The organism is Aquicoccus porphyridii, assembly GCF_008369105.1.
In the GTDB taxonomy this organism is placed as follows: Bacteria; Pseudomonadota; Alphaproteobacteria; order Rhodobacterales; family Rhodobacteraceae; genus Aquicoccus; species Aquicoccus porphyridii.
In genome coordinates, this window is record NZ_VINQ01000003.1 from 1 (window position 1) to 54,285 (window position 54,285).

General features: G+C 63.0%; 61 protein-coding genes, 1 tRNA gene and 1 riboswitch (1 of these 63 only partly in view). Of the genes, 19 read left to right on the plus strand and 43 right to left on the minus strand.

The window, feature by feature from the left end:
* Window positions 1-56: 56 nt before the first annotated feature.
* Window positions 57-314, plus strand: coding sequence for a hypothetical protein (locus FLO80_RS05185; RefSeq protein ID WP_111362529.1), 258 nt, complete (start codon window positions 57-59; stop codon window positions 312-314).
* 109 nt (window positions 315-423) lie between these two features.
* On the opposite strand, the gene FLO80_RS05190 is transcribed toward FLO80_RS05185, so the two are convergent.
* The 7 genes from FLO80_RS05190 to FLO80_RS22835 all read right to left on the minus strand — a co-directional run bounded on the left by FLO80_RS05190 (window position 424) and on the right by FLO80_RS22835 (window position 4,950).
* On the minus strand, window positions 424-1,191 hold the full coding sequence (locus FLO80_RS05190) for a DUF1013 domain-containing protein (RefSeq protein ID WP_111362530.1): 768 nt from the start codon (window positions 1,189-1,191) through the stop codon (window positions 424-426).
* Between the two features lie 371 nt (window positions 1,192-1,562).
* Window positions 1,563-1,832 (minus strand): 30S ribosomal protein S15, encoded by a 270-nt coding sequence (rpsO, locus tag FLO80_RS05195; RefSeq protein ID WP_111362531.1) that lies wholly within the window; start codon window positions 1,830-1,832, stop codon window positions 1,563-1,565.
* 141 nt (window positions 1,833-1,973) lie between these two features.
* Window positions 1,974-2,909, minus strand: coding sequence for a calcium-binding protein (locus tag FLO80_RS05200; protein ID WP_111362532.1), 936 nt, complete (start codon window positions 2,907-2,909; stop codon window positions 1,974-1,976).
* Between the two features lie 78 nt (window positions 2,910-2,987).
* A complete protein-coding gene (locus FLO80_RS05205) occupies window positions 2,988-3,272 on the minus strand; it encodes a DUF5665 domain-containing protein (RefSeq protein WP_111362533.1) in 285 nt (94 codons plus the stop codon).
* A 15-nt stretch (window positions 3,273-3,287) separates the two neighbouring features.
* Window positions 3,288-3,794, minus strand: coding sequence for a DUF1643 domain-containing protein (locus FLO80_RS05210; RefSeq protein WP_111363155.1), 507 nt, complete (start codon window positions 3,792-3,794; stop codon window positions 3,288-3,290).
* A gap of 10 nt (window positions 3,795-3,804) precedes the next feature.
* A complete protein-coding gene (hemC, locus tag FLO80_RS05215) occupies window positions 3,805-4,767 on the minus strand; it encodes a hydroxymethylbilane synthase (protein WP_111362534.1) in 963 nt (320 codons plus the stop codon).
* A gap of 9 nt (window positions 4,768-4,776) precedes the next feature.
* A complete protein-coding gene (locus FLO80_RS22835) occupies window positions 4,777-4,950 on the minus strand; it encodes a hypothetical protein (RefSeq protein ID WP_188078218.1) in 174 nt (57 codons plus the stop codon).
* A 108-nt stretch (window positions 4,951-5,058) separates the two neighbouring features.
* On the opposite strand from FLO80_RS22835, the gene FLO80_RS05220 reads away from it, so the two are divergent.
* Entirely contained in the window at window positions 5,059-5,757 is a 699-nt protein-coding gene (locus FLO80_RS05220; protein ID WP_111362535.1) for a helix-turn-helix transcriptional regulator, read from the plus strand.
* Window positions 5,758-5,824: 67 nt separating this feature from the next.
* Window positions 5,825-6,859 (plus strand): uroporphyrinogen decarboxylase, encoded by a 1,035-nt coding sequence (hemE, locus tag FLO80_RS05225; RefSeq protein WP_111362536.1) that lies wholly within the window; start codon window positions 5,825-5,827, stop codon window positions 6,857-6,859.
* 225 nt (window positions 6,860-7,084) lie between these two features.
* Here the strand turns inward: hemE and FLO80_RS05230 are convergent, their stop codons facing one another.
* The 5 genes from FLO80_RS05230 to FLO80_RS05250 form a co-directional block, all read right to left on the minus strand.
* Window positions 7,085-7,543 carry a hypothetical protein gene (locus tag FLO80_RS05230; protein ID WP_111362537.1) on the minus strand — a complete coding sequence of 153 codons (459 nt, stop codon included), beginning with the start codon at window positions 7,541-7,543 and terminating at the stop codon, window positions 7,085-7,087.
* A gap of 3 nt (window positions 7,544-7,546) precedes the next feature.
* Window positions 7,547-7,912: a DUF6152 family protein gene (locus FLO80_RS05235; protein ID WP_111362538.1), complete on the minus strand. Its 366-nt coding sequence runs from the start codon at window positions 7,910-7,912 to the stop codon at window positions 7,547-7,549.
* A gap of 297 nt (window positions 7,913-8,209) precedes the next feature.
* Entirely contained in the window at window positions 8,210-8,569 is a 360-nt protein-coding gene (locus tag FLO80_RS05240) for a cupin domain-containing protein (RefSeq protein WP_111362539.1), read from the minus strand.
* 54 nt (window positions 8,570-8,623) lie between these two features.
* Entirely contained in the window at window positions 8,624-9,025 is a 402-nt protein-coding gene (locus FLO80_RS05245; RefSeq protein ID WP_111362540.1) for a group I truncated hemoglobin, read from the minus strand.
* A 56-nt stretch (window positions 9,026-9,081) separates the two neighbouring features.
* Window positions 9,082-9,303 carry a tautomerase family protein gene (locus tag FLO80_RS05250; protein ID WP_111362541.1) on the minus strand — a complete coding sequence of 74 codons (222 nt, stop codon included), beginning with the start codon at window positions 9,301-9,303 and terminating at the stop codon, window positions 9,082-9,084.
* 185 nt (window positions 9,304-9,488) lie between these two features.
* On the opposite strand from FLO80_RS05250, the gene FLO80_RS05255 reads away from it, so the two are divergent.
* Window positions 9,489-10,187 carry a winged helix-turn-helix transcriptional regulator gene (locus tag FLO80_RS05255; RefSeq protein ID WP_111362542.1) on the plus strand — a complete coding sequence of 233 codons (699 nt, stop codon included), beginning with the start codon at window positions 9,489-9,491 and terminating at the stop codon, window positions 10,185-10,187.
* Window positions 10,188-10,273: 86 nt separating this feature from the next.
* Here FLO80_RS05255 and FLO80_RS05260 read toward each other — a convergent pair whose 3' ends face one another.
* Window positions 10,274-11,317, minus strand: coding sequence for a cytochrome-c peroxidase (locus FLO80_RS05260; RefSeq protein WP_111362543.1), 1,044 nt, complete (start codon window positions 11,315-11,317; stop codon window positions 10,274-10,276).
* A gap of 440 nt (window positions 11,318-11,757) precedes the next feature.
* On the opposite strand from FLO80_RS05260, the gene FLO80_RS05265 reads away from it, so the two are divergent.
* Window positions 11,758-12,717, plus strand: coding sequence for a calcium/sodium antiporter (locus FLO80_RS05265; RefSeq protein WP_111363157.1), 960 nt, complete (start codon window positions 11,758-11,760; stop codon window positions 12,715-12,717).
* Between the two features lie 153 nt (window positions 12,718-12,870).
* On the opposite strand, the gene FLO80_RS05270 is transcribed toward FLO80_RS05265, so the two are convergent.
* From FLO80_RS05270 to clpS, 5 genes are read right to left on the minus strand one after another with little or no spacing between them, the layout of a single operon-like run.
* Window positions 12,871-13,617, minus strand: coding sequence for an SDR family NAD(P)-dependent oxidoreductase (locus tag FLO80_RS05270; RefSeq protein ID WP_111362544.1), 747 nt, complete (start codon window positions 13,615-13,617; stop codon window positions 12,871-12,873).
* Between the two features lie 28 nt (window positions 13,618-13,645).
* Window positions 13,646-14,527 (minus strand): oxygen-dependent coproporphyrinogen oxidase, encoded by an 882-nt coding sequence (hemF, locus tag FLO80_RS05275; protein ID WP_439328705.1) that lies wholly within the window; start codon window positions 14,525-14,527, stop codon window positions 13,646-13,648.
* 41 nt (window positions 14,528-14,568) lie between these two features.
* A complete protein-coding gene (locus FLO80_RS05280; protein WP_111362545.1) occupies window positions 14,569-15,369 on the minus strand; it encodes an SDR family NAD(P)-dependent oxidoreductase in 801 nt (266 codons plus the stop codon).
* Window positions 15,370-15,411: 42 nt separating this feature from the next.
* Window positions 15,412-16,404, minus strand: coding sequence for a class I SAM-dependent methyltransferase (locus FLO80_RS05285; protein WP_111362546.1), 993 nt, complete (start codon window positions 16,402-16,404; stop codon window positions 15,412-15,414).
* Window positions 16,405-16,426: 22 nt separating this feature from the next.
* Window positions 16,427-16,765: an ATP-dependent Clp protease adapter ClpS gene (gene clpS / locus FLO80_RS05290; RefSeq protein ID WP_111362547.1), complete on the minus strand. Its 339-nt coding sequence runs from the start codon at window positions 16,763-16,765 to the stop codon at window positions 16,427-16,429.
* Window positions 16,766-16,862: 97 nt separating this feature from the next.
* On the opposite strand from clpS, the gene FLO80_RS05295 reads away from it, so the two are divergent.
* Window positions 16,863-17,564: an HAD family hydrolase gene (locus FLO80_RS05295; RefSeq protein ID WP_111362548.1), complete on the plus strand. Its 702-nt coding sequence runs from the start codon at window positions 16,863-16,865 to the stop codon at window positions 17,562-17,564.
* A gap of 98 nt (window positions 17,565-17,662) precedes the next feature.
* On the opposite strand, the gene FLO80_RS05300 is transcribed toward FLO80_RS05295, so the two are convergent.
* Window positions 17,663-18,292 (minus strand): TetR/AcrR family transcriptional regulator, encoded by a 630-nt coding sequence (locus tag FLO80_RS05300; protein WP_111362549.1) that lies wholly within the window; start codon window positions 18,290-18,292, stop codon window positions 17,663-17,665.
* Between the two features lie 128 nt (window positions 18,293-18,420).
* On the opposite strand from FLO80_RS05300, the gene mbfA reads away from it, so the two are divergent.
* Window positions 18,421-19,395, plus strand: a complete 975-nt coding sequence (gene mbfA, locus FLO80_RS05305) for an iron exporter MbfA (protein WP_111362550.1) — start codon at window positions 18,421-18,423, stop codon at window positions 19,393-19,395.
* A gap of 17 nt (window positions 19,396-19,412) precedes the next feature.
* Here the strand turns inward: mbfA and FLO80_RS05310 are convergent, their stop codons facing one another.
* From FLO80_RS05310 to FLO80_RS05345, 8 genes are all read right to left on the minus strand, one after another.
* Window positions 19,413-19,976 (minus strand): hypothetical protein, encoded by a 564-nt coding sequence (locus FLO80_RS05310; RefSeq protein WP_111362551.1) that lies wholly within the window; start codon window positions 19,974-19,976, stop codon window positions 19,413-19,415.
* Window positions 19,977-20,175: 199 nt separating this feature from the next.
* A tRNA-Pro gene (locus tag FLO80_RS05315) sits at window positions 20,176-20,252 on the minus strand.
* 70 nt (window positions 20,253-20,322) lie between these two features.
* Window positions 20,323-20,676 carry an antibiotic biosynthesis monooxygenase family protein gene (locus FLO80_RS05320; RefSeq protein ID WP_111362552.1) on the minus strand — a complete coding sequence of 118 codons (354 nt, stop codon included), beginning with the start codon at window positions 20,674-20,676 and terminating at the stop codon, window positions 20,323-20,325.
* A gap of 43 nt (window positions 20,677-20,719) precedes the next feature.
* A complete protein-coding gene (locus tag FLO80_RS05325) occupies window positions 20,720-22,765 on the minus strand; it encodes an NADH:flavin oxidoreductase (RefSeq protein ID WP_111362553.1) in 2,046 nt (681 codons plus the stop codon).
* 243 nt (window positions 22,766-23,008) lie between these two features.
* Entirely contained in the window at window positions 23,009-23,974 is a 966-nt protein-coding gene (gene speB, locus FLO80_RS05330) for an agmatinase (protein ID WP_111362554.1), read from the minus strand.
* Window positions 23,971-24,720: a C40 family peptidase gene (locus FLO80_RS05335; protein WP_111362555.1), complete on the minus strand. Its 750-nt coding sequence runs from the start codon at window positions 24,718-24,720 to the stop codon at window positions 23,971-23,973. The genes speB and FLO80_RS05335 overlap by 4 nt, the downstream gene beginning before the upstream one ends.
* On the minus strand, window positions 24,720-26,105 hold the full coding sequence (locus tag FLO80_RS05340) for a leucyl aminopeptidase family protein (RefSeq protein WP_111362556.1): 1,386 nt from the start codon (window positions 26,103-26,105) through the stop codon (window positions 24,720-24,722). Before FLO80_RS05340 ends, FLO80_RS05335 begins: the two co-directional genes overlap by 1 nt.
* Window positions 26,106-26,178: 73 nt before the next feature.
* Window positions 26,179-26,562 (minus strand): hypothetical protein, encoded by a 384-nt coding sequence (locus tag FLO80_RS05345; protein WP_111362557.1) that lies wholly within the window; start codon window positions 26,560-26,562, stop codon window positions 26,179-26,181.
* Between the two features lie 163 nt (window positions 26,563-26,725).
* Here FLO80_RS05345 and FLO80_RS05350 point away from each other — a divergent pair, with 163 nt between their 5' ends.
* Window positions 26,726-27,373, plus strand: coding sequence for a carbonic anhydrase (locus FLO80_RS05350; RefSeq protein ID WP_111362558.1), 648 nt, complete (start codon window positions 26,726-26,728; stop codon window positions 27,371-27,373).
* Between the two features lie 65 nt (window positions 27,374-27,438).
* Here FLO80_RS05350 and FLO80_RS05355 read toward each other — a convergent pair whose 3' ends face one another.
* Complete coding sequence (locus FLO80_RS05355; RefSeq protein ID WP_111362559.1) at window positions 27,439-29,070, minus strand: long-chain-fatty-acid--CoA ligase; 1,632 nt, start codon at window positions 29,068-29,070, stop codon at window positions 27,439-27,441.
* 206 nt (window positions 29,071-29,276) lie between these two features.
* Here FLO80_RS05355 and FLO80_RS05360 point away from each other — a divergent pair, with 206 nt between their 5' ends.
* The 6 genes from FLO80_RS05360 (at window position 29,277) to gph (ending at window position 34,831) form a co-directional block, all read left to right on the plus strand.
* Window positions 29,277-30,245, plus strand: a complete 969-nt coding sequence (locus FLO80_RS05360) for an NADPH:quinone oxidoreductase family protein (RefSeq protein ID WP_111362560.1) — start codon at window positions 29,277-29,279, stop codon at window positions 30,243-30,245.
* Between the two features lie 401 nt (window positions 30,246-30,646).
* Window positions 30,647-31,612, plus strand: coding sequence for a class 1 fructose-bisphosphatase (locus FLO80_RS05365; protein ID WP_111362561.1), 966 nt, complete (start codon window positions 30,647-30,649; stop codon window positions 31,610-31,612).
* A gap of 213 nt (window positions 31,613-31,825) precedes the next feature.
* Window positions 31,826-32,881 carry a class II fructose-bisphosphate aldolase gene (gene fba / locus FLO80_RS05370; RefSeq protein ID WP_111362562.1) on the plus strand — a complete coding sequence of 352 codons (1,056 nt, stop codon included), beginning with the start codon at window positions 31,826-31,828 and terminating at the stop codon, window positions 32,879-32,881.
* Window positions 32,882-32,928: 47 nt separating this feature from the next.
* On the plus strand, window positions 32,929-33,630 hold the full coding sequence (rpe, locus tag FLO80_RS05375) for a ribulose-phosphate 3-epimerase (RefSeq protein WP_111363161.1): 702 nt from the start codon (window positions 32,929-32,931) through the stop codon (window positions 33,628-33,630).
* Between the two features lie 11 nt (window positions 33,631-33,641).
* Window positions 33,642-34,187: a thioredoxin family protein gene (locus FLO80_RS05380; RefSeq protein ID WP_111362563.1), complete on the plus strand. Its 546-nt coding sequence runs from the start codon at window positions 33,642-33,644 to the stop codon at window positions 34,185-34,187.
* The gene (gene gph, locus FLO80_RS05385; RefSeq protein WP_111362564.1) at window positions 34,184-34,831 is read left to right on the plus strand and encodes a phosphoglycolate phosphatase; all 648 of its coding nucleotides are present in this window, start codon (window positions 34,184-34,186) and stop codon (window positions 34,829-34,831) included. Before FLO80_RS05380 ends, gph begins: the two co-directional genes overlap by 4 nt.
* A gap of 70 nt (window positions 34,832-34,901) precedes the next feature.
* Here gph and FLO80_RS05390 read toward each other — a convergent pair whose 3' ends face one another.
* Complete coding sequence (locus tag FLO80_RS05390) at window positions 34,902-35,816, minus strand: N-acetylneuraminate synthase family protein (protein ID WP_111362565.1); 915 nt, start codon at window positions 35,814-35,816, stop codon at window positions 34,902-34,904.
* A 77-nt stretch (window positions 35,817-35,893) separates the two neighbouring features.
* On the opposite strand from FLO80_RS05390, the gene FLO80_RS05395 reads away from it, so the two are divergent.
* Window positions 35,894-36,700 (plus strand): glycosyltransferase family 2 protein, encoded by an 807-nt coding sequence (locus tag FLO80_RS05395; protein ID WP_246156579.1) that lies wholly within the window; start codon window positions 35,894-35,896, stop codon window positions 36,698-36,700.
* Between the two features lie 139 nt (window positions 36,701-36,839).
* Here the strand turns inward: FLO80_RS05395 and ccoS are convergent, their stop codons facing one another.
* The 8 genes from ccoS to ccoN form a co-directional block, all read right to left on the minus strand.
* Entirely contained in the window at window positions 36,840-36,998 is a 159-nt protein-coding gene (gene ccoS / locus FLO80_RS05400; RefSeq protein WP_111362567.1) for a cbb3-type cytochrome oxidase assembly protein CcoS, read from the minus strand.
* Between the two features lie 3 nt (window positions 36,999-37,001).
* A complete protein-coding gene (locus FLO80_RS05405) occupies window positions 37,002-39,188 on the minus strand; it encodes a heavy metal translocating P-type ATPase (protein WP_111362568.1) in 2,187 nt (728 codons plus the stop codon).
* Window positions 39,189-39,199: 11 nt separating this feature from the next.
* Window positions 39,200-39,661 carry a FixH family protein gene (locus tag FLO80_RS05410; RefSeq protein WP_111362569.1) on the minus strand — a complete coding sequence of 154 codons (462 nt, stop codon included), beginning with the start codon at window positions 39,659-39,661 and terminating at the stop codon, window positions 39,200-39,202.
* On the minus strand, window positions 39,661-41,088 hold the full coding sequence (gene ccoG / locus FLO80_RS05415) for a cytochrome c oxidase accessory protein CcoG (protein ID WP_111363163.1): 1,428 nt from the start codon (window positions 41,086-41,088) through the stop codon (window positions 39,661-39,663). The genes FLO80_RS05410 and ccoG overlap by 1 nt, the downstream gene beginning before the upstream one ends.
* A 294-nt stretch (window positions 41,089-41,382) precedes the next feature.
* Window positions 41,383-42,264 (minus strand): cytochrome-c oxidase, cbb3-type subunit III, encoded by an 882-nt coding sequence (gene ccoP / locus FLO80_RS05420; RefSeq protein ID WP_111362570.1) that lies wholly within the window; start codon window positions 42,262-42,264, stop codon window positions 41,383-41,385.
* Window positions 42,265-42,267: 3 nt separating this feature from the next.
* Entirely contained in the window at window positions 42,268-42,459 is a 192-nt protein-coding gene (locus FLO80_RS05425) for a cbb3-type cytochrome c oxidase subunit 3 (protein ID WP_111362571.1), read from the minus strand.
* An 11-nt stretch (window positions 42,460-42,470) separates the two neighbouring features.
* Window positions 42,471-43,199: a cytochrome-c oxidase, cbb3-type subunit II gene (gene ccoO / locus FLO80_RS05430; protein WP_111362572.1), complete on the minus strand. Its 729-nt coding sequence runs from the start codon at window positions 43,197-43,199 to the stop codon at window positions 42,471-42,473.
* A gap of 14 nt (window positions 43,200-43,213) precedes the next feature.
* Window positions 43,214-44,818 (minus strand): cytochrome-c oxidase, cbb3-type subunit I, encoded by a 1,605-nt coding sequence (ccoN, locus tag FLO80_RS05435; RefSeq protein ID WP_111362573.1) that lies wholly within the window; start codon window positions 44,816-44,818, stop codon window positions 43,214-43,216.
* A gap of 195 nt (window positions 44,819-45,013) precedes the next feature.
* Between ccoN and FLO80_RS05440 the strand changes: the two genes are divergently transcribed.
* Window positions 45,014-45,853, plus strand: coding sequence for a universal stress protein (locus FLO80_RS05440; protein ID WP_111362574.1), 840 nt, complete (start codon window positions 45,014-45,016; stop codon window positions 45,851-45,853).
* Window positions 45,854-45,949: 96 nt separating this feature from the next.
* Here the strand turns inward: FLO80_RS05440 and FLO80_RS05445 are convergent, their stop codons facing one another.
* The 4 genes from FLO80_RS05445 to FLO80_RS05460 all read right to left on the minus strand — a co-directional run bounded on the left by FLO80_RS05445 (window position 45,950) and on the right by FLO80_RS05460 (window position 48,406).
* Window positions 45,950-46,369 (minus strand): GFA family protein, encoded by a 420-nt coding sequence (locus FLO80_RS05445; RefSeq protein WP_111362575.1) that lies wholly within the window; start codon window positions 46,367-46,369, stop codon window positions 45,950-45,952.
* Window positions 46,370-46,406: 37 nt separating this feature from the next.
* On the minus strand, window positions 46,407-46,853 hold the full coding sequence (locus tag FLO80_RS05450) for an SRPBCC family protein (RefSeq protein ID WP_111362576.1): 447 nt from the start codon (window positions 46,851-46,853) through the stop codon (window positions 46,407-46,409).
* The gene (locus FLO80_RS05455; protein WP_111363166.1) at window positions 46,850-47,170 is read right to left on the minus strand and encodes an ArsR/SmtB family transcription factor; all 321 of its coding nucleotides are present in this window, start codon (window positions 47,168-47,170) and stop codon (window positions 46,850-46,852) included. Before FLO80_RS05455 ends, FLO80_RS05450 begins: the two co-directional genes overlap by 4 nt.
* Before the next feature lie 183 nt (window positions 47,171-47,353).
* Window positions 47,354-48,406, minus strand: coding sequence for a saccharopine dehydrogenase family protein (locus FLO80_RS05460; RefSeq protein WP_111362577.1), 1,053 nt, complete (start codon window positions 48,404-48,406; stop codon window positions 47,354-47,356).
* 98 nt (window positions 48,407-48,504) lie between these two features.
* Between FLO80_RS05460 and FLO80_RS05465 the strand changes: the two genes are divergently transcribed.
* Window positions 48,505-48,843: a winged helix-turn-helix transcriptional regulator gene (locus FLO80_RS05465; protein ID WP_111362578.1), complete on the plus strand. Its 339-nt coding sequence runs from the start codon at window positions 48,505-48,507 to the stop codon at window positions 48,841-48,843.
* 138 nt (window positions 48,844-48,981) lie between these two features.
* On the opposite strand, the gene FLO80_RS05470 is transcribed toward FLO80_RS05465, so the two are convergent.
* A complete protein-coding gene (locus FLO80_RS05470) occupies window positions 48,982-50,040 on the minus strand; it encodes an extracellular solute-binding protein (protein WP_188078219.1) in 1,059 nt (352 codons plus the stop codon).
* Complete coding sequence (locus tag FLO80_RS05475) at window positions 50,027-51,733, minus strand: chloride channel protein (RefSeq protein WP_111362580.1); 1,707 nt, start codon at window positions 51,731-51,733, stop codon at window positions 50,027-50,029. The genes FLO80_RS05470 and FLO80_RS05475 overlap by 14 nt, the downstream gene beginning before the upstream one ends.
* A gap of 275 nt (window positions 51,734-52,008) precedes the next feature.
* Window positions 52,009-52,131, plus strand: a riboswitch (TPP riboswitch).
* A 94-nt stretch (window positions 52,132-52,225) separates the two neighbouring features.
* On the opposite strand from FLO80_RS05475, the gene thiC reads away from it, so the two are divergent.
* On the plus strand, window positions 52,226-54,028 hold the full coding sequence (thiC, locus tag FLO80_RS05480) for a phosphomethylpyrimidine synthase ThiC (protein ID WP_111362581.1): 1,803 nt from the start codon (window positions 52,226-52,228) through the stop codon (window positions 54,026-54,028).
* Window positions 54,025-54,285 carry the 5' portion of a hydroxyethylthiazole kinase gene (gene thiM, locus FLO80_RS05485; RefSeq protein WP_111362582.1) on the plus strand. Its footprint extends 549 nt past the window's final position, so the window shows 261 of its 810 coding nt (coding positions 1-261); the start codon lies at window positions 54,025-54,027; its stop codon lies off the right edge, out of view. Before thiC ends, thiM begins: the two co-directional genes overlap by 4 nt.

Below are 54,285 nucleotides of genomic sequence, written 5' to 3' on the forward strand. Positions count from 1 at the left end.
GGGGACAGATCAAAACAGATCGCCAACACGATCACTTCAACCCGAAAGGAAACGACATGAAACTCGCACTCACAGCACTCGCCACCACCATCGCCCTCGCCACCGGTGCCTCGGCCATGGTCGGCCCCTATGAACGCGCCGTCAACGAGAACCAGGCGGGCCTCTTCACCCAGGGCGCACAGACCCAGACCGGCGTCGAGACGCAAAGCGACAGCCCCGAGGCGGACTACGCGGTCGGCGGCGAGAAAGAGATCACCGTGTTCTCGGCCAATGCCTCGGATACGCGCGCCTTCAACGGCTACGAGGGCCGGTAACCCCCACCCCCTCGAACCCAAAAGCGCCCGGGATTTCCCGGGCGCTTTTCATTTGCCGCCGACGCCTGTCAACCGATACCACCGGATCGACCCCGGTGCCGATCACGGCTCACTTCGACTTCTCATCCTTGTCATCTTCGTCATCCTCGTCATCCGAGGGCAGGTTGAAGTAGCTCTCGGCATCGTGGATATCCTCGTAATTCCGCTCTTCCTCGTCCTCCTTTGAAAGCGAGAAAGTTTCGAGCCCCTCGATCGCCGTCGGGATCTTCGGTTCGGCTTCCATTCCAAGGCTCTGCTCGGTCGAGACAAGCTTGCGGCGTTCGTCATCGCTCATCACCGCGCCTTCGGCGGCCTTTTTCTGGGCCGCCTTCTGCACCACGGCGTCAAGCTCGGACTGTTTGCACAGGCCAAGGGCCACCGGGTCGATCGGCTGAATATTCCCGATATTCCAATGCGTCCGCTCGCGGATCGCCTGGATCGTCGGCTTGGTCGTGCCAACCAGTTTCGACACCTGCGCGTCGGTCAACTCGGGGTGGAACTTGACCAGCCACAGGATCGCCGCCGGGCGGTCCTGCCGTTTTGAAAGCGGCGTGTAACGCGGGCCGCGGCGTTTTTCCTCGCCCACGGCCGCCGGGTTGAACTTGAGCCTGAGCTTGTGCAGCGGGTCTTTTTCCGCCTTGTCGATCTCGTCCTGCGTCAACTGGTTGTTGGCGATCGGGTCGAACCCTTGCACCCCCGCCGCCACGTCTCCGTCGGCAATGCCCTGAACCTCAAGCTCGTGCAGGCCGCAGAATTCCGCGATCTGCTTGAAACTGATCGTCGTGTTATCCACCAGCCAGACTGCTGTGGCCTTGGCCATAATCGGTCTGTCACCCATCCTATCGCCTCCATAGCGCAAACTATCCCCGAACATGACTTCCTCGTGCCCTGAATTGGGCTGGCCGCCGGGGCCAAGGATCGAGTTGTTGGGGAACTCACGCGCTATATAGTGCCGATAAGCGTGAAAGGAAAGGGTGAATGCGCTTGTGAATCGCCCTTGCGTCGTGCGCTGCATTGCCGCCGCACGGAACTTTGCCACGTAGACCAGGGCGTTCCGCGACCCCCGCAACCCGGCTTTTCGAAAAACCCGGCGCAACGCTCGGCGCCTTCACCGCGCCCCGCCCCGCCGGGCCAACTGCAGGATAGAAATAGAAAAACCGCCCTCTGTCGCCAGAACGCGGTTTTCCTCGAAATCTTCGGCATTGCCTGTTAGCGGCGGATACCCAGACGCTTGATCAGGTCCTGGTAACGCGACTCTTCCTTGCCTCTCAGATAATCCAGAAGCTTGCGGCGCTGGGCCACCATCTTCAAAAGACCACGGCGGCCGTGATTGTCTTTCTTGTGGGTCTTGAAATGCTCGGTGAGCGTCGTGATGCGCGAGGTCAGGATCGCCACTTGCACTTCGGGCGACCCGGTGTCGCCTTCCTTGGTGGCAAATTCCTTCATCAGGCGGGTTTTTTCTTCCGCGGTAATCGACATCGGGGTCTCCTTTTCGGTTCAAGGGTTCGGGCACAGGCCGGGATGTCGTCCAGCAAGGTCCATAGAGATCACCCCGCGAACGGGCGGGGATGCGCGCGTATAGGAGAGATTCTCCGCAAAGAAAAGCGAAAATCGCGCGAATCAGCCCAACAGGCCCGAAGCCGATTCCGGCACGAGCTGAATATCGCCCAGCATCAGCCCCGCGCCGCCCGACACGGCCATGACCCGCGCCCCGTCGGCCAGCACATGCATCAGCGTATCGTCGTCGTCATCCCGCTCCAGCGCCAGTTCCGGCGGCATATCGCCCGCGCTGTCATCGTAAAGCACCACGATCATATCCTCGGCCGCGTCGAAATCCAGGACCTGCGCGGCCACGCTTTCCGCCCCCCAACCCGCAGCCGCAACCAGATCGGCGCCCTCGCCCGCCGTCACGATATCCCCCGGCCCCGCGACAATCGTATCCGCACCATGCCCACCATTCAGGTAATCGCGCGCGGCATCCTCGCCCTCGGGTTCGGGCCCGATCAGCAGATCATCACCCCAACCCCCGAAGAGCGTATCCTCGCCCGCGCCGCCAATGAGCGTGTCATCCCCAAGATAGCCATGCAGCGCATCCTCGCCCGCACCGCCGATCAACACGTCGTCGCCGGTCCCGCCATGCAGCGTGTCATCGCCATCGCCACCGGCCATCACGTCGTCATCCGGATGACCAAAGGCAAGGTCATCCCCCGCCCCCCCGATCAACGTATCCGCGCCGTAACCACCGTGAATCTCATCGTCGCCCGCATCCCCGGCCACCGCGTCATCACCATCACCGCCATGCAGCACGTCATCGTCGCCGCCGCCGGAAATGCTGTCATTCCCCGCGCCGCCATGAACCTGATCTGTGTTGTCGCCCCCCGTGATCGCGTCATCACCATCGCCGCCTTGCAGAATGTCGCCCAGACTGCGCGCCTGCGCCTCACGCTCGTCACCCGCCTCGGCGGGTCCGGCCTCATCCTCTTCATCCGGCTCGATGCCAACGAACACACTGGCACCGACCAGAACCATACCCATCAAACCCGCAAGAAACAGCATCGCAAACGGTCCCACTGGAAAACATGGGGTATTGCGCCACAAAGCAACGCATCGGTCAAAGCGTTTCGCATCAACTGGTTAACGGATCTCTTCGATCTGGTCGACGATCTGTGCCGCCCATTCCCCGATCAGCGGCAGGAACTCGAACTGCGACACCCACCAGGCCAGCAGCGAAACCAGGATCGTCGCCCCCATCACCGAGCCGAGACCAAACGCCAGCCCCCGCGCGAACTGGAACAGCACCAGCCGCCAGAACGAGTTGTGAATCCTGACAAAGCGGTGCCCGTTGAGCCGTTCGACCTCCCGCGTCAGCCGTGCAATCGCCTCAGTCTGTGCATCCGTCGATGTGTCATCCTGCGTCATGGCCGCCTCCTAGGGTCAGAACCAGCGTTCGGGTTGTCGGGCATAGGCAATATAAAGCGGATGCTTGGGGTGGCCAGCCTTGCTCAGGCCGAGGTGAAACACCGGCGCCCCGGTGCCGCGCAACAGCGCCTCGACCGCCGCCCCCCGGCCCAGATGCGCGCCATGCGTGCCCCATGCCGCGACGATCCGGTCGGCCCAGTCACAGCTCTCCACGATGGCCGCGTCATTCTCCGGCCCCACCGGGTCGGGCGCGGCGCGCATCTTTCGCGGATCGGTGTCGCGCCACGCAAAGATGTTGGTCACCCGGAACGCACCAAAGCCCAGCGCCCGCGCGCGCCGTTCACAGCGTTCGACCGTCGGGTCGTTCTGCACCTCGGTCGCGGTCGACGGGTTGAGCATGATGAAAAGCGCGCGCCCCGCCCCCGGCGCCCATTCGCGGGTCAGGGTATAGCGATAGCGCTCGCAATCCGAATAGACGGCGGTCGAGGGCGCATCGCCCTTGATATGGGTGCGGGTGATCATGCCCGCCCGATCATGCGCGCCAGTCAAAAAATCCCGGCCCGGCACGACCAAGCAGGCGTGCCGCCATGTCGCGCCCCATCGCCGCCCCGTCCTCGACCGGGCCTTCGACCGCGTCGGCCAGCCGTTCGCTGCCATCGGGCCGCAGGATCTCACCGCGCAGCCGCAGCCGCCCACCCTCGAGCTCGGCCAACCCGCCGATCGGCGTCTCGCAACTCCCGTCGAGCCGTGCGAGGAACGCCCGCTCTGCGGCCAGTTGCTGCCCGGTGGGCCCATCGTGAATCGCTTCAAGCAGTTCGGCCACGCGGCTGTCATCCGCGCGCCGCTCGATCCCGATCGCGCCCTGTGCCAGCGCGGGAAGCATCTCTTCGGGGGCAATCGCCGTGGCCGGCACCTCGCCGAGCATGTCCAGCCGCCGCAGCCCCGCCATCGCAAGGAACGTGCAGCTTGCCACCTGATCGCCGAGCTTGCGCAGCCGGGTCTGCACGTTGCCGCGAAACTCCACCACCGTGAGGTCGGGCCGCGCCACCAGAACCTGTGCCCTCCGGCGCAGGCTCGACGTGCCCACCACCGCCCCTTCGGGCAGATCGGCGATTCCCTTGTAGCTGGGCGAGATGAACGCATCGCGCACGTCCTCACGCGGCAGGTAGCAATCCAGCACCAGCCCCGCGGGCTGATCCACCGGCATGTCCTTCATCGAATGCACCGCGATGTCGATGCCACCGGCGATCAACTGTTCCTCGATCTCCTTGGTGAAAAGCCCCTTGCCGCCGATTTCCTTCAACGGCCGGTCCTTGGCGATCAGCGCCGCATCGTCGCCCGAGGTCCGGATCACCACGATCTCGAACGCATCCGTGGGCAGGTCAAAGGCCTGCCCCAGCCTGCGCCGCGTTTCATGCGCCTGCGCAAGGGCGAGGGGCGATCCGCGCGTGCCGATCTTGAGGGGCGCATCCGGTGTGGGTAAATCCGCTTTCATATACCCCTGTTAGTCCGGGTCGGACGCGCTTTCAACCTTCCTCTCCGGCGCATCTTGCCGCGCCTCCGGCTGCCGCGTTCCACGGGCAGGTTCCGCCCGTCCGGGTGCCGGACCCGCCGGATAATCCGGCGCCCAGCGCCCGAGGCCAAGCCGCAGCATCGTGATTTCATCGTAATAGGCCATTCGCACACTCCCGCCTTGCCCGGCGAACGTCGCAAATCCCTCCTGACAGGATGCTGTCAGTAGCGCATGCTATCCTGTCAGCAGCATCCGCATCGCAACGAGACCCCCATGCCCCGATCCAACCGCCTGTTCGAACTCATCCAGATCCTGCGCGCCGCGCCCGGATCGCGCACCGCCCATGACCTCGCCGAAGAGCTCGAGGTGAGCACGCGCACGATCTACCGCGACATCGCCGCACTCCAGGCGATGCGCGTGCCCGTCGAAGGGGCTGCCGGTCTCGGCTACCTGCTGCGCCGGGGCTATGACCTGCCGCCGCTCAATTTCGACCAGGAGGAAACCGAGGCGCTGCGCGTCGGCCTCGCCATGCTCGCCCGCACCGGCGACAGCACCCTGCAGCGCGCCGCCAAACGGGTCTGCGACAAGGTCGACGCGTTGCATGGCCCCGCCGATTGGCTCTCCGTCGCGCCCTGGGGGGCACCCGTCGACAACCCCGATCTCGGCTGCGTCTCCATCGCCCGCCTGCGCCAGGCGATCCGCGACGAGGAAACACTGCGCATCACCTACCAGAACGAGACCGGCGAGATGACCGAGCGCCGGGTGCGACCAATCGTCGTGATCTACCATCTCAACTGCACCATGCTGGCGGCCTGGTGCGAGCTGCGCGGCGATTTCCGCCATTTCCGCACCGACCGGATTTACGCCTGCGATCCCGGCGGCACGCATTTTCCCGGCCAGGGCGCGGTGCTGCGCAACCTCTGGCAACAACGCGAAGCGGTGGCGGCGGAAACCCCCACCGCGTCCGGCTGAGACGCCCTAGTGCCTTGACATCCCGCCCCGGGAAAGGGACGAACCCGGGAACACGAAAGGACATATCATGGCCGAGCAGAAGACACTCCTGCGCGCACTTGCGGGCGAGACCCTGCCCACTCCACCGATCTGGATGATGCGGCAGGCGGGGCGCTACCTGCCCGAATACCGCGCCACCCGGGCCGAGGCGGGCGATTTCCTGTCGCTGTGCTACAACCCCGAGCTTGCCGCCGAGGTGACGCTGCAACCGATCCGCCGCTATGGCTTTGACGCGGCGATCCTCTTTGCCGATATCCTGCTGGTGCCACAGGCACTGGGCGCCGACCTCTGGTTCGTCACCGGCGAAGGGCCGCGCCTTTCGACGATCACCACCCAGTACGAGTTCGAAACGCTCAACCCCGCCGATGCGATTCACGACACGCTTTCGCCGATCTATGAAACCATCCGCATCCTCACCCGCGACCTGCCGAGCGAAACCGCCCTCATCGGCTTTGCCGGGGCGCCGTGGACGGTGGCGACCTACATGATCGCCGGGCGCGGCACACCCGACCAGGGCCCGGCCCATGCCCTCAAATCCGAGAACCGCCCGCTCTTCGAGGCGCTGCTCGAACGGCTGACCCACGCAACCATCGAATATCTCTCGATGCAGATCGAGGCGGGGGCCGAATGCGTGAAGCTCTTCGACAGTTGGGCAGGCTCGCTCAAGGGCGAGGATTTCGACCGCTACGCCACCGAACCCGCCCGCCAGATCATCGCGGAGCTGAAATCCCGCCATCCCGGCATTCCCGTCATCGCCTTCCCGCGCGAGGCGGGCGAGAAATACATCGGCTTCCACGCCGCCACCGGCGCCGATTGCGTCGCAATCGACGATAGCGTGACGCCCGAATGGGCGGCAAAGCACGTTCAGAAAGACGGCTGCGTGCAGGGCAACCTCAAATCCTCGCACATGGTCACCGGCGGACAGGCCCTCGTCGATGAAACCCGCCGCATCGTCACGGCGCTTTCGAACGGCCCGCATATCTTCAACCTCGGCCACGGCATCACCCCCGACGCCGACCCCGAGAACGTGCAACTGATGATCGACACCGTGCGCGGCGGTTAAGGCGTTGGAGGGCTAATTCACGTTACTGCACGAGCCGCACAACACTCTCCACCTTTCCCGGGGGCGCCCCGGGTTGCGGGGGCGAAGCCCCGGGGCCGCTTTGCGGACTCTCCTGCCGTTCATGCATTGCGCAGCATTCTCAGTCATGAAAACGCAGACAGCGGATAAGAACTGATCCGTTCGGCAAGATCTCATAACACTGCCCTTCGGCTGATGGGCGGTTGCCTAGTCCACGAAGGCCAGCATCCGCCCACAGATCAACACGGCAAGCCAGATCAAGAGCGAGGGCAGCCCGACGCGCCACAGCGCGACGCCGGGGCGCGCGAAGCTGTTGGTAGAATGAAACCACACTGCGTGGCCGGTGCCGCAGGCGATCAGCGTCAGTTTCAGCAAGAACAGCCGCATTTGCAGGTAATCGGCGGGTCCGGCCAGAAACAGCAGCAGCCCGGTCACTATGGCCAGCGTCAATCCGATGGCGGCAACCGGCACCAGCACCCGCGCCAGATCGGGCACGGGGACGGTTGGCCACAGCCCGATCAGCCGCAAATCGAGGCTGGCGATCGCGCCGATCAGCAGCGCGATCCCCAGCACATGCCCGCCGCTGACGGCGGCATAGATCCAGCGACCGCTCCGCATCATCTGCGCCGGATCGCTGGCAGCAAGCGTTTCGATCAGTGGGTCCACGCGCTAGCTGCGGCCGGGATAGAGTTCGTGCAGATTGCCATCGAACCAGATGCGCTCGGCCTTGAGCCGCCGCTCTTCCACATCCGCCGAGGGCTCGCCTTCGATGACGATTTCCCGGCCCTCGGCGAAATCGTCATCGGTCAGGCCGGCGCGTTCATTGCGCCATGGCTGGCCGACCTCGACCTGCCAGACCTCGCCGTCGGCATCGACCTGCAGCACGCCGTGTGGATTGCCGAGACTGGCCGATTGGATAATGCCGGTAAGACGGATGTTGTCGCCGCTGGTCCAGCGCCAGCCATGATGGGCCAGCACGGGAGTGGTAAATCCCCCGACGAGGATCGCGAAGGTGAGTGTGCGCCGTGTCAGCATGGGCTACTCCTTTCCGTTGTGGTAAGAATAGGCCATGCTGACACGGCGCGGCAAATCACGGTTTGCGGCGCGCGATATTAACCCCGCATCTGCAGAAAAACCTGTGGCGAGGAGGCAAATCGATGCCGGAAGGCCTGTGTCCGGTCGGCTGCGCCTGAAGCATCTGAGTGAACCCGCGAAGGCAGAAATGGCTCCAAACGGTCATCCGACAGTTCCGCTCGGAGAAAATGGCCTCCAGCCCGCTACCCTGCCTTCATCGGGTCTCTTGTGTCAGGTCAAGAAGGCCACGCCCCGGCTTCAGCCCCCCGACGCCTCGAAGAGGATCAGCTCGACCCGCTCGCCGCCGTCGACATAGGCATCATGGCCGGGCGGGATGTCGAAAAAATCACCGCGGGCAATCGGGGTCTCGGCCCCGGTTTCGATCATCCGCACCACCAGCTTGCCCGAGATGCAATAGCCGACATGGCGCATCGGGCACGAGTCGGGCGATCCCAGAAGCGGCTTTTCATCCGCTTCCCAGGTCCAGCCGGGCTCGAATACCGCGTGCATCCCCGTCGTCCCGTCGCGCATCTTGACGATGTCGATCCCGCCGCGCTCCTTCATGTCGAGCGCGTCATCGGGGGTTTCAAAACGCCTGATTTCAATCGTTGGTTCCATGGTTCTGCAAGCCTTTCTGCCGGGCCGTGTCGTCGAAAACGCGACCGGTCCCGCTCAAACGTGAATGATCTCCTCTTTCAGCGACCCCAGGATCTCCCCGACCTCGGCACGGGTGTCGCCGTCGTATCCCAGTTGCGCCATCGTGGTCAGGATGTCGTCGGCCGCGGCCTCGTATTCCCGCGCGCTGATGTCCATGCCGCGATGGGTCTCGGTCATGCTCCGGCCCCGGTACCTGTCGGGCCCGTCGCTGCCCGCCGCGAAGAAATCACAGGTGTGCTGCTTGACCTCCTCGACGTATTCGGGCCGGTCCTCATAGGGCAGGAAACGGTGCTGGATGACCGGATTGCGCATATGCGCGTCGATCGCCCCGTCGACGATCCGCCTGATTCCACCGGCCCCGCCAAGTCGCTCGTAAAGCGTGACGGTGCTGAGTTGTGCGCCCAATGATTGGGTCATGATGGCTCCTTTCCTTGTTGTCGAGATGTGCCCGAAACTGCGCGGACGAGCGGGGTTCAGGCCGTCTCTGCCTGCGCCGTTTTCACGTCGGCGGCTGTCATCGGCTTGCCGCCGATCGCCCATTCACCGGATGCGATTTCGTGAACCCGAACCCAGGTGACACCGCGCAGGGCCTCGCCCTCTATCCGGATCATGGCCTCGGTCACGTCCTCGATCATCCTGCGTTTCTGGCTGTCGTCGAAGACACCTTCGATCAGTTGAATGTCTACAAGTGGCATGGCCTTGCTCCTTTGTTGCGGTCTGGCCTTCTTGCTGTCGGGCGTGACCCGATGCCGTGACAAGGTGCCACGCGGAGAGGGCGCCGGGCCAGTTCACGAACTGAACCCGGGCGATACAATATCTGAACTGGCCGTGAACCCGGTCCGCGTGCCAGTATGGCAGCAACCTGGAAGAGGAGACCATCATGACGAATGCGAGCTACAAACAGTTTTGCCCCGTCGCCATGGCGGCCGAAGTCCTTTGCACAAGGTGGACGGTCGTGCTCCTGCGCGAGTTGATCGCCGGGTCGACCCGGTTCAACGAATTGCGCCGCGGCGTGCCGCGAATGTCCCCCGCCCTGCTGTCCAAGCGCCTGCGCGAGTTGGAGCGCGCCGGGGTCATCGAGCGCGAGCGCCTGTCGCAGGCCCCCGAGATCGACGCCTATCGCCTGACCCGCGCCGGGCGCGACCTCCAGCCGGTGATCGAGGCGATCGGCATCTGGGGCCAGAAATGGGTCGAGACCGAACCGTCGCTCGAAAACCTCGACCCCGAGCTCTTGATGTGGGACATGCGGCGCAACCTCGATACCGACCCGGTGCCCAGCAGGCACACGGTGATCGAGTTCATCTATCCCGAACTGCCCCCGGCACAGCGCACGTGGTGGCTCATCGTGGAGCCGGACCGAACCGTGGACCTGTGCCATGTCGACCCGGGGTTCGATGTCGATCTTTACGTGACCGTCGATCTCAGGACGATGACCGAGATCTGGATGGGCCTCAAGACCGTGACAAGGGCACGCGACGAAGGGGCGCTCTGCGTTGTCGGCCACGCCGATCTCGTCGACAAGATGCAGGCCTGGCTGGGCCTGAGCCCATTCGCGACACAGGAAAAACTGGCCGGGTGATCCTGCCCGCCGACACGCCCTGAAACGAAAAAGGCGCACCCGCTAGGGGCGCGCCAGTTCGACAAGGGAAACCCCCGGATCAGGGATTACTTCACCTCGCCGGTCGGGCGCGGCGTCATTGCCGTTTCCACCGGCAGGATCGGATAGACCACCTGCGGCAGGGTGCCGGTCAGGCTCCCGAGAAAGGCCACGATCTGGTCGGCCTCGGCGTCGTTCAGATCTTCACCAAGCTGGCTCTCGCCCATGATCTGCACCGCGACCTTGAGATCCCACACCAGCCCCGAATGGAAATAGGGCGCGGTCTGGTCGATATTGCGCAGCGGCGAGGCGCGGAACACGTATTCGTCATCCGCCGTCTCGGTCACCGCGAACCGCCCCTTGTCACCCTCGGGCAGGATATCGGCCCCCGGCTTCTCGATCAGGCCAAACGGGTAATAGCCGTTGCCACCAAGGTTCACGCCGTTGTGGCAAGACGCACAGCCCTTGTCGATGAACAGCTCCATCCCCGCGACCTGCTCCGCGTTGAGCGCGTTGTCATCGCCATTGAGCCACGCATCGAACGGCGCCGGCGTGATCAGCGTGGCCTCGTAGGCTTCGATCGCCTTGGCGAAATTGTCGAAACTCACCGGGTCGCCCTCGGCCGGGAAGGACGCCTTGAACCACTCCACGTATTGCGGCATCGAATTCAGTGTCGCGACCACGTTTTCCGGCGTGTTGGCCATCTCGACACCGGCCTGCACCGGGCCTTTGGCCTGTTCGGCAAGGTCGGCGGCCCGACCGTCCCAGAACTGCGCCTCGTTGAACACCGCGTTCAGCACGGTGGGCGAGTTGCGCGGCCCCTTCTGCCAGCCATGGCCGATCGAGGTCGGCATGTTGTCGTCGCCGCCGGTGGCGAGGTTGTGGCACGAATTGCACGAGAACACCCCCGAGGCCGACATGCGCGGATCGAAAAACAGCGCCTTGCCAAGGTCGATCTTCTCGGGCGTGACCGGGTTGTCGGCCAGTGCCGGAATGGTCGATGGCAGCGGCTCGAAAATATCCCTCGCATAATCGCGCAGATCATTCGCGCTGGCCACCCCGGCCAGCGCGAATGTCAGCGCCGTCGTGGAAATCAGATGTCGGGTCTTCATGATATGAGGCCTCCCTCAGCCTACTTCGAATCTCGCGCTTCCCGTCACCCGCGTTCCTAATCCGACACTGGTTGCCGAAACATGATTTAGATCAATTCCAAATACAGAAACTGGAATTTTCCAATTATTATCAAATCCTTAACGCGTGAAGGAGATGAGAGCGTGTCGCATCTCGTTCGAACACACCCGCCCCGGCCCTGAGCCGGGGCCTCTCACCCTTGCCAAAGACCCCGGCCCAAATCCGCGGCAGATCAGCCAGACTCCGTTCCGGTGCGACATGCCATAGGTGACACCCATTGCCTTTCGTCCCGGGCGCAATCGCGACCACCTCCAGCGGATCAGACGACATGGCGCCGGTCCGGCCCTGACGACTCACTTGACAAGCACAACACCTGCCCCAACCTGCAGGCTTGGACTCGCGTGAACAGGGATGCCCCGTGATGATTGATCTTCTGTGGCTTGTCGGCGGCCTTGTCGGGCTGATCGTGGGGGGCGATCTCCTTGTGCGCGGCGCGGTTTCCGTGGCGCAGGCCATGCGCATCTCGCCGATGGTCATCGGCCTCACCCTCGTTGGCTTCGGCACCTCCACGCCCGAGCTTGTCACCTCGCTTCAGGCCGCGTTTTCCGGTTCGCCCGGCATCGCCATCGGCAATGTCGTGGGCAGCAATATCGGAAACATCCTGCTGATCCTCGGCCTTGCCGCGCTGCTGCGGCCGGTCATGGTCGATCCGGCGGCGCTGCGCCGTGACGGCGGCGTGATGCTGGCGGCAACGCTGCTTTGCACCGGCGTCATTCTCTGGGGCACGCTCGGGCGCGCGGCGGGTGCCGTTCTGATCGTCTCGCTGGCGTCATATCTGGTGTTCACGATCCTGCGCGAACGTCGACAACGGACCCCGGCGGCGGCGGTCTATGTGGCCGAGGCCGACCTGTTGCCCACCCCCGCGCCGACCCGTCTCATCTGGCCCGCGCTTGTCGCGCTGGCCGGCCTCGCGATCACCATCCTCGGGGCGCGATTTCTCGTCTCTGGCGCGGTCGGCCTCGCCGAGGCGGCGGGCATATCCGAAACCGTCATCGGCCTCACCATCGTCGCCATCGGCACGTCGACACCCGAGCTTGTCACCACGCTCATCGCCGTGCGCAAAGGGCAGGGCGACGTGGCGTTCGGCAATATCATCGGATCGAACATCTTCAACATCCTCGGCATCCTCGGCCTGACCGCCCTGATCCATCCGCTCGACGTGCCACAACAGGTGATCGGCTTCGACATCTGGGTCATGCTGGCGGCCACCCTCGTGATGCTGCTTTTCGCCACCACCGGACGGCGCATCGACCGGCGCGAAGGCGCGTTTCTCACCGCCGCCTATGCAACCTACCTGGCCACCACGTTATGGATCGGCTGACCTGTCGCAGGCGGCGGCGCGCGCCGCGTTAGCCATTTTTCTCAACGAAATCTTAACCTTCGCCCGGCAGCCGGGTGGCAGCCGGGCAGCAGCCGGATGTCACCCCCCCCCTTTTGGCGACCCTGCAATGGCATTAACCTTTTGGCGCGCGCCTCACCGGCGCAGCGCCGGAAGCCCGATCCCCGTGCTCTCGAATCCGCCATCCACCGCGATGATCTGCCCCGACACGAACGACGCCTTGTCCGAGCACAGGAACACGATCACCTCGCCGATCTCGTCTTCGCTGCCATAGCGGTTGAGCGGGATAGCATCATGATATGCCTCGATAATTTCCTGGCTATGCACCGCCATGGCCAGCTTGGTGCGCACCGGTCCGGGGCAAACGCAATTGGCCCTGATCCCCCATTCGCCCCATTCCGCCGCCTGCTGCCGGGTGAGATGCATCACCCCCGCTTTCGACGTGCCATAGGCCACCCGCAGGGTCGACGCGCGCAGGCCGCTGATCGACGCGATGTTCACAATCGCCCCTGAGGTCTCTTTCAGATGGGGCGCAACCTCTTGGGAACAAAGGAAAATACCGTCCAGATTGGTCTCCATCACGGTGCGCCAGCGCTTGAAATCCGTCTCGTCGATCGGCCCGAAATCGGCCACCCCGGCATTGTTGACCAGCGCGTCGATTCTTCCTTCTTTCTCAATGACTTCCGCCACCATCGCCGCGATCTGATCGGGCTGGCTGACATCGCAAATGATGGGCAAAACGCCCTCCAGCCCCGCCGCCACCTTCTCAAGCTCCGGCGCATCCCGGTCCACCATCACCACCCGCCAGCCATCGCGCAGAAACAGCTTGGTCGTGGCCAGCCCGATCCCTCGCGCGGCCCCGGTCACGATTGCTCTCTTCATCCCGCTGCCCCTTTTCAACCTGTTGAAATCAAACCCATTTCGCCATCGGCGGAAGGCTCATCAACACCGCGTTCGCGTCATGCCCGGTTTCCAGTCCGAACCTCGTTCCGCGGTCGTATACAAGGTTATATTCCGCATAAAGTCCACGATGGATCAGCTGTTTGTCCTTGTCCTCATCCGTCCATGGCATGCCCCGCCGCCGCTCCGTCACCGGCAGGAAAGCAGGCAGAAAGGCCCGCCCCACATCCTGGATAAAGGCAAAATCCGCCTCCCAGTCGCCGGTGTTGTGATCGTCGAGGAATATTCCCCCGACCCCCCGCGCCCGATGCCGGTGCGGGATATGGAAATACTCGTCCGCCCAGGCCTTGAAACGTGGGTAGAACCCGGGGTCATGGCGGTCGCAATGCGTCTTCTGAACCGCGTGGAAATGCTCCGTATCCTCTTGATATTCAATACAAGGATTGAGATCCGACCCACCCCCGAACCACCAGCCATGCGGCGTCCAGAACATCCGCGTGTTCATGTGAACCGCGGGCGCGTGCGGGTTCTGCATATGCGCCACGAGGCTGATACCGCTCGCCCAGAATCGCGGGTCGTCCTTCATGCCCGCCAAGCCCTTGCGCGCCGCCATCGCCGCCTGCGCCCGCTCGCCCAGGGTGCCATAAACGGTCGAGACATTGACGCCGACCTTCTCGAACACGCGCCCGCCACGCAGCACGCTCATCAGGCCCCCGCCCGCATCCGACCCGTCATCGCTTGCCCGCCGGGTTTCGTTGACCTCGAAGCGACCGGCGGGCATATCGGCCAGCGGACCATCGGCCTGAATATCCTCAAGCCCTTCGAATGCCGCGACAATTTCGTCACGCAACTGCCGGAACCATGCGCTGGCCCGGGCCTTTTCGTCGCTCATATCCGCTGTCACCTGAGCTGCCTTTCCGATCACGCCACGTTTCAATGCGCGGGCGCCGACACCGCATCAAGAAGCGAGCGCCCGCCATCCACGGTCAGGATCTGACCGGTCATGAAGCCCGCCCCGTCGCTGGCCAGAAACTGCACCGCTTCGGCCAGTTCCGTCGGGCTCGCGATCCGGCCCAGCGGTGTGCCATGCTCGATCACGCTGCGAAATTTCGGGTTTTCCCGCAGATGCTCCTTGAGGCTCGCGCTCATCACAGACCCCATCGCCACCGCATTGACCCGCACCCCGTTGCCCGCCAGCGCCACCGCCAGCGACCGGGTCATCTGTTCCAGCGCGGCGTTCGACACCGAAAGCGCCATCAATTCGGGGTGAGCACGGCACGCCAGGATGGTCGAAAGATTGATGATCGAACCCGAAGCCCGCCCTTCACTGCCCTTGGCCTGCTTGATCATGCGTTTCGCCACCACCTGGCTCAGCCTGAGTGACGTCATCAGGTTCTGCTGAAGCAGGATTTCCATCGCGTCGTCATCCGGGTCGAGCGGCTCCGAGCGCATCACCTGCCGTGACGCATTGACCAGAACGTCGATCCGGTCGAACGCGTCGATCGTCGCCGAGAGCAGGTTCGCAATCGTCAGTTTCTCGCGCAAATCACCGGCGAAATACCTGACATTGCTGCCTTCCTTGACTTCGCCCACCTCGCGGGCAAGCCCCTCTTCATCCATATCGGCGAACATGACGTTCGCCCCCTTGTCAGCGAAATGGCGGGCAATCGCCAGGCCCACGCCATTTGCGGCTCCGGTCACGATTGCGGTCTTGCCGGAAATCGAAAGCGACATGGCCGCTCCTTCTCTTGATTCGTCATTGAACGTTACGGGATATCAGCCCCGCGTGCGAGATCGCCCCGAGGCGCAGAAAATCTTGAATCTTGTGTCGCCGCCAATCTCCGCAACCTCGCGGAAATGGGTTCGCAGCACCTTTTCATAGGGCAGGTGCCGGTTTGCCACCATCCACAGCCGCCCCCCCGGGGCCAGCATGCGCGCCGCCTGACCGATGAATCGCGCACCCAGTTCGGGCTCGCCTTTGCGCCCTTCATGAAAGGGCGGGTTCATCACCACCGCATCGGCCGGTGTTTCGGGCATCCATCGCGTCGCATCGGCCCAGTGGAATCGCACCCGCGCGTCGGGCAAATTCTCCCGCGCACAATCGAGCGCAACCCGATCCGCCTCGACAAGATCGACCTGCTTGACGCCCGCCCGATCAAGGATCGTAGCCGTGAGATACCCCCAGCCGCCCCCCAGATCGACCACATGCGCCCCCGGTTTCTCGGGCAGGGCCGCCGCAAGCATCCGCGAGGCCGGGTCGATTCCATCGGCCGAAAACACCCCGGCACGGGTTGCAAAACCGCCCTCGATGGCACGCGGCTCGCCCGCTTCTGCCCAATCCGCGAAATCATCTGCATCGCGACGGGCCAGAAAGGTCTTGCCATGCGCCTTGGAAAACGCCGCGCCACACTGGCACCGCTGGCGCATTTCGCGAAACAGGCTGTCTATGCCATCGGTCTTCTGCCCGTCCACGATCACCGCATCCGCACGGGCCATAGCCGCCGCCACAAGCGCCCGCGCCTCTGCCTTCGCACGTGGCACGATCACGATGGCCAGCGCCGCCTTCTCGGGCGGGTCAAGCGCCACATGAACTCCCGCGGCTTCAAATGACTCGAAATCCTGTTTCATCCGCGCAACGACCCGGAGCCTGTCCCCGGGAAGACCCGTCAAATCCAGCCCCGAAACCGCGCCCGTCACGACGATCTCACCGATGTCGGGCAAAACTCCCGGGTGGTCATCCAGGAACAGGGAAAGTCGCGCAACGCTCATGCAAACCGGGACCGTGCGGCCCTCATTCCTTTTCCATGGTGCATTGCAGCGGATGTTGATGGCGGCGGGCGAAATCCATGACCTGCGCGACCTTGGTCTCGGCGATCTCGTGCGAGAAGACACCGACCACGGCAACCCCTTTCTTGTGAACCGTCAACATCACCTCGAACGCCTGCGCGTGGTTCATCCCGAAAAATCGTTCAAGCACATGCACGACGAATTCCATCGGCGTGTAGTCATCGTTCAGAAGAAGCACCTTGTAGAGTGGCGGACGCTTGGTCTTGGAACGCGTCTCGACCACGACCGACGCATCGTCATCGCCTTCGTGTTCATCCGACATGGTCACATTCCAGGCTGTCATCGACCTACCGTTTCGCGTTTCGGATTTTCTTTCCCGGTCGACCTATATAACCTCTGTGCAGCCCGAGAAAAGAGGGAGGCCGAAAAGGATCGGCAGAATGGCACGGAATCTCACGACAATTGGCTTCGATGCAGATGACACGCTCTGGCATAACGAGCGTTTCTTCCAGATGACGCAGGACCGATTCGCAGACCTGTTGCGCGATTTTGCCGAGCCGGACCATCTCGCCGAGCGCCTTCTTCAGGCCGAGCGCCGCAATCTGGGGCATTACGGTTTCGGCATCAAGGGCTTCACGCTGTCGATGATCGAAACCGCGCTCGAAGTCACCGAGAACCGCGTGCCGGGGGCGGTGATCCACGAGATCATCCTCGCCGGGCAGGAAATGCTGCGCCACCCGATCGAGCTTTTGCCCCATGCCCGCGAGACGATCGAGACCCTGACCCCCGACTTTCACCTTGTCCTGATTACAAAGGGCGATCTGCTCGACCAGGAACGCAAGCTTGCGCAATCCGGTCTGGGCGACTTGTTCGACGCGGTCGAGATCGTATCGGACAAGACCCCGCAAACCTATCATGATGCGTTCACGCGCCATGGCGACGGCCCCGCCCGGTCGATGATGGTGGGAAATTCGCTGAAATCCGATGTCGTTCCTGCAATCGAAGCGGGAGGATGGGGGGTTCACGTCCCTTTTCGATTGGAATGGGCATTGGAACAGGCCGAACCGCCCACCCACGCATCACGCTTCGCGGAACTCCTCGATCTTGGAGAGCTTCCCTCGCTTGTCGAGGCCATAGGCTAGCTCCTCGCCCCCGGCATCTGCTCGGGGATGGTGGACTCCGGTCAAGCGCATCCCCGGATGACCGCCTTTTCGCATGCGGCGACGGGGGATGGCACATGTCAGCGGTCAGGTGACACCCCGTAGCGGGCAAGAAAGGTGTCGACCGCGCCGGTGATGACCTTCTTGATCTCGTCGTCGGAAAACTCGGTCTGCACGCCAAGAACGGCCCGCAACCAGAGCCGCGAGCGCGCGAGATCGGCAAACTGCTCGGCGGCGAGCGACACGTCGCATATCCGCAGCTCGCCCCGCGCGATCGCCTCCTCGAACCCTTGTTCAAGCTGCTTGCGGCCCATTTCCGGCCCGTTTTCGTAATAGGCGCGCGCAAGTTCGGGGAACCTGTCACGCTCGGCCACGCAGATGCGGAATATGCGCTGTGAAAAATCCGACAGGAGCAGGCGGGAAATCTGTGTCGCGACAGCGATGAGAACATCGCGGATCGGGGCGTCGATACTGATGTTCTGACGTGCGGTTTCGGCCATCCGGTCACATTCGGACCGGGCAATCTCGGTGAAAAGCAGGGCCTTGTCAGGGAAATAGCTATAAAGCGTGGCCTTGGACACCCCCGCCACGCGCGCGATGTCGTCAACGCTGGCGCGTTCGAATCCATCGGCCATGAAGACTTTGCGGGCGCCCTCCAGAACCTGGTCGAACTTGCGACCTGTCCGCTTGATTTCGGCCCGCGCCCCCATTTGCACTCCCCCATCTGCCTTGCCCATACTAAACCGGGCAGTTCAGTTGCAGCAAGGTCATTATGTCCGCTTGTATCGGCCTTGGCCGGAGCATAGGTTTTCATGATTGCAACGTATGGGACTACAATATGCGCTTCTTCACCCATCGTCGGCATTTCTCGGACCTGAGCGAGCAGGAAATCCTCGCCCTGGCGATTTCGTCGGAAGAGGACGATGCCAGGATCTATCGCAGCTACGCATCGCGTCTTGCCGCGGATTATCCCGACACTGCCAAGATATTCGAAGGTATGGCCGCCGAGGAAGACGGGCATCGGCAACGCCTGATCGAGCTGTTCACGCGCCGCTTCGGGGATGTGATTCCCCTGATCCGGCGCGAACATGTCGCGGGATATTATGCGCGGCGCCCGGTCTGGCTCATCGAGAACCTCGGATTGGAGCGGATCAGGGACGAAGCCAGCGCCATGGAACGCGACGCCGAACGCTTTTACCTTGCCGCGGCCAAGCGGGTCGAGGATGCGGCTACGCGCAAGTTGCTCGGCGATCTGGCGGCGGCCGAGGCCGGACACCAGCACACCGCCGAAAAGCTCGAACAAGAGCATCTCGACGACGAGACGCGCGACAAGGAAAGCCGCAGCGCCTATCGGCAGTTCGTCCTGACATGGGTGCAACCCGGGCTGGCGGGTCTGATGGACGGCTCGGTTTCGACGCTGGCGCCGATCTTTGCCACCGCGTTCGCCACGCAGGACACCCACACGACCCTTCTCGTCGGCCTTGCCGCATCGGTCGGGGCGGGGATTTCAATGGGCTTTACCGAGGCCGCCAGCGACGATGGCGAAATCTCGGGGCGCGGCAGCCCGGTCAAACGCGGTTTCGCCAGCGGCATCATGACGACGGTTGGCGGGCTCGGGCATGCCTTGCCCTATCTGATACCGGATTTCTGGACCGCAACCATTATCGCGATGATCGTCGTGTTCGTCGAACTTTGGGCGATTGCGTGGATACAGAACAAGTACATGGAAACACCGTTCTTCCGCGCGGCGTTCCAGGTGGTTCTGGGCGGTGCACTGGTTTTCGCGGCGGGTGTCCTGATCGGCAGCGGATAACGGTTCGGGCGCGTGCCTCAGTATGCGACGCGACGGGTGCGTTTCGTTCCCAGTCTCGTGGCCAACACCTCGTGTTGCGGCTTCCATTCGTATTGACGGTCCTCGACCGTGCGCATCCACGTCAACCGGCCATATCCCTTGCGCCACGGATCAAGCACGATCCCGTCATACATGCCCGCCCCCTTGGCCGCGACGATCGCCGTGGAATGGTCGATCCGCAACACCCTGTCGGAATTCGCAATGGCCCGGTGAATGACGAGCGTCTCGAAACCCTCCTGCTTGAGCCGCCGTTCCATGTCTTCCGCCCAATGCCAGCACAGCCCGCGCGGACGCAACCCCATGTTGACCTTGGTGTTATGGACCAGGGGCGGATCGGTGACCTCGTATTCGCGGGCCAGTTGAAGCGGATAGAGATAGGCGATCTGCGCGGCCCGTTCGGCCTCGGCGGGATCGACCTGCGCGTCGAGGGCACGGATCGCGCGGGCCAGATCGGCGATTTCGGTCTGCTCCGGCGGCCCAGGTTCGGCACAGGCCGCAAGCAGGACGCACCCCATGATCAGAAGGAGCCGAAAGAAACCCATATCCGCCGCCGTCTCTCGCTTGACTTGATTGCAGGGTTGCTAGCGCCTCGAAACTTGCCTGTCGAGAGGGCTTTGCAAGATTGATACCGTCACCACCGGCGGATAGCCTGCCAAGACGGTCTTACCAACGCCCCGTCCATCACCGGTCACCTGCAACATGGGTATGACAGGCAAGGCAGGCGAAAACCTGTGAAATCATTGGTCGGAGTGAGAGGATTCGAACCTCCGGCCCCTGCCTCCCGAAGACAGTGCTCTACCAGGCTGAGCTACACTCCGTCCGTGCCGATGCCGATTACAGAATGCCACCCGCTTTGGCAAGGGGATCTAAAGACCCGCGCGGCCTTTTCTATCCTTGCCCGTCATGGGCCATGCGGCTGTCAGACGGGGCCTCGTCGCGTTCACTCATGCCATAGTCGCGCAGCACGTCCGCCACCCGCAGGCGATAGTCGGCCAGAATCCCGGCGCGCCCCGCGCTCTGCGCCTCGCGGTGACGCGGGCGATTGCGCCACGCGGCAAGGCATTCCTCGTCGCGCCAGAACGATACCGACAAGAGCTTGCCCGGCTCGCTCAGGCTCTCGAACCGCTCGATCGAGATGAACCCCTCCTGGCGCTCCAGTTCCTCACGCAGCGCCGCCGCCATGTCGAGGTAATCCCCCTCGCGCCCCTCGGCGGGCCAGAGCTCGAAAATCACCGCAAGCATCGTTGCACCTCCCTTTTCAGCGCCGCACCCCACGTGCCGCCAGTCAGATGTCCTTCACCAATCGCAACGCGTCGTAAACCGCCGCGTGGATGTTGCGCGCGCTGACCGCATCACCGATCCGGTAGAGGCGGAACCGCCCCTCCGGGTTGGGCTCTACCGCCTGCGCCCGCCCCGCGACCAACGCCTCGTAATCAACGGCGCCACGGTTGCGGCTCATGGGCTTCAGGTCATGGTAAAGCGCATCCATCGGCAAGGTGCCGTAATTCACCACCACCTGATCGAACAGCCGCTCCTCGGTGAAATCGCTGTAATCCGTGCCGATCCGCGCGCGCAGGCGGTTGCCGTCGCGCGTGATCCCCAAGAGCCGCTTTGCCACGGTCAGAACCGCGCCCCTGGGCTGCAGCGCCGCGAGATAGGGCGACAGGTTCATGCCCATGATCTCGGGCGCGAAGGTCCGGTCGGGCGTCATCACCTCGACCTCGGCCCCCGCCTCGGCGGCCATTTCGGCCGCCATCAGGCCCGGCGCATCACCGCTTTCATCGAACACCAGAACCTGCCCCGCCGGTTTCACATCGCCGGAAATCACGTCCCACGCGGTCACGGCCAGGCCCTGCTCCTCGCGCTGTTCCAACAGAACCGTGTTGGGCAGGCCCCCCGTGGCCACCACCACGACATCGGGGTCAAGCGCCGTCACGTCCCCGGCCTCGGCCCACGTGTTGAACCGGAACGCCACATCGCGCGCCGCACATTGCGCGATGCGCCAGTCGATGATGCCGATCATCTCGCGCCGTCGGGCGTGTCGGGCCAAGAGACGCACCTGCCCGCCCGGGTCCGGCTGGGCCTCGATGACGGTCACGTCATGGCCGCGTTCCGCCGCCACCCGCGCGGCTTCCAATCCGCCCGGCCCCGCCCCCACAACCACGACACGGCGGCGCGCCTCCGCGGGTGCGATCACCTGCGGCATCGACAATTCGCGCCCCGTCACTGCGTTGTGGATACAGAGCGCCTCACCCCCTTCATAGATCCGGTCAAGGCAATAGGTTGCGCCCACGCAGGGGCGGATGTCATCCTCGCGCCCCTCGGTAATCTTCTGCACGATCAGCGGGTCGGCCATATGCGCCCGCGTCATCCCCACCATGTCCAAAAGCCCCGCCTGCACCGCATGGCGCGCGGTGGCCACGTCGGGGATGCGCGCGGCGTGGAACGTGGGCATCCCGATCTCGGCCCGCACCCGCCCCGCGAAATCGAGATGCGGCGCGCTCTTCATGCCCTGCACCGGGATCACCTTGGTCAGTGCCGGGTCGGTATGAACCCGCCCCCGGATCACGTTGAGAAAATCGACCATCCCGCTATCGCGAAAGGCCCGCGCGATCTCCAGCCCCTCTTCCGGCGTGGTGCCCCCCGGCGCATCCTCGTCCGCCGTGTAGCGCAGCCCGATCAGGAACTCCGGCCCAACCCGCTTGCGGATCGCCTCGACCACCTCCATCGAGAACCGGATGCGGCTTTCGATACCGCCCAGCCCGTATTCCCCTTCCAGCCGGTTGGTCAGCGGCGACCAGAACTGTTCGAGCAGATGGCCATAGGCTTCAAGCTCGATCCCGTCCATGCCGCCGGCCTGCATCCGCTCGGCGGCATCGGCGAAATCGCCGATCACCCGGGCGATGTCCCACTCCTCCATCACCTTGGGAAAGGCGCGATGCGCCGGTTCCTTGTGCGGCCCCGGCGCCAGCGAGGGCAGCCAGTCCCCCTTGTTCCAGCCGGTCCTGCGACCCAGGTGCGTGAGCTGGATCATCACCGCGCAGCCGTGTTCATGCAGCGCGTCGGTCAACTCGCGCAGCCACGGCACAACCTCGTCCTTCCACGCCAGGATGTTGTTGAACGCGGGCGGGCTGTCGCGGCTCACGCTAGCCGACCCGGCCGTCATCGCAAGCGCAAGTCCCGCCTTGGCGCGCGCTTCGTGGTAGGCCCGGTACCGCGCCTTGGGCATGCCGTCCTCGGCATAGGCCGGCTCATGCGCCGTGGTCATGATCCGGTTCTTCAGCGTGAGATGGCCCAATTGATAGGGTTGCAGCAAGGGATCGTTGGACATGCGCTTCCTCCCTCATCCGATCGCGCCGCGCCTCGGGCGGGGATCAGGCCCCCTGCCCTCTTTCTTGGCACAAATACTCATGCCCGGCCTCGATCATGCATCGCGCCGGAAGGCCGGGCAAACCCGCCGGCGCACGCCCCGTTAACCTTTTTCGGCCCTCAATGACGCCCTTGCGCGCAGCATACGTATAACAGCCGGACAACAGCCGGGAATCACCCCCCGATTTTTCGCCCAATCCTCGCGTTAACCTTTCTGCCCGGACTGCACGATCTGGCACAGCAACTCGAACATGATCGACGCGCCAAGGAAGGCGGTTCCACCCGATGCATCAAAGGGTGGTGAGACCTCGACCATGTCCGCCCCCACGATGTCGAGCCCCGCAAGACCGCGCACCACCTGCAAGGCCTGGTAGGAATTCGGCCCGCCCACTTCGGGCGTCCCGGTGCCGGGCGCAAAGGTCGGATCGACAAAGTCGATATCATAGGTCACATAGGTGCGACCGCTCCCGGCAATCTCGCGCACTTCCCCCATTACATCGTTGATATCACGGGCGAAAAACTCGTCTATCGTGATGATGCGAATTCCGTTCGCGCGGGCGAAATCCATGTCCTCGCTGTCATACATCGTGCCGCGAATGCCGACCTGAACCATGCGCTTGGGGTCGAGCAACTCCTCCTCGACGGCGCGGCGGAACGGGGTGCCATGGGTATACATCGTGCCCCCGAAATACGAATGGTAAAGGTCGGTATGGCTGTCGAACTGCACCAGCCCCACCGGCCCGCTCTTGGCCACCGCGCGCAGCACCGGCAGGCTGGTCAGGTGGTCGCCCCCCGCGGTCAGCGGCACGATCCCGGCGTCAAGGATCTGGTCATAAAACGCTGTTATCCTCTCCATCGACTCGGAAATATCCGCCGGATTGGGCCCCACATCCCCCAGATCGGCACATTTGACCGCCTCGAAGGGCCGAAGACCGGACAGCGGATGCTGCGCCCGGATCATCGTCGATGCATCGCGCAACTGTCGCGGCCCGTGGCGTGGTCCGGGTCGATTCGTCGTGCCACTGTCCCACGGCACCCCGACAAGGCCGATATCGACCTCCCCGAACCGCGCATGTCCGGGCGGCACATGCGGCAGCCGCATGAAGGTCGGAATGCCCGCAAATCGCGGTAGGTCGAAACCGCTCACCGGATGAAAAAACGCATCGCTCATTCAAGAATCTCCAATCTTTTCCGCAATATAACGGACCCGTCGCCCTGTGCTTCGATGCGGGCGATCGCCTCGTGCAACCCCTCGAATGCCACCGCCATGTGAAAGACATTGGCATGCAGAAGGGTCGCCTCGTCCACCACCCAGGCGACATGCCCTTTCCAGAACAGCAGGTCATTGCGCGCCAACGCCTCGCCCGGCCCGATCGCCCGGCCCAGCGCCTCGGCCTGCATGCCACTATCCCCCGGGCAGTCGATACCACAGGCCAGACACGCCGCCTGCACCAGCCCGGAACAGTCGATCCCGAACCCCGAATTGCCGCCCCACAGATAGGGCGTTCCCAGAAACCGCGCGGCCACCGCCACCGGATCACGCTCGGGCGGATCGAGCGGCGCAGCATGCACCTTTGGCACAAACCCTTGTGGGGCCTCGAAAAAACGCCCTACCTCGCGCAGCACGGTGAAGCGGCTGCCATGGCTCAGCGCCACTGTCTCGCGCACTTTGAAGTCGGCTTCGGGATAAATATGCGTGCTGCGCGCCGTGACCCGATGCGTCACCTCCTCGGGCTCCTCGAGCATGCTGCTCCACACGTATCCGACATACCCACCCGCCAGCACCCGCACCTGGCACCAGCCGTCACCGTCCCCCAAAACCTCGACATCCTGGCCCATCACTACCTGTCGCGCGCGCTCACCCTCCGGCGCATCGAGCAAATCGGCAACCGGAACTGCAACCTGCCGCCGATCCATCACAGCCCCAACACCCCGGGCAGCGCCTCAAGCACCGCACGCGCGCCCATTCCAACCCCGCCCTTTGGTCGCCCGGGGGCTGCGGTCGGGTTCCAGCCATAGATATCGAAATGCGTGTAACGTGTTGCTTCGCCTGCAAATCTGCGCAGGAAAAGCGCCGCGGTGATCGACCCTGCGAAACCGCCTGATGGCGCATTGTCGAGGTCCGCAATCCCCGGTTCGATCATCTTTTCATATGGCGTCCAGAACGGCATGCGCCAGACCGGATCGGCCACCTTGCGCGCCGCCGCATCCAGAGCCGCGGCCATGGCATCATCATCACTGTAATATGGCGCCAAATCCGGCCCCACCGCCACCCGGGCCGCCCCGGTCAGCGTCGCCATCGACAGCATCAGGTCCGGGGTTTCTTCGCTCGCGAAAGCCAGCGCATCGGCCAAGACAAGCCGCCCCTCGGCGTCGGTATTGTTGATCTCGACCGTCAGGCCCTTGCGACTGGTCAGGATGTCGCCGGGGCGGAAACTATTGCTGCTCACCGCGTTCTCGACCGCCGGGATCAGGACGCGTAACTGCACCCGCAGGCCCAGCGCCATGATCATCTGCGCCAGCCCCATCACCGTGGCCGCCCCGCCCATGTCCTTTTTCATCAACCCCATGGACGCACCGGGTTTGAGGTTGAGGCCCCCGGTATCGAAACACACGCCCTTGCCCACGAGGGTCAGCTTTGGCCCAAGGTCGCCCCAGCGCATGTCGATCAGGCGCGGCGCTTGATCGCTGGCCCGTCCAACCGCATGAATCATCGGAAAATTCTGCTCGATGAGCGCCTCACCACGGATCACGTCGATGCTCGCGCCATGCTTGCCCGCCAGATCAACGCAGGCCGCTTCGAGCGCGACCGGCCCCATGTCGCAGGCAGGCATATTGATCAGGTCGCGGGTCAGGGCTTCTCCCTCGGCGATGGTCTCGATACGCCCGGCATCCACGCCTTCAGGCGCCACCAACCGAGCCTTGATCCCGCTGGCCTTGGCATAACGGTCAAACGCATAGGCCGCCATCAGCCACCCCAGAACCTCGGGTTCGAGCGTACCCGCGTCCAGATCGGTAACAAGCTTATACGTGCCCGCGGGCAGTTTCGCCGCAGCCCCGGCAAGGTGAAATCGTCCCCGATTTCGCGCAGACGCATCACCGTAACCGACAGCCGCGGCGGCGATACTTCCATCCTCGGCCGGAATGATCGCGGCCTGCCCCAATTCCGCTTTGAACCCCGAGGTTTGCACCCATGTCGCTACGCGCGGGAGTTGCCCCGCCAGCCAGTCTTTCAGTGCACCCGTCTCGACCACGTGCAAGGGAATGGCATCACCGCGATCGGTTGCAAAAGTCATGGGCATGAAGATACTCGTCGATTGGGGTTTTGAAGGCCAGCCTAGCCCCTTCCCGTCTGCCTGCAAGCCCTGTGCGCGTTCAGATCGAAAGATCCTGCAAATCCCAGACCTCGGTCAACGACCGCTCACCGATTCGGACCAGCCGCGACAACACCGCAGCCAGTGCCGCCTCATCCCCATGGTCAATGCAAACGGTCACATCAATCGCAACCTTGGCCAGAAGCTGCATGCCAACCTGCTCGGCGATGGCAACGATCAGCCGCGCGCTCTTGCGCATTTCCTGACGCTGGTGCCTGCGATAGAGTTTTTCGGTATGTGCAAGGCGCAGCGCAAGCTCCTCCATCGCACGACAGACCACGTCCTCTGCAGCGGCATCACCAAGCTGGCGATAAAGATCGACAAGCTTCTCGGAATCCAGCTCGATCGTCTCCCTTTGCGTCAAAACCGCAACCATTTCCAACATTTCACCCTCGTTCTTTCACGCCCCCACGGCGTTCGGGCAATATGCTGGTCTGCCGTTCCCAAAAGGTTTACCCCGTCACTCGATTTCACTCGAATTCTTGAAGAATACCGACTAATAGAACCCTGAAGAAAACCCCTGCCATCAACTCTGCATGGACGCCCCAATGCTCAATGCCAAACCTTTGCCGTCTTATCTTGCCAAGCGTTACCACGGCTGGAAAGCGACCACGTACAAGGAGAACGAGGCTTGGTATCACCGCCTGTCAGATGAAGGCCAGCACCCCCGGGCCATGATCATTTCATGTTGCGACTCGCGGGTGCATGTGACGTCGATTTTCGGTGCAGACCAGGGCGAGTTCTTCATCCATCGCAATATCGCCAACCTCGTGCCTCCCCATAAACCCGACGGGCAGCAGCATGGCACCTCGGCCGCGATCGAGTTTGCCGTAACCGCCCTCAAGGTCGCGCATGTCATCGTCATCGGCCATTCCAGCTGTGGTGGCGCAAAGGGATGCCTCGACATGTGTGCAGGCGATGCGCCGGAGCTGGAGGAAAAGACAAGCTTCCTTGGCCGGTGGCTGGACATCCTGCGCCCGGGCTATGAACGGATCAAGGATCTTCCGACACCTGAACGCGGGCGTGCCATTGAAAAGCAGGCCGTTCTGGTTTCACTGGAAAACCTGATGACCTTTCCCTTCGTGGAAAGCGAGGTCAAGTCCGGGCGTTTGTCGCTTCACGGATTGTGGCACGACATCGGCGAAGGGCTGGTCGAGAACTACTTGCCGGATGTCGGTGAATTCAGGGCTGTTTGAGCCCAGCCATCCCTAGCATTTCTGCCGGGTCCGTTACGTTTGGGACCCGGCATTGTCGTTCTGATTCACCGCAAATCCGGCAACTCATAGTCGTCCAGGTTCTTGCGCAGTGTCAATTTCGACACCTTGCCGGTCGCGGTCAGCGGCAACTCGTCAACCCAGATCACATCATCAGGCAATTGCCACTTGGCGAAATGCTCTGACATGTGGATATGTAGCTCTTCGAGCCCCGGTTTGTCCTCACCCGCAGCCACAGCCACGAGAACCGGGCGCTCGTCCCATTTCGGGTGCGGCACGGCAATCACGGCCGCATTGGCAATACCGGGATGCGACATGGCCGCATTTTCCAGGTCGATCGAGGAAATCCACTCGCCGCCGGATTTCACCAGATCCTTGGCGCGGTCCTGAATGCACAGGAATCCGTCCGGTGTGATCGTGGCAATGTCCCCGGTTCCGAACCAGCCGTCGGCGTCAATGGCACCCTTGGTGGCGTCCTCATTCTTGAAATAGCCCGATATGATGGCGTTGCCGCGCACATAAAGCTCACCAGCGGATGTGCCATCGTTCGGCAGGCGATTGCCGTCCTCGTCCACGATCTTGAGTTCGACACCGAACACACGGCGGCCCTGCAACGCCTTCTTGTCGATCATCTTGTCAAACGGAAGATCATTCACCCATTTCGGCATGGTGCCATGGGTTCCGATGGGCGACATCTCGGTCATGCCCCAGGCGTGAATCACCGAAACGTCCATCTTCTCGAAGTTCTCGATCATCGAGCGCGGTGCCGCCGAACCGCCGACAACCACGTGACCAAAGCCCTCGGGCTTGCGACCCTGGTTCTTGATCTCACCCATCAGGCCCATCCAGACGGTCGGAACACCCCAGGCCGAATCGACCCGTTCGCTGTCCATCAACTTGAACAATGATGGCCCGTCGAGCGCCCCGCCAGGCATCACCAGCGAATGCCCCATTAATGGCGCGAAATAGGGCAGTCCCCACGCATTGACGTGGAATAGTGGAACCACCGGCAGGATTCTGGCCTCTTGCGGAAGACAGACACCCAAGGCCATCGCGACGTAAAGCGCATGAAGCACGGTCGAACGGTTGGAATAAAGCGCGCCCTTGGGATTGCCAGTCGTCCCGGAGGTATAGCACAGCCCCGCCGCAGTGTTCTCGTCAAGTTCAGGCCATTCAATGGTATCCGGCTGCTCGGCCAGAATCTCCTCGTAACACAGCGCATTCAGGCTGTTCTCGGGCATATGCTCCCTATCGGTCATGATGACATAGGTCATGTCCGCAGGCAGATGCGCTTTCACCGCTTCGAGGATCGGAACGAAGGTCGTGTCGACGAACAACATCCTGTCTTCGGCATGATTCACGATATAGATCAGTTGTTCCGCCGATAGGCGCGGGTTGATCGTGTGACAGATCGCGCCCATTCCTGAAATGGCGTAGTAAAGCTCGAAATGGCGATAACCGTTCCAGGCAAGCGTCGCCACGCGATCGCCGATCTCTATGCCCCGCGCACCCAGCGCATTGGCCAGTTGCGCCACGCGGCCTGCCGTTTCGGCATAGGTCTGGCGGTGGATATCGCCCTCGGTTCGGGCGGAAACGATCTCGCCATTGGGGTGCATTTCGGCGGCGTAGGTCAGTATGTCACTGATCAGCAGCGGACGCTGCATCATCATGCCAAGCATGGGGTTCTCTCTCCCTGTTTACGTGTTTTCAAGAAACTAGGGCCAACAAGGCGGATTCGAAAGCAAATTCAGGGCACCCTCAGAAATTGCGGAAAATGACGTTCCGGCATTTGAAGGACGCAGGGCTTGTCGCATGGACCCAAGGCTGCCTAGGCTCTGGGCAGGCGAAGCAGGGCGCAGCACGCGCAACAGGGGAGGCAGGCCATATGAAGGCGATCATCTGCAAGGCATTCGGACCGTTGGACGACCTCGAATACGGCGATCTGCCCGAACCAGAACCGGGCAAGGGCCAGATCCTGATCGCGGTCGAGGCCGCGGGGGTCAATTACCCCGATGGCCTTCTGGTGCAGGGGCTCTACCAGATGAAACCCGAAACCCCGTTCACGCCGGGGATGGAAGTGGCCGGAACGGTCGAAGCCGTGGGCGAAGGCGTGACCGGGTTCAAGATCGGTGATCGCGTGGCAGGCAAGGGCGGGCTGGGATGCTACGCCGAGAAGGTGGCGATGCCGGCGAGCCAGTGTTTCGTGATGCCAGACGGCATGGATAGCGCCGATGCCTGCGCCCTCATGGTGGCCTATGGCACCTCGCATCACGCCCTCAAGCAACGCGCAAATTTGCAGCAAAATGAAACACTTGTGGTCTTTGGCGCATCCGGCGCGACCGGCATCGCGGCGGTCCAGATCGGCAAGGTCGTGGGGGCGCGGGTGATTGGGGTGGCGTCGAGCGAGGAAAAGCGCAGGCTGGCGAAGGAGGCGGGCGCGGACGAGGTCATCGGGTATGACAATCTCAAGGACGATGTTAAGCAATTGACCGGCGGCAAGGGCGCGGACGTCTGCTATGACGTGGTCGGCGGAGATGCCTTTCACGCGGCCAGCCGGTTCATGGGCCGCAACGGCCGTCTGCTGGTGATCGGCTTTGCCGGCGGCGAGATTCCGAAGCTGCCTGTCAATCTCACTTTGGTCAAGGAATACAGCGTTGTAGGCGTCTTCTGGGGCAACTTCACCATGCATGAGCCCGAGGTCTATGCCGACAATATGAAAGAGCTGTTCGGCTGGTATGCCGAGGGCAAGGTGAAGCCCCTGATCGAAGGGCGTTACCCGCTTTCCGATGCCGCCAAGGTGCTTGAACGGGTGCTCGGGCGCGGCGCCACGGGTAAGATTGTTCTGGTGCCGTAAACCAGATCGAAACCAAGATTAACGCCCGCAAATGCCCGAAAACAGGGGGGTGATTCCCGGCTGTTGCCCGGCTGTTATGCGTATGACATGCGAAAGGGTCAGGTTGGACGCCCGAAAAGGTTAACGCGGCGTTCGCCACCGCCGTTTCCGGGCAGAGCAGCGCAACGGAACGTGCCCTTCCGATCGCCGATATGGATGAGCACGGAGCCGAGCATCGACAACAGGTCGGGATCGCCCGGTATTTCGCGACCACGTCACGCGCGCGGTTGGTTTAGCACGCGCGGTTTTGTTCAAACCAGTAATTTTCCTTGTTCCGGTGTTCATATTATTGAGTTCCATAAAAGCGCCCTTTCTGAAATACCGACCGCGTGTAACCCGGAAAGCAGGCGACGGAGGAAAAGATGGCAGAGGCTGCGGAGATCATTTCATCGGATCGGATTCCGGCCGGGCTTTTGCCGGTTGTCTCGGCGCTGTGCGCGGTGTCGCGCGATGTTGCCCGCATCATCGCCAAGGGTCCGCTGGCCGGTGCGTTGGGTGCGGGGGTTGGCGAGAACACGGATGGCGACCAGCAAAAGGCGCTCGACGTCATGGCCGACGAGATGTTCATGGCCTCCCTCGGTGCAACCGATATCCGCTTCTATGCCAGCGAAGAACAGGAGCATGTCGAGGAACTGAACCCGGCGGGGCGTTACGCGCTGGCCATCGATCCGCTGGACGGGTCATCCAATATCGACGTCAATGTCTCGGTCGGCACGATCTTCTCGATCTTCGAGGCGGTGGATGACGCGGAGGCCAGTTTCCTGCGCAAGGCACGCGAACAGATCGCCGGTGGCTATGTGATCTATGGTCCCGCCACCGCGCTTGTGGTGACGTTCGGTGACGGCACGATGATGTTCACGCTCGACCCCGAAAGCGGGCGATTCATCCTGACCGAAGACAGGATGCGTGTTCGGGACACGACGAATGAATTCGCGATCAACGCCTCGAACTATCGCCATTGGTCCAAGCCGGTGCGCGCCTATATCGACGATTGCCTGGCCGGGGTGACCGGCCCCCGCGACAGGAATTACAACATGCGCTGGGTTGCCAGTCTCGTGGCCGAGGCCCACCGCATCCTGAGCCGGGGCGGCGTGTTCCTTTATCCCGGCGATGCACGCCCGGGATACGAGAACGGGCGGCTGCGCATGGTCTATGAATGCGCGCCGATCGCCTTTCTGATCGAACAGGCGGGGGGCAAGGCCACGGATGGCCACGATCCGATTCTCGACCAAGGCGCCGGGGCGCTGCACGCGCGCACGCCTTTTGTCTTTGGACCGTCGGAAATGGTTGACCGGGTGGCCACCTACCACGACCTGCCGGAGCAGTAGGTTCCGGCCCCGGCAGGCACGACCGCCACGCAGCGCCCCCCTGCCGACGGATTCGGCAATAATTGGAGTGCCGCGTCGGTTGCCGGTGGCGAAACCCGCGCATCGGCGTTAATTCATACGGGTGTGAAGGATGGCTTCATCCATGTATCCTCGGCCCGGGGCGCGTGTTCGAAAGGGCCGCCTGAAATTGCTGCATGACGACAGGGACAGACAATGGCACTTATTACGCTCAGACAACTTCTCGATCACGCCGCCGAGCATGGCTATGGCGTGCCTGCATTCAACATCAACAACATGGAACAGGGCCTTGCCATCATGCGCGCGGCCGACAAGACGAACGCGCCGGTGATCATGCAGGCCAGCCGCGGCGCGCGCGCCTATGCCGGTGACATCATGCTCAAGCACATGATCCAGGCCTTGTCCGAGATGTATCCGCATATCCCGCTTTGCATGCATCAGGACCACGGCAACAACGAGGCGACCTGCCTTTCGGCGATCAGGCACGGGTTCACCAGCGTGATGATGGACGGATCGCTTGAGGCCGACATGAAGACGCCGGCCAATTGGGATTATAACGTCGACATCACCGCGCGCGTGGCGCGCATGGCGCATTGGGTCGGCGCCAGCGTCGAGGGCGAGTTGGGCGTTCTGGGCTCGCTGGAGACGGGCGAGGCCGCTGAAGAGGATGGCTCGGGCGCCGTTGGCAAGCTGAGCCACGATCAGCTTCTGACCGACCCGGACGAGGCGGTGGAGTTTGTGAAGCTGACCAACGTGGACGCTCTCGCCATTGCCTGTGGCACGTCGCACGGGGCCTATAAGTTCAGCCAGAAGCCCACCGGCGAGACGCTGGCGATCAAGCGGATCGAGGAGATTCACGCGAAGATCCCGAACGTGCACCTTGTCATGCATGGCTCGTCCTCGGTGCCGCAATATCTTCAGGACCTGATCAACGCATATGGCGGCGAGATGCCTCAGACCTATGGCGTGCCCATCGAGGAGATCGAGCGCGGTATCAAGTCGGGCGTGCGCAAGGTCAATATCGACACCGACAACCGGATGGCGATCACCGGCAGCTTCCGCAAGGTGGCGCAGGAAAAGCCCAAGGAATTCGATCCGCGCAAGTTCATGATCCCGGCGATGGACGAGATGGAAAAGCTTTGTGCCGACCGGTTCGAGCGGTTCGGAACGGCGGGCAACGCCAGCAAGATCAAGGTGATCGACATGGACGAGATGGCGCGGCGCTATGAGAGCGGGTCGCTTGATCCGTGAGCCATGGCGGGCGGATTGCCCGCCCCGCAGAACAGGAGGTTCGAACCATGAGTTTTGATCGTTCCATCAAGATCGCGCCCTCGATCCTGAGCGCCGATTTCGCCGATTTCGGGCGCGAGATCCGCGCGATCGAGGCGCAGGGCGCCGATTGGGTGCATGTCGACGTGATGGACGGGCATTTCGTGCCGAACCTCACCTTCGGGCCGCCCGCGGTCAAGGCGTTCCGCCCGCATGTGAAGACCTTCATGGACGTGCACCTGATGATCGCGCCGGTCGATCCCTATATCGACGCCTATGCCGAAGCGGGCGCCGACATGATCACCGCGCATGTCGAGGCTGGGCCGCATATCCACCGCACGTTGCAGGCGATCAAGGCCACGGGCAAGATGGCGGGCGTGAGCCTCAACCCCGGCACCCCGGCCGAGGCGATTGCCGATGTGCTCGATCTTTGCGACATGGTGCTGGTGATGACGGTGAACCCCGGCTTCGGCGGGCAGAAATTCATCCATTCCGGCGTGGAAAAGACCCGCAAGATCCGGCAGATGATCGGTGATCGCCCGATCCATATCCAGATCGACGGCGGGGTGACGCCGGAAACCGCGCCCTTGGTGGCGGCAGCGGGGGCCGATGTTCTGGTCGCCGGATCGGCGGTGTTCAAGGGCGGCTCTGTCGGGAACCCCGACGTTTATGGTAAGAACATGCGCGCGATCCGCGCAGCAGCGGAGGGCGCACGGAAAGACGCGGCATAAGGAGAGAGACCATGGCAGCCATTCCCCCGGTTTGCGATTTCGGATGGAAAGCCCCGGATTTCACCCTTCCGGGCGTCGATGGAAAGACATGGACCCTGGCCGATGTGGCCGGGCCCAAGGGCACGTTGATCATGTTCATCTGCAATCACTGCCCCTATGTGAAGGCGGTCAAGGACAGGATCATCCGCGATGCGCGCGACCTTGCGACACTGGGCATCGGGGTGGCGGCGATTTCGTCGAACGATGCCGAAGCCTATCCTGCCGACAGTTTCGAGAAGATGAAGGGAGAAGGCTATCCCTTCCCCTATCTCCATGACGAATCACAGGACGTGGCGCGCGCCTATGATGCCGCCTGCACGCCCGATTTCTTCGGCTTCAACGCGGCAGGCGAATTGCAATATCGCGGGCGGCTCGATGCCAGCCGCAGCGAGACCGGCCCCGCCGATCTCAGGCGCGATCTCTACGAGGCGATGAAGCTTGTCGCCGAAACGGGCCACGGGCCGGAAGATCAGATCCCTTCGATGGGCTGTTCGATCAAGTGGAAAGCGGACGCTTGAAATCCATCGTCTTCGACCTTGACGGCACGCTGGTCGACAGCGCGCCGGACATCCAGGCGGCGGCGAACCGGATGCTTGCCGCGCAGGGGCTGGACCCGCTCGACCTGCCTACGATCATTTCCTTTGTCGGCAACGGGTTGCCCAAGCTGGTCGAGCGGGTGATGCGGGTGCGTGGGCTTGCCCCGGAACGGCACGGGGAATTGACGCAGGTGACGCTCGATTTCTATAGCCGGGCCAGTGCCGACCTGACCCGGCCCTATCCCAACGTGATCAAGGCGCTTGAGACCCTGTCGGGGGCTGGTTTTGCGCTGGGCGTCTGCACCAACAAGCCCGAGGCCCCGGCGCGCGACATCCTGTGCGCACTCGACATCGAGCGGTTCTTCGGCGTGGTGGTGGGGGGCGACAGCCTGGCCGTGAAGAAACCCGATCCGGCGCCGCTGCATCGCGCGTTCGAGGCGCTGGGCCACGACGCGCGACTTTACGTGGGTGACAGCGAGATCGATGCCGAGACGGCGGAGCGCGCGGGCGTCGATTTTGCTTTATTCACCGAAGGTTATCGAAAACGCCCGATGGAGGCGCTGACCCATGCCTTCCGGTTTGACGATTTCGCCGCGCTGCCGGGTTTCGCGATGCAATGCGCCTGAGCCGACCTTGATGTCGTGCCCATATCAGGCCCATGGTACGACCGCTGGCTTCGCCCGGGCGCAACAGCCGCTATGCGTTTCGTTTCATCCACTTCAGCTTATCCCGCTGAACTTTCTCGACGGGCAGGATTTCTTCGGACTTGAACGCCAGTGCCTTGTCCACATTGGCGACGTCGCGGCACAACCGGCGTAGCCCGTCGGGTTCGAGGCTCGCGGCGTGGTCGGTGCCTTTCCAAGTCCGGTCGAGGGTGAAGTGCCGCTCGATATGCGAAAAGCGTCCCTTGCCCTCGGCCTCCATCATCCGCCCCACGGCGAGGGCGGCAATATCCGCCGCAATGCCGAGGTGATGACCGGAGAACCCGATGCCTTTAACCCGATCCCCGAACCGCTCCATCAGCGACTTGATCTCGAACAGGCAGATATCCTCGAAGGCCACCGGATAACCCGAGGTGCAACTGTAAACCACGAGATCCTTGGCCCGGCCCCGCTCTTCGTAGAACGCCACCAGCCTCGCAATCTCGTCAGCGGTCGACATGCCGGTCGAGACGTGGATTTCGCCCTCGAAATGTTCGCAAAGATAGCCCTGCAATTCGAAATGCTGGTTGGTCGCCGAGGGGATCTTGAGCATCGGAGGATCGAGCGCGGTCATGTCCCGGGCCGAAGTCAGATCCCAGACCGAGCTGGAATAGGCGATGCCGTTCGCCTTGCATTCCGCAACAAGTTCCCGGTGCTGATCGAGATCGAGTTCCAGGAACTCGCGATGCGCGCCATAGGTCGGGCCATAGGCATTCTCGGGCACCGGGTGCGGGCGCTCATATTCCTCGGGGGTCAAAAGCTCGCGGTTGTGACGCTTCTGGAACTTGGCGACATCGGCCTTGCAGACATTCGCGGCGACCCGGATCAGTTCCTTGGCGATCTCCAGATCACCCTTGTGATTACAGCCGATTTCCGCGATCACTTGAACCGGCCGGGAGGTTGGGGTCATGTTTTCAGCACCTGAAACAAAGGAAGAGGATCTTGCAGCGGGACGATCGAAAGCACGGTTATCCCGTCCCCCCAGGAGTGTCAAACGCTCCGGGAACGGATGCCGAGCCGTTGCGACGCGGGGGGCGTGACAGCCCGGAAAGCCCGCCGTCGATTTCGATTGTCATGCCCGCCCGCAATGCCGCCGCACACCTGCTGCGCGCAGTGTCATCGGTGCAGGCCCAGACCCGGGAAGACTGGGAATTGATCATCGCCGACGACGGCTCGACCGACGGCACGCTGGACCTGGCACGGGACCTGGCCGCGCACGATCCGCGTATCCGCCCGCTGGCGCCCCCCGATAGCGGCCAGCGCGGTGCGGCAAAGGCCCGCAACCGGGCCATTGCGGCAGCACGCGGCCGTTATCTGGGCTTTCTCGACGCCGATGACGAATGGCTGCCGGAAAAACTCGCCCGGCAACTCGGCTGGATGGAAAAGCAGGGGCTGGCGATAACCTTCACCGGGTTCTGGCGGCAGCGCGCGGAACAGCGCCACGAGGTAAAGGTGCCCGCCCGGGTGACCCGTCGGCAATTGCTGCGCGGCAATGTCATCGGCGGGCTGACCGTGATCTGTGACCGTGAGAAACTGGCTCCTGTCGAGGTTCCGGCCTTGCGGCTGCGGCAGGATTACGCGCTCTGGCTCGACCTTCTTAGCCGCACCGAGGCTGCCCATGGGTTACAGGAGCCACTGGCGATCTATCATGTGACCCCGGGCTCGCTCTCGTCGAACCGCTGGCGCGCGACGCAAGCCACGTGGCGGATGTATCGGGATCATGCCGGACTCGGCCGAGTGGCCGCAACATGGTGCCTCGCCAGCCACGTGATCAGGCGATTGCTCAGGGGATAAGCCTGAACCAAAGCGGTTTGACGTGTTCCCCGGGGGCGGGGTTCGCTGGAGGGAGCGCACAATGATCGGGCGGTGCGCGTGCGTCGAGAAAAACACTATCGTTGGGTGCATCGGCCCGGGGCCGTCCGAAAAGGCACGGTCATTTCTTGGGCTTGTCGTCATATTGATCCGACAGAATGCGCCGCGCATCGCCCTCGGGGTCGTCATACTGATTACTGCGCACGGTGAAGACGAAGAACAGCAGACCGAGGCCGCCAAGGATCAGGGAAATCGGGATAAGGATCGTCAGGATATTCATGGCTCACCTCAGTCGCAGGGCGTTGAGCGAGACTGTAATGGAAGAGGCCGACATCGCCAAGGCGGCAATCAGTGGCGTGGCGAACCCCGCCACCGCCAAGGGCACCGCGATCACGTTGTAAAGCGTGGCGATCCGGAAATTCTCGCGAATCCGGCGGATGGCCGATCCGGCGGTCTGAACCGCGTCGGCAATCGGGCTCAGATCGCCGCCCAGAAGCACGATGTCGCTCGCCACCCGCGCCGCATCGAGCGCGCTGGCCGGTGAAATCGAGACATGCGCGGCGGCAAGTGCCGCCGTGTCGTTGAGACCGTCACCCACCATAAGCACATGCCGCCCCTCGTCGGTCATGGCCTGCACCCGCGCCGCCTTGTCGGCGGGCAGCGCCTCGGCCAGCCAGTGCGGAATGCCCAGTCGGCGGGCCATCTCCTCGACCGCCGGTGTGGTGTCACCGGACATGAGGTAGACATCCTTGCCCGCGTCCTTGAGCGCCGCGATCGCCGCCTCGGCACCGTCGCGCAGCCGGTCGGTGAACTCGAACGCCTGCAGGGTCTCGTCTCCGACCCTGAGCCACGCCGCCGTGCGCGCAAGCCGGGGCGCTTCGACCCAGGCCGCCCGGCCAAGACGCACCTCGCGCCCCTGCCAGCGTCCGCGCGTGCCATAGCCCGGCACTTCGGTGATATCCTCGACCTCGGCCGGCTCGAACCCCGCCGCGCGGGCCGCCGCGGTGAGCGAGACCGACAGCGGATGCGACGAGCCTTGCGCCAGCGCCAGTGCAATTCCGATATCGCGGCTCGTGACCTGATCGAGGTTCATCACCTCGGGCGTGCCGGCGGTGAGCGTTCCGGTCTTGTCGAACACCACCGTATCGACCTGCGCCAGCCGTTCGAGCGCGGTGGAATGCTTGATCAACATACCGCGCCGAAAGAGCCGCCCCGAGGCGGCGGTGGTCACGGCAGGCACGGCAAGGCCCAGCGCGCAGGGGCAGGTGATGATCAGCACCGCCGCCGCGATATTGAGCGCGGTGCGCATGTCGAACGTGTAGAGATACCAGCCAACAAAGGCCAAGGCCGAGAGGATATGCACCCCCGGCGCATAGAGTTTCGCGGCACTGTCGGCCAGCGAGGTATAGCGCGAGCGCCCCGATTCCGCGATGGCGACCAGGTCGGCCATGCGGTGCAGCGACGTGTCCTCGCCGACCGCCGTGGCACGAATGGTCAGCGGCCCGGTCAGGTTGACCTCGCCCGCCGACACCGCCTGCCCCGGCCCGCCATAGACCGGGATCGTCTCGCCCGTCAGCAGGCTGCGGTCGATCTCGGAGCGGCCCTCGACGATCTCGCCATCGACCGGCATCCGCCCGCCGGGTCGCACCAGGATCATGTCACCCACGGCAAGCTCGGACACCGCCACCTGCCGCTCCTCGCCCGCCTCGACGCGGATCGCGCGGGGCACTTCGAGCGCGGCCAGTTCCTCGGCCGCGGATCGCGCGATGGCGCGGGTGCGGTGATCGAGATAGCGCCCGGCCAACAGGAAGAAGGTCAGCGCAAGCGCCGCGTCGAAATAGGCATGTTTACCGGAAAGCGAGGTTTCCCAAAGTGATGTCGCCAGAGCCAGCACGATGGCCAGCGTGATCGGCACATCCATGTTGAGCCGCCCGTGTTTCAGCGCGGCCCAGGCATTGCGAAAGAACGGCTGGCCGGAAAAGGCGATGGTCGGAAGGGCGATCGCGGCGCTGATCCAGTGAAACATGTCGCGGGTGGCATCCGCTGCCCCCGACCAGACCGACACCGACAACAGCATCACGTTCATCGAGGCGAAACCCGCCACCGCCAGCCGCATCAGCAATTCGCGCCCGGCCTTGTCGGTCTCGGTCGCGGAAAGGGTGCCGGCATCCAGTTCATGCGCCTCGTATCCGATGCGTTCGAGAACGCCGACCAGATCCTCGGGCGTGACATCCGGGACGGCCTCGACCGTGGCGCGCTTGAGGGTCAGGTTGACCCGGGCGCTCTCGACCCCGGGATGGGCGGCCAGCGCCTCTTCAATGGCGTTGATACAGGCCGCGCAATGCACCCCCGGCACCGACAGGGCGATGCGCGCATCCTTTTGCGCCGCCTGTTCGGCCAGCGCCTCGGCGGCGGGGGCGGCGCTACAGGCCGGGCAGGCCGAGATATTGGGGCGCATCGTGGCGGTCATCGGACCAATCCTTACCTGATCACCCGGACCTTGAGACGCTGGCGATACTCGGTGCCGTCCTCGGCGGTGGCGATCATGCGCAGATCCCAGTTGCCATCGTCGAGGTCCATGGGCGCGACATAGGCGGTTCCGTCAAAAACGAAGGCGGGTTCGCTGTCCTCCTTGACATGAGTCGGGCGGCCAAGAAGGGCGTTCAGTTCCTGTACCTCGACCGGCATGCCCGCCGCGTCGGTGATCGACAAGGTCAGCATGCCATCAACCTGCTGCGCCGAAACCGTCCAGCCCAGCCCCTCTTGCGCGCTGCGCCGCTCGTCGAATTTCTGGCTGGCCACATAGGAATTCTTGACCTCAAGCCCCGGGAAGGTGCGGACCGCGTTATAGGCCAGTAACAGGTTGACGGTGATGATCACACCGAATGCACCGACGAAGATCATCAGCACGTGCCTGCCGGTGAGTTTACGCTCCTGGGTCATCAATTCCCCTTTCCGTTAAAGACAGTGTCCTTGAAGGCGCGTTCGCCACTGGTAGCATCTTCGACCCAGAATCGGAACTCGACCCGGTCGCTTTCCGCCGGAACCGACCCGCTCGGCGCCACCACATATGTCCGCACCGGAAGCGCGGTATCGGCTGGCACCACCACGGTTTGCGTGTCGGCCCCCTCGATCTCGACGCGCAGAGCCGGATCACCCGTGAGCGACAAAACAAACGGCCGCTCCTCGCCATGCATGTTGCGCAGCTTGATCTCGTAGGTGTTGCGGATCGACCCGTCGGACATGGTCACGTAGGTCGGGTTGCGCACCGGCGCGACGGTCATGTCGATATCGGTGCGGATGAACAGCGCCACCAGGAGACCAACCCCCACCAGCGACCACAACCCGGTATAGAGGACCGTGCGGGGCCGGAAGACATGCTTCCAGATCGGCTTGGGCGGCTTGCCGGCGCGTTCGCCTTCCTCGTCGGTAAAGGCCATGTAGTCGATCAACCCGCGCGGCTTGCCGATCTTCTCCATCACCTCGTCGCAAGCGTCGATGCACAGCGCGCAGGTGATGCATTCCATCTGCTGGCCGTTGCGGATGTCGATCCCCATCGGGCAGACATTGACGCAAGCCATGCAGTCGATGCAATCGCCCTGCTCGGGATCGAGCTTGCCCTTGCGCAACTTGCCGCGCGGCTCGCCCCGCCATTCGCGATAACCCACCGTCAGCGTGTCCTCGTCCATCATCGCGGCCTGAATCCGCGGCCATGGGCAGGCATAGATGCAGATCTGTTCGCGCGCGAAGCCACCGAAAAGGAAGGTGGTGCCGGTCAGAATGGCGATCGTGGTATAGGCGATCGGATGCGCGTTGAGCGTGAAGAGATCGACCAACAGCGTCGGCGCGTCGGCAAAATAGAACACCCATGCCCCGCCGGTCGCCATCGCGATCAAAAGCCATGTCACCCATTTGGTCAGGCGCAGCCGGGCCTTGCGAAAATCCCATTTCTTTTGCCGGTGCAGGCGCAACCGCGCGTTGCGGTCGCCCTCGATCCAGCGTTCGACAAGGATGAAGAGATCGGTCCAGACCGTCTGTGGGCAGGTATAGCCGCACCAGACCCGGCCCAGCGCCGAGGTGAACAGGAAAAGCCCCAGCCCCGCCATCACCAGAAGCCCGGCGATGAAATAGAACTCGTGCGGCCAGATCTCGATCCAGAAGAAATAGAACCGCCGGTTCGCCATATCGAGCAGCACCGCCTGATCCGGCAGGCTCGGACCCCGGTCCCACCTGATCCACGGCGTGACGTAGTAGATCCCCAGCGTGACGATCATGATGACCCATTTCAGGTTGCGGAAGTTTCCATAAACCTTCTTGGGAAAGATCGGTTCGCGCGCGGCATAAAGCTGTTCTGGTTCGGCTTGGGACAACGGGTTCACTCCGGGCTTCTGGACCTGTTCTGCTGCTCCTTTTCACAGGAGCAGCCAAAGGTGACCTTGACCTGCATCAAATTCTGCATCTAATATTTATCTATTAGCAAGGAACGCACCCGCGACCTTTTGCCCGGCATGAAATCCCTCTCGGTCTTTCAAGGGCTTTCGGTCAATGTGCCGTGCCAGAGGCCTTGTGTTGAACAGGGTGGCACCGGCCTTCCAGGAAACGCGCGAACAGGACGGAAGGGCCGGTGCCGTATCCCGGGGGCCGAGGCCCCCGGAATTCTTTGTTCATTCGCCGCCGCCCAACTGGTGGACATAGGTGGCAACGGCGCGCATCTGCGCCTCGGTCAGTCGGTCCTGCCATTGCGGCATCACGCCATTGCGCGAATTCCAGACGGTTTCGCGGATCGAAGCGTAATCCCCGCCATAGAGCCAGATTGCATCGGCAAGGTTGGGCGCGCCCTGAAAGGTGTCGCCCTGGCCATCGTCGCCGTGGCAGGCCGCGCAATTGTCGAGATAGACCTCTTGTCCTGCCTCGACCAACGATGCATCCTTCGGCTCGCCCGACATCGACATCACGTAATTGACGACCTGTTCGACCTGCTCTTCCTCAAGCAGTTCATCGGCGCCGAAGGCGGGCATTTCGGAGACACGCAGGTAATCCTCGTCGGTGTCGGGGTTGCGCACACCGACCCGGATCGTGGTGTGGATATCCTCGATCGTGCCCCCCCAGAGCCAGTCGTCGTCCTGAAGGTTGGGATAGCCGACCCCGCCAGCCGCGCCCGAGCCATGGCACTGGGCGCACCATGTCTGGTAGACCGCCGCACCGGATGACCGGGCATAGGCATAAAGCTCGGTATCGGTTTCCTCCACGAAGGAGGCCAGTTCGACTTCCTCCAACGCGGTGTTCTTGGGCGCGTTGCGTTCGGCGAAGGTCTCGATTTCCTCGGCCACGTTGGCGCGGGTCGACCAGTTCAACAGCCCCGACGTCGCCTGGTTGATCCCCGGCCATGCGGGATAGGCGATGGTATAGCCGATCCCCCAGATGATGGTCGCATAGAAGACCCAGACCCACCACTTGGGCAGCGGGTTGTTGTACTCCTCGATCCCGTCCCAGCTATGACCGGTGGTTTCGACGTCGTCTTTTTTCTTTTCAGGTTGCTTGGCCATGTCTTACGACTCCTCGGGCTGCCGCTCGGGGGCGGGCTTGTCTTCATGCCGGAACGGGATGTTGGCCACGTCTTGATAGGTCTTGGTGCTTCCCGGCCGGAACAGCACCCAAAGGACCATCACGACGAAGAACGTGAACAGCAAAAGCAACATCCAGCTATCGGCGAACTGTCGCAAAAGGGAATAGGTTTCCATCTTGGCCCCCCTTACCGTGTGCCGCTGTGCTCGAAGGTCGAGAAATCGACCAGCGTGCCCAGCATCTGCATATAAGAGATCAGCGCATCCATCTCGGAAATGCCTGGCTGACCATCGAAATTGCGCACATTGACGTTGTCGCCATAGCGGTCCAGCAGCCCGTCGAAATCGCTGTCGGGATCGGCCTGCGCGGCGAAATCGACCTGTGCATTCTCGATCATTTCGTCGGTATAGGGCACCCCGACAAAGCGATGCGCCTTCAGGTTGTCGGCGACGTATTTGCCGTCGATCACCTGACGCTCGAGGAAGCTGTATTTCGGCATCACCGACTCCGGAACCACCGATTGCGGGTTGCGGAAGTGATCCACATGCCAGTCATCCGAATAGCGGCCACCAACGCGGGCAAGGTCGGGCCCCGTCCGCTTGGACCCCCACTGGAACGGGTGGTCGTATTTCGACTCCGCAGCCAGCGAGTAGTGACCATAGCGTTCGACCTCGTCACGCATCGGGCGGATCATCTGGCTGTGGCAGACATAGCACCCTTCGCGGACATAGATGTCGCGCCCGGCCAGTTCGAGCGGGGTGTAGGGGCGCATGCCGTCCACATCCTCGATCGTGTTTTCCAGCCAGAACAGAGGTGCAATCTGCACGATGCCGCCGATGGTCACCACCAGGAAGGCAAAGATGGCCAACAGCGTGACGTTCTTTTCGAGAACCCTGTGTTTATCGAGAATTGCCATTTGTCCGGCCCTCCTTATTCAGCCGGAACGACATGGTTCGCGGCTTGGACAGCCGGCGAACGCTTTACAGTCATCCAGAGGTTATAACACATGATGATACCGCCCAGCAGGTAGAGCACCCCGCCCAGACCACGCACCACATACATCGGGAGCTTGGCAGCCACGGTATCGGCGAACGAGTTCACGAGGAAACCGTTGGCATCCACTTCGCGCCACATCAGCCCTTCCATGATCCCCGTCACCCACATCGAGGCGGCGTAGAGGATGATCCCGATCGTGGCGAGCCAGAAGTGCCAGCTCACGAGCCGCAGGCTATAGAGGCTCTCGCGGTTCCACAGTTTCGGCACCAGGAAATAGAGTGCGCCGAACGTGATCATGCCGTTCCAGCCCAGCGCGCCGGAATGCACGTGGCCAATGGTCCAGTCGGTGTAGTGCGACAGCGAGTTCACCGCGCGGATCGACATCATCGGCCCTTCGAAGGTCGACATGCCGTAGAACCCGATCGAGATCACCATCATACGGATGATGGGGTCGGTTCGCAGCTTGTCCCAAGCCCCCGAAAGCGTCATCAGACCGTTGATCATGCCACCCCATGAGGGCATCCACAGCACGATCGAGAACACCATGCCCAGCGTCGAGGCCCAGTCAGGCAGCGCGGTATAGTGCAGGTGGTGCGGACCGGCCCAGATATAAAGGAAGATGAGCGCCCAGAAGTGGATGATGCTGAGCTTGTAGCTGAACACCGGGCGTTCGGCCTGTTTCGGGACAAAGTAATACATCATGCCCAGGAAACCCGCGGTCAGGAAGAAGCCCACCGCGTTATGGCCATACCACCACTGCACCATCGCATCCTGCACGCCACTGAACACCTGCACCGATTTCGACCCGAAGACCGAGACCGGGATCGACAGGTTGTTGACGATATGCAGCATCGCAATGGTGAGGATGAACGACAGATAGAACCAGTTGGCCACATAGATATGCGGCTCTTTCCGCTTCATGAGCGTGCCGACAAAGACAAGGAGATAGGCCACCCAGACGATGGTCAGCCACCAGTCGACATACCATTCCGGTTCGGCATATTCCTTCGACTGGGTCGCCCCCAAGAGGTAACCGGTCGCGGCCAGAACGATGACGAGCTGATACCCCCAGAACACGAACCACGCGAGGTTGCCGCCCCAGAGCCGCGCCGCGCTGGTGCGCTGCACGACATAGAAAGAGGTGGTGATCAGCGCGGTGCCGCCAAAGGCGAAGATCACGGCGCTCGTGTGCAGCGGTCGCAGGCGCCCGAAGTTCAGGTAAGGCTGCGCCCATTCGAAATTGAGCACCGGAAAGGCCAGTTGAAAGGCGATTGTGACGCCGACCAGAAAGCCCACGACCCCCCAGAATGCGGTCAGGATCACGCCCGCGCGCACCGGTCCGTCCATGTATTCGCCCGAAAGATCAACCGCGGCGACCGGCTCGCCCGTGCGGCGCAATATCCACAAGAACAGCCCCGCAGAGACCAGCGCCACCGTAAGCGCATTGACCAGATAGGCCACATCACGTGCGTAGTTGGCTGCGATCAGGGCCAGCACCGTGATCACACCAAGCACGATCAGCTTGATATAGTTACCCATTTTTCGTCCCTTTGTCTTGCCCGGCACGATTCAACCCGCCGCACCGGTGATGTGACTGTCAGCTTAATGGGACGCATTGAGTGTCGAAACCTTGATCTGCATCAAAATTTCCGGTCGAAATCCCTGATACGCATCAAAGGAACAGCGACCTTCTGTCGCTATTCTTGTTAAAGTTCTCATTCTCAGGAGACGACGATGGCCTATAAATCCCTGTTTTCGGTTCTCACCGACCCTAAACTGATCGAAAATACCCTGGCCCATGCGATCGCGATGGCCGATTCGGTCGATGCGCATCTCGACGTGCTTTGCCTTGGCGTCGACCGCAGCCAGACCGGCTATTACTATGCGGGTGCCAACGCGATGGTGCTTCAGGAAACCATCGACCGCGCACAGGAAGACGCCAAGTCGATCGAGGAGCAGGCCCGCGACATCCTCGGACGGTCCAGCATCCGCTGGGGCAGCGATACCGGTGTGGCGCAACTGGCCGATATCGGGCGCCATGTCGCCGCCCATGCCCGGTTCTCCGACCTGGTCATCCAGCCCCTGCCCTATGGCGAGGATCGCGGTGCCGAGCTTGAGCCGGTGGTCGAATCGGCGATGTTCGAGGGCCAGACCCCGGTTCTTGTCGTGCCAGACGAGGGCGAGCCGAAACCCGCCCCCAAGACCGTGATGATCGGCTGGAACGAAAGCGCCGAGGCGCTCAATGCCGTGCGCGCCGCGCTCCCCGTGCTCGAGGCGGCCGAAGCCGTACACGTGGTGGTGATCGACCCGCCGACCCACGGGCCCAACCGTTCCGACCCCGGCGGGCTCCTGTCGCAATATCTCTCGCGCCACGGGGTCCGCGCCGAGGTCGACGTGCTGTCGAAAACCCTGCCGCGTGTCTCAGACGTGCTGATGCGCCACGCCACCGACATTGACGCCGACATGATCGTGATGGGCGCCTATGGCCATTCGCGCTTCCGCGAGGCGATCCTTGGCGGCGCCACGCGCTACATGCTCGAACAGGCCAAGCTGCCGGTGTTCATGGCGCATTGACCGGGCGGACCCGGGCAGGTTGAAACCGCGCCGGCATGCCAATATTGCCAGCGCGGACAGCCGTGATCACGGGCATTGGCAGTCGCTTGGTGGAATTCAGCCGAGAACCATCCGTTCGAATCTCTGTACCGTGGGATCAATCATGTCCCACGCACGTCCGCGGATGCTGTATGTGAGCGCTTGCGGATTGAATTGACCGGGGTCGTCAAGGCTGGTCGCGTGGATCGTTATCAAATCCGGCATCGCTGTAAATGTCAGATAGACCGGTGTTCCGCATGTCGGGCAGAAGGCATGAACCTTGTCATTCCCGCTATCCGCACCCACGCTCCATTGTGACGCCTTGCCGGTAATCTTCATGTCGGCGCGCTGCGGGAAGGTCAGGTAGGACCCGTGCCCGGTTCCGCTTCGCTTCTGACAATCGGTGCATTGGCAGTGGTTCTCGAAGATGGGCTCGCTCGTCGTTTCATAGCGGATGGCGCCGCAGGCGCAGCCGCCCTCATAGGTCTTCGTGCTCATTGAGGTATTCCTTGTTTCCTGATGTGCCGGTGTGCGGTCAGAGATCGAAACCCTGACCCGTTTCGAGGAAGGACTTCATGCTTGAGAGCACCTGCGGCCAACCCTTGCTGATGCCGTTCAGCATGCCGCTGCCGGGCTGCAACTCGTCATGCGCGACGGTCAACTTGACCAGGTCTCCTTGTGGTTCGATGTCGAAAGTGACACGGCTGTACTGGTCGGGATCGTCCTTCTGGCTTTCGTTCGCCCAGCTGATGACGAGCCGCTTTGGCGGGTCGCTTTCGATGACTTCGCCCACGAGATCGACGGTACGCGCCTCATCGGTGCGAACATGCTGCCAACTGGAGCCGGGCTGCCAATCCTCCGAGACATTCTCGTGGCCCCAGTAGCGGCGGGCGATTTCCGGCTTTGTGATCGCTTCGAACACCTTTTCAGGTGTCGTGCGGATAAAGGTGACATAGACGAAACTGGCGGATTTATCGGTCATTTCTTGTTCCTTTCAAGTTGCTGCTTGAGGTCATGGAGAAGGCTCAGGCGGCCTTCCTCGAACTTGCGAATCCAGCGCTCATAGACCTCGTAGAGCGGGACCGGATTGATGAAATGCAGTTTCTCGCGCCCACGGCGCACCGTGCTGATGAGATTGGCCTGTTCCAAACGACCAAGATGTTGGGTCACGGACTGGCGTTTCATGTCCATGGACTCGCAAAGCTGTCCAAGCGTCTGGCCGTTTTTCTCGCAAAGACGGTCGAGGAGCATCCTGCGGCTCGGATCTGCCAGGGCCTTGAACACGTCGTCGTCATCCATCGGTGCCTCCATGTGCGACGAGACCATATATGCAGGTATTTAACTGCATGTCAATATAAGCAGGCAAATACCTGCATATATGATCTTGCCAAGCCTACGTGAAAGCAACATCGACGACGCTCGGCCCGCTTCTGCCGATCTGCGCCGCAGCGTTGTATAGCGGCCTCGGGGTCGCCGCGGCGCTTACGGGTCTGGCCCTGAAGCATCGGCAGGTGCAGGCAGATCGAGACGCTGTTCGCCCAAGGTGATACCCTCCGCCCTCAGGGCTGATGCGAATTCGCCGAGATGCCATATCTCTTCGATATGCCATACACCGGGCCGCGCAGCGCCGGGCCACGCCAATGCCACATGGGCTGCGATCAATGCGGTGATCGCGGCTTCGGCCCGCCCATCAAGCGTCAGACGATGGCGAAGCGGCCCGTCAGCGCCATGCCCGACGGCCTCGACCACTAGCGAGGCGCGATCAGAGCCGAGACGAAACCGGGCCATGCTCCAGCGGAGAAGGTTGCGAAACACGGGACGTTTGGCCAGCCGGGCCAGCAGCCGCAGCGTGGCCCGGGTGATCAGGGGCGAGGCCAGACCAAGCCGGGTGGTGACGTTCTCCAATGCGTGGCGACGCGCCAGCACATGCTGATCGGCGAAGGCGAAGGGCATGGTCTGAACCATCGTTGCCCCGGGGCCAAACCCCATCGGCCGCACATCATCCGGAGTCAGACGGCGCATATTGTCCAGCGTCCAGTCGACCGCCGCCGCACCATGCGCATCGCCAAGGCCCAGAAGCACACCGATGGTCACGGCTTCGACCTTCTCCATCCGCGCCACGGCCGCGCGCGCCATGAGATTGCTCAGCCCCGGCGCGAGGCCGACCGAAAGCACCGCGCAGCCGCCATGATCGCGGGCAAGCTCGTCCAGCCCCTCAATCCGGCGAAGGACCGCATCCGTGGCCGAGATGTCGATATAACCCAGCCCCCGTTCAAGCACATGGGCGGGGAAATCTGCGTTCACCAGATCGACACAGACAACGACGGTGCCGATTCCCGCCAGCGCCGCATCCCAGCTTTCGGGTTTGTCCAGATCCATGACCGCCCAGCCGCAGCCGAGTTTCGCAGACTCAACCGCGGCCCGGCCCGCGTCACGCCCCGCAACACGCACGCCAGCCTGCCCGGCCCGGATCAGCCGAGCGGCGATCTGGCGGCCGACATGACCGTATCCGCCTATGATAAGAATTCCTGCCATTGCTTGTCTCTCACCGTTCTGGCTCCGATATTGGTGCCATGAACGGTCATGAAGCACAGCGAATCGAGACTATCCAAACGGAAAGCCCTGCCAGCAGTATGCCCCGCAGAGAGCGCCGTCCCGCCGAATGTCTGGCCGAGGATTGGCTGGCCTTTCTGGGGCATCGCTGGAACGCGCTCATTCTGTGGCACCTGACCGAGGGGCCGCTGCGCTATGGCGAGTTACAGGATCGGCTGCCCGGCATCACGCCCAAGGTGCAAAGCGAGCGACTCGCGGGGCTGACGCGGCGCGGTCTGCTTGTACGCTCGGTCAGCAATGGCTTTCCACGCGAAGTGACCTACCGGCTGACGGCGCAGGGCCAGGCATTGGGGCCGATCATCCTGCAGCTTTACGAGTGGGCAAAGGCAAGCAGCCCGGAGGCCGAGAACATCACATAAACCAGGGTCTGAAACCTTGCAGTATCCCGGCGCCCGCTCGTGTTCGAAAGCCTCGGCGTTCGCCCGTCGCGGGGATGCTGGCCCGATTCATGCGAATCGACACGGGTAAAATGCGGCTGTGCGATTGCGATGGCTGGGTCACTCCTCCTGGTCGAGCCACGCTTCAAACCGCCGCTGGCGTAGATCGCGCGTATGGGCATTCCATGCACTGTCGCGGATCAGCGCGCGCCCTGCGTGCTGTGGCGCGTTGGGCAGATGGACGCGCATCGGCACACCGGTTACCGGGTTCAGCCCGATCTGTGCGAAGGCGGATTTCCGGGTGGGGCCATACGGAATGAGTTCCGAGAACCGCGCCATGCTGGCGGGGCGCAGGGCGAAGGCAAGGAAATCGCGCGCCGCCTGCGCCCGGTCAGTGGTGGCCGGGATCGCCCAGACCTCGGTTCCGATGATCCGGCCATCCCAGACGATATTCACGGGGGCCGCGTCGCGCGTCGCCATGTCGAAAAACCGGCCGTTGAACCCGGACGCCATCACTGCGCGCCTCTCCGCGAGCATTTGTCCGGGCTCGGCCGGATCGTCCCACCAGATGATATCGGCGCGGATCGTGTCGAGCGTGCGAAAGGCGAGGCGCAGCCCCCGATCGGTGCTGAGCAGGCCATAGACCTGTTCGGGCGGCACGCCTTCGGCCAGAAGCGCCCATTCCAGGATGCCATCGGGGCTACGCTGTATCGCACGCTTGCCGGGAAAACCTGCGGTGTCGAAGAAATCCCTGATCCGCGTGGGTTTGATGCCGGGAAAGGCGCGTTCGTCATAGGCCATCACGCGGGCATAGACGTTCTGCGGAATCGCGCAGCGGGTGGATGCGCGGGGGCTGAAATCCTCCATCGCGGCACGCCCGACAAGCGAGGGCGCATCGAGCCGCAGCAACAGCCCTTCGGCGCAGGCGACGCGCGCCTGATCGGCAAGCATGTCGATCACGTCCCAGCCCTCGGGTCCACCGCGTTCACGCAACGCCGCGACAGTGCCGTCATATTGCACTGCCGCGACCTTGCGGCCCGTGGCCTCGGTAAAGGGTGCGAAGACCGCCTGCCGCTGCGCCGCCTCGTAGGCACCACCCCATGTGGCGACGGTAAGTTCCTGCGCCGGAACCGGGCCGCAGAGCACGATCCAGAGGGCGGCGAAACTAGAGCGCAGCATTCTCTTCCTCCCTGATGCGAGCCACATGATCGAGCCACGCACTCACCATATCCGCCTCGGACACGGCACCGAGATAGCGCCCGCCCTCGCGCGTAACGACAGGCACCGCGTCGCCGACAAAGCCACGCATGCGCTCCATCGCGTCGGCGAGGTTCGTGTCGTCCTCGAAGGTGAGTGTCGCGGGCTGTTGCCCCTCGGATGGGCTGTAGACGCCGACAAGCTGCCCCTCGGCGCCGAGAACGAAAGCTTGCCGCCAGCCACGGTCCAGGAGGCGCCTGGCGACATCTTCGGGCGTATCTTCGGGGGTCATCGTAACCGCGTCCGCGCTCAGCAGATCGCGCACGGGCAACTCTGCCAGATGCGCGCGATCCCGCCCCTTGGAAAAATCCATGCCGCGCCGGGCCAGTTGAATGTCAAACAGCGACCGGCCGAAAAGGCGGTGCGAGACGAGATTGGAAAAGACCACCGCGACCATCGCGGCGATGGTGATGTCGTAATTGCGGGTCAACTCGAACACGATCAATATGCAGGTGAGCGGTGCGCCGATCACGGCGCTGGCAAAGGCCATCATTGCACCGATGGCATAGACCGCTACACCCGAGGTCGGGATGCCCCCCGCACCCGAAACGAGTGTCCAGAACAGCGCCCCGATGAGACTGCCGATGAGCAGTGCGGGACTGAACACACCGCCGGAAAACCCCGCGCCGATGCAAAGCGCTGTGAGCGTGATCTTGGCGAGAATGAGCACAATCAGTTCGCCCTGCCCGAATGCCCCTTCGATGGTGGCAAAACGCAGCGTTTCGGTGCCGATGCCCAACACATCCGGCAGCGCAAGCGCCGTCAGCCCCACCACCAGACCCGCCACGCCGGGGCGCAGCACGGGATTCGCGATCAGGCCAGCCATCCACGGCCCGCAGGCCAGCACCAGCCGCATGAAGCCAATCGCGGCGAGCGCGACTACCAGCCCCAGAAAGGCAAAGAGCACGAATTCATAGCCATGCCCCACACCCGGAAACTCTACCAGAAAGAGCGCGGGTCGCTCGAAGATCACGTTGGCGATGACATAGCCCGTGGCCGAGGCCACCGTGACCGGCGCGAAAGCCTGTGTCGAGTAGTGCCGCAGCACGACCTCGTGCGCGAAAACCAGCCCGGCAATGGGTGCGTTGAAGGCGGTGGCGATGGCCGCCGCCACACCGCAGCTCATCGCGATCCCGTCGAGATTGGGGACGTCCGCGCGCAGTCGGCGCGCCGCACCGCCAAACAGCGCACCGAGATAAACCATCGGGCCATATTGCCCAACCGAGGCGCCAGTACCGAGCGACAGGATCGCAGTGAGGGTGGAGACGATCCCGCTGCGCGTGTCGGGCAGCGGGCGATGGAACTGCACCGCACGGATCACGTCGGGTGGCCCAAGTGGGCGGCGCTCAGGCGACAGGTACCGATGCACGACCCCCACGATCAACCCCCCCAGCGTCGGCACCAGCAGCGTTGCGAGGATGATGAGCCACGGCAGCCTTTCCCATTGCACCCGCGAGCGTGGCGCAACCAGAAGGGCCGAGTTGAGCCCCGATACCAGCTCGACAAAGATAATCGCCGCGAATGAAGCCGCCGCACCGACGCAGAGCGCCGTTACCGTCAGAATGATCATGCGGATCACGGGCCGCGCGGGTTTCCTGTGAGGTGCGACACTCATGCAGGCATATTCCGCATTCGGAGCGGGCGGCACAAGGCTTTGACGGAAAAAGGCATGGCGAGGGGTTCAAAAGCCTTTTCCCGGGCCTGCCCGTCGCGCCAGACCCGATAACGCCTGTCGACATGTCCTGTGCCATGGCCTCGCCCCCGCACCGTCACGTCAGCGTCAAGACCAATCCAGGTCGATACTTATGAATAATCGAGGCTCGAAAACCGGATATCTTGAAGCCCGATTTCGCATCATTGACAAACTGCGGCGGTCGGGCGCAGGGTGACATCACTCACCCGGGGAGTCCCGACAAGGGGCTGAGATACTGTTGGCGCAGGTTTGCGCAGCGCAGTGACCCGACGAACCTGATCCAGTTCACACTGGCGTAGGGATGGTGCACGGGCTGCGCGGCTTTGCCGAAACAAATGAGCGGATCACGCGCAGTCACCTCCATTCGACGCGGAACTGGGTCTCCAACGCTTTGAGCTATGGAGGCTCTGACCGATGAAAGACCTGCCCCCAACCGTCACAACCGGCCCACTACCGGCCTCGCGCCGTGTCTGGCACTGTGGTGTGCTGCACCCCGACATCCGCGTTCCCATGCGCGAGATCGACTTGCACCCGACTGCGGGTGAGGTGCCTGTCACCGTTTATGACAGCTCTGGCCCCTATACCGATCCCGACGCCGAAATCACGATCGCGCGCGGTCTGCCGCGTCCGCGCGCGGCCTGGACAGAAGCGCGCGGCGATACCGAACACTACGAAGGTCGCCATGTAAAACCCGAGGACAACGGGTTTGCCGAGGGCACGCGGCTGGTGCCGGAATTCCCGGTGCGCCACACGCCGCTGCGCGCGCAGAAGGGACGCGCCGTCACCCAGATGGCCTATGCCCGCGCGGGGGTCATCACGCCCGAGATGGAGTTTGTCGCCATCCGTGAGAACATGGGACGTCAGGCCGCGAAAGAAGCGTTGACCCGTGATGGTGAGGGTTTCGGTGCCGAGATCCCCGATGTCATCACGCCGGAATTCGTGCGCAACGAGGTGGCACGAGGTCGGGCGATCATCCCCGCCAATATCAACCACCCCGAGGCCGAACCGATGGCGATCGGACGGAACTTCCTTGTGAAGATCAACGCCAATATCGGCAATTCCGCTGTCACCTCGTCCATGGCCGAGGAAGTCGAAAAGATGGTCTGGGCCACCCGCTGGGGTGCCGATACGGTGATGGACCTGTCGACGGGGCGCAACATCCACAATATCCGCGACTGGATCATCCGCAATTCACCGGTGCCGATCGGGACCGTGCCGCTTTATCAGGCGCTGGAAAAGGTCAGTGGTGTGGCCGAGGATCTCACATGGGAGGTGTTCCGCGACACGCTGATCGAACAGGCCGAGCAGGGGGTGGATTACTTTACCATTCATGCGGGCGTGCGGCTGCACATGATCCCGATGACCGTCGACCGGGTGACGGGGATCGTGTCGCGCGGCGGTTCGATCATGGCCAAGTGGTGCCTGCATCATCACCGCGAAAGTTTCCTCTACGAGCATTTCGACGAGATCTGCGATATCGCGCGGGCCTATGACGTGTCGTTCAGCCTTGGCGACGGGCTGCGCCCCGGCTCGATCGCCGACGCCAACGACCAGGCACAGTTCGCCGAGTTGGAAACGCTGGGAGAACTCACGCAAATCGCGTGGGCCAAGGATTGCCAGGTGATGATCGAGGGGCCGGGCCATGTGCCGATGCACAAGATCAAGGCCAACATGGACAAGCAACTCGAGGTTTGCGGTGAGGCGCCGTTCTATACGCTTGGGCCGCTTACGACCGATATCGCGCCGGGATACGATCACATCACCTCTGGCATCGGCGCGGCGATGATCGGCTGGTTTGGTACGGCGATGCTGTGCTATGTCACGCCCAAGGAACACCTTGGCCTGCCCGACCGGGATGATGTGAAGACCGGGGTCATCACCTACAAGATCGCGGCCCATGCGGCCGATCTGGCCAAGGGGCACCCGGCGGCGCAGATCCGCGATGACGCCGTTTCGCGCGCGCGGTTCGAGTTCCGCTGGGAGGATCAGTTCAACCTCTCGCTTGATCCGGAAACCGCGCGATCCATGCATGACGAAACCCTGCCGAAGGAGGCGCACAAGGTGGCGCATTTCTGTTCGATGTGCGGGCCGAAATTCTGCTCGATGCGGATCAGCCACGACATTCGCGCAGAAGCGCAGAAGGAAGGCATGGAGAAGATGGCCGAAAAGTTCCGCGAAGGCGGGGAGCTCTATCTCCCGCAGGAGGATGCGAAATGAGCCAGACACCCGGAACTCTTCTGACGGCGCTCAGAGCCGAGCCGCCGCTGGTGCAATGCATCACCAACTACGTCGCGATGAACGTCTCCGCCAACGTCCTGTTGGCCGCTGGTGCCAGCCCGGCCATGGTCTCGGATGTCGAGGAGGCGCAGGAATTCGCCCGCATCGCGGGGGCGCTAACGGTGAACATCGGCACGCTCTCGGGCCCTTTCGTCGAAGGGATGCGCGAAGCCATCGCCGGGGCGCAACAGGTCGGG

Excerpts from the sequence above, each read along its gene's own strand:
- FLO80_RS05325 (WP_111362553.1), bottom strand. The coding sequence starts at position 22,765 with ATGTCCAACGATCCCTTGCTGCAACCCTATCAATTGGGCCATCTCACG.
- FLO80_RS05205 (WP_111362533.1), bottom strand. The coding sequence starts at position 3,272 with ATGACGCAGGATGACACATCGACGGATGCACAGACTGAGGCGATTGCA.
- FLO80_RS05240 (WP_111362539.1), bottom strand. The coding sequence starts at position 8,569 with ATGGAACCAACGATTGAAATCAGGCGTTTTGAAACCCCCGATGACGCG.
- FLO80_RS05450 (WP_111362576.1), bottom strand. The coding sequence starts at position 46,853 with ATGACCGATAAATCCGCCAGTTTCGTCTATGTCACCTTTATCCGCACG.
- FLO80_RS05380 (WP_111362563.1), top strand. The coding sequence starts at position 33,642 with ATGGCAGCCATTCCCCCGGTTTGCGATTTCGGATGGAAAGCCCCGGAT.
- mbfA (WP_111362550.1), top strand. The coding sequence starts at position 18,421 with ATGCGCTTCTTCACCCATCGTCGGCATTTCTCGGACCTGAGCGAGCAG.
- FLO80_RS05260 (WP_111362543.1), bottom strand. The coding sequence starts at position 11,317 with ATGAAGACCCGACATCTGATTTCCACGACGGCGCTGACATTCGCGCTG.
- FLO80_RS05295 (WP_111362548.1), top strand. The coding sequence starts at position 16,863 with ATGGCACGGAATCTCACGACAATTGGCTTCGATGCAGATGACACGCTC.
- FLO80_RS05470 (WP_188078219.1), bottom strand. The coding sequence starts at position 50,040 with ATGCTGCGCTCTAGTTTCGCCGCCCTCTGGATCGTGCTCTGCGGCCCG.
- FLO80_RS05210 (WP_111363155.1), bottom strand. The coding sequence starts at position 3,794 with ATGATCACCCGCACCCATATCAAGGGCGATGCGCCCTCGACCGCCGTC.
- FLO80_RS05285 (WP_111362546.1), bottom strand. The coding sequence starts at position 16,404 with ATGAGCGTTGCGCGACTTTCCCTGTTCCTGGATGACCACCCGGGAGTT.
- FLO80_RS05410 (WP_111362569.1), bottom strand. The coding sequence starts at position 39,661 with ATGACCCAGGAGCGTAAACTCACCGGCAGGCACGTGCTGATGATCTTC.
- FLO80_RS05190 (WP_111362530.1), bottom strand. The coding sequence starts at position 1,191 with ATGGGTGACAGACCGATTATGGCCAAGGCCACAGCAGTCTGGCTGGTG.
- FLO80_RS05250 (WP_111362541.1), bottom strand. The coding sequence starts at position 9,303 with ATGCCACTTGTAGACATTCAACTGATCGAAGGTGTCTTCGACGACAGC.
- rpe (WP_111363161.1), top strand. The coding sequence starts at position 32,929 with ATGAGTTTTGATCGTTCCATCAAGATCGCGCCCTCGATCCTGAGCGCC.
- FLO80_RS05345 (WP_111362557.1), bottom strand. The coding sequence starts at position 26,562 with ATGTTGGAAATGGTTGCGGTTTTGACGCAAAGGGAGACGATCGAGCTG.
- FLO80_RS05320 (WP_111362552.1), bottom strand. The coding sequence starts at position 20,676 with ATGCTTGCGGTGATTTTCGAGCTCTGGCCCGCCGAGGGGCGCGAGGGG.
- ccoP (WP_111362570.1), bottom strand. The coding sequence starts at position 42,264 with ATGGCCAAGCAACCTGAAAAGAAAAAAGACGACGTCGAAACCACCGGT.
- FLO80_RS05425 (WP_111362571.1), bottom strand. The coding sequence starts at position 42,459 with ATGGAAACCTATTCCCTTTTGCGACAGTTCGCCGATAGCTGGATGTTG.
- clpS (WP_111362547.1), bottom strand. The coding sequence starts at position 16,765 with ATGACAGCCTGGAATGTGACCATGTCGGATGAACACGAAGGCGATGAC.
- FLO80_RS05465 (WP_111362578.1), top strand. The coding sequence starts at position 48,505 with ATGCCCCGCAGAGAGCGCCGTCCCGCCGAATGTCTGGCCGAGGATTGG.
- FLO80_RS05440 (WP_111362574.1), top strand. The coding sequence starts at position 45,014 with ATGGCCTATAAATCCCTGTTTTCGGTTCTCACCGACCCTAAACTGATC.
- FLO80_RS05265 (WP_111363157.1), top strand. The coding sequence starts at position 11,758 with ATGATTGATCTTCTGTGGCTTGTCGGCGGCCTTGTCGGGCTGATCGTG.
- FLO80_RS05475 (WP_111362580.1), bottom strand. The coding sequence starts at position 51,733 with ATGAGTGTCGCACCTCACAGGAAACCCGCGCGGCCCGTGATCCGCATG.
- FLO80_RS05445 (WP_111362575.1), bottom strand. The coding sequence starts at position 46,369 with ATGAGCACGAAGACCTATGAGGGCGGCTGCGCCTGCGGCGCCATCCGC.
- FLO80_RS05220 (WP_111362535.1), top strand. The coding sequence starts at position 5,059 with ATGCCCCGATCCAACCGCCTGTTCGAACTCATCCAGATCCTGCGCGCC.
- FLO80_RS05355 (WP_111362559.1), bottom strand. The coding sequence starts at position 29,070 with ATGCTTGGCATGATGATGCAGCGTCCGCTGCTGATCAGTGACATACTG.
- ccoS (WP_111362567.1), bottom strand. The coding sequence starts at position 36,998 with ATGAATATCCTGACGATCCTTATCCCGATTTCCCTGATCCTTGGCGGC.
- FLO80_RS05405 (WP_111362568.1), bottom strand. The coding sequence starts at position 39,188 with ATGACCGCCACGATGCGCCCCAATATCTCGGCCTGCCCGGCCTGTAGC.
- FLO80_RS05280 (WP_111362545.1), bottom strand. The coding sequence starts at position 15,369 with ATGTCGCTTTCGATTTCCGGCAAGACCGCAATCGTGACCGGAGCCGCA.
- ccoN (WP_111362573.1), bottom strand. The coding sequence starts at position 44,818 with ATGGGTAACTATATCAAGCTGATCGTGCTTGGTGTGATCACGGTGCTG.
- rpsO (WP_111362531.1), bottom strand. The coding sequence starts at position 1,832 with ATGTCGATTACCGCGGAAGAAAAAACCCGCCTGATGAAGGAATTTGCC.
- FLO80_RS05335 (WP_111362555.1), bottom strand. The coding sequence starts at position 24,720 with ATGGATCGGCGGCAGGTTGCAGTTCCGGTTGCCGATTTGCTCGATGCG.
- FLO80_RS05360 (WP_111362560.1), top strand. The coding sequence starts at position 29,277 with ATGAAGGCGATCATCTGCAAGGCATTCGGACCGTTGGACGACCTCGAA.
- FLO80_RS05255 (WP_111362542.1), top strand. The coding sequence starts at position 9,489 with ATGACGAATGCGAGCTACAAACAGTTTTGCCCCGTCGCCATGGCGGCC.
- ccoO (WP_111362572.1), bottom strand. The coding sequence starts at position 43,199 with ATGGCAATTCTCGATAAACACAGGGTTCTCGAAAAGAACGTCACGCTG.
- speB (WP_111362554.1), bottom strand. The coding sequence starts at position 23,974 with ATGAGCGATGCGTTTTTTCATCCGGTGAGCGGTTTCGACCTACCGCGA.
- FLO80_RS05460 (WP_111362577.1), bottom strand. The coding sequence starts at position 48,406 with ATGGCAGGAATTCTTATCATAGGCGGATACGGTCATGTCGGCCGCCAG.
- thiC (WP_111362581.1), top strand. The coding sequence starts at position 52,226 with ATGAAAGACCTGCCCCCAACCGTCACAACCGGCCCACTACCGGCCTCG.
- FLO80_RS05185 (WP_111362529.1), top strand. The coding sequence starts at position 57 with ATGAAACTCGCACTCACAGCACTCGCCACCACCATCGCCCTCGCCACC.
- FLO80_RS05365 (WP_111362561.1), top strand. The coding sequence starts at position 30,647 with ATGGCAGAGGCTGCGGAGATCATTTCATCGGATCGGATTCCGGCCGGG.
- FLO80_RS05235 (WP_111362538.1), bottom strand. The coding sequence starts at position 7,912 with ATGCTGACACGGCGCACACTCACCTTCGCGATCCTCGTCGGGGGATTT.
- FLO80_RS22835 (WP_188078218.1), bottom strand. The coding sequence starts at position 4,950 with ATGGCCTATTACGATGAAATCACGATGCTGCGGCTTGGCCTCGGGCGC.
- FLO80_RS05300 (WP_111362549.1), bottom strand. The coding sequence starts at position 18,292 with ATGGGGGCGCGGGCCGAAATCAAGCGGACAGGTCGCAAGTTCGACCAG.
- fba (WP_111362562.1), top strand. The coding sequence starts at position 31,826 with ATGGCACTTATTACGCTCAGACAACTTCTCGATCACGCCGCCGAGCAT.
- FLO80_RS05200 (WP_111362532.1), bottom strand. The coding sequence starts at position 2,909 with ATGCTGTTTCTTGCGGGTTTGATGGGTATGGTTCTGGTCGGTGCCAGT.
- FLO80_RS05350 (WP_111362558.1), top strand. The coding sequence starts at position 26,726 with ATGCTCAATGCCAAACCTTTGCCGTCTTATCTTGCCAAGCGTTACCAC.
- FLO80_RS05310 (WP_111362551.1), bottom strand. The coding sequence starts at position 19,976 with ATGGGTTTCTTTCGGCTCCTTCTGATCATGGGGTGCGTCCTGCTTGCG.
- FLO80_RS05340 (WP_111362556.1), bottom strand. The coding sequence starts at position 26,105 with ATGCCCATGACTTTTGCAACCGATCGCGGTGATGCCATTCCCTTGCAC.
- hemF (WP_439328705.1), bottom strand. The coding sequence starts at position 14,527 with ATGAGCGACGAAAAGGCCCGGGCCAGCGCATGGTTCCGGCAGTTGCGT.
- hemE (WP_111362536.1), top strand. The coding sequence starts at position 5,825 with ATGGCCGAGCAGAAGACACTCCTGCGCGCACTTGCGGGCGAGACCCTG.
- FLO80_RS05455 (WP_111363166.1), bottom strand. The coding sequence starts at position 47,170 with ATGGATGACGACGACGTGTTCAAGGCCCTGGCAGATCCGAGCCGCAGG.
- hemC (WP_111362534.1), bottom strand. The coding sequence starts at position 4,767 with ATGAAAGCGGATTTACCCACACCGGATGCGCCCCTCAAGATCGGCACG.
- FLO80_RS05390 (WP_111362565.1), bottom strand. The coding sequence starts at position 35,816 with ATGACCCCAACCTCCCGGCCGGTTCAAGTGATCGCGGAAATCGGCTGT.
- FLO80_RS05270 (WP_111362544.1), bottom strand. The coding sequence starts at position 13,617 with ATGAAGAGAGCAATCGTGACCGGGGCCGCGCGAGGGATCGGGCTGGCC.
- FLO80_RS05245 (WP_111362540.1), bottom strand. The coding sequence starts at position 9,025 with ATGACCCAATCATTGGGCGCACAACTCAGCACCGTCACGCTTTACGAG.